This is a genomic window from Kutzneria buriramensis, assembly GCF_003387475.1.
Classification (GTDB): Bacteria; Actinomycetota; Actinomycetes; order Mycobacteriales; family Pseudonocardiaceae; genus Kutzneria; species Kutzneria buriramensis.
Genome location: NZ_QUNO01000017.1, coordinates 170,580 through 228,250 on the forward strand (window position 1 = coordinate 170,580; position 57,671 = coordinate 228,250).

The window sequence follows — 57,671 nt, forward strand, 5'->3', positions numbered from 1 at the left end:
ACTAAAGCACGAGCACGGCGAGAACTCGGAGGCGCTTCCTCTTGCCAGAAAAGCCCTTGTTCTCCACATCAAGAGCGGCGACCGGATCAAGGTCGCCGAAACGCAGGTGACCCTGGCCGAGATCCATTACGATTTCGGCTCCTTCGGCGACACGATCACATGGTCCGACCGGGCCCTCAGATTGCCCGAAACGGTGAGGTCCTCGGATTTGCGGACTCGCGCCCTACGCGTTCGCGGCTACGCGCTTGCCGCTCGCGGCGACCGCGACGGCGCCCGCTCGTCCTGGCGTGCGGCACTGGACGTGCTGCTCGACGCGGGAGCGCCCGATACGGACAGCCGACTGGCACAGCTGCGGAACCTGCTGAGCACCGTCACCTTCGACACGAATCCGGACGAACCGGAAGCGACACCCGATCGACATCACGGAGCGTAGCAAGGGGCAGGTATTGTCACCCGAAAGATAATTCAATTCACAACTAACGACGTTCGGTTCACGTGCACGGGCGGCGTGCAGACGGGTGATTGACACCTCTCAGGTGACACCCGGTTGAACGAAGGTTTCCGCCGTCTGGCAAGCTGCGCGACCATGAGGAAGATCCACTACAGGTTGGCAATGACCGCCGGCTTCTTCGTCGCCTCCACGGCCGCCATTGCCGTCGTCATTGCGGTCTCGACCGCCGGTGCGACCGCCGGCAAGACGCAGATGAAGGCATGGGGCCTCATCAACGTGGCACAGAACTCCACCTCGACAACGAAAATGGACTGAACCAATAAACCGACACGCGGGGGTGTCGAAATGGAAGCCAGCGGTGATTTAGTCACGAGAACAACCCGTCAGGGCCGGCTCGAACGATCGCGTCGGAAAAACGGTCGCTGGCCTTGACACGACATCGTGTGGTGGTGACGGGCAGCGCTCGTCACCACCACACAGGCCACAGCCTGTACCGTGCCAGAACTCGACGCTGCAGCCGTGACCTGGCGTTTCGTCACCAGCGACACCCCGGCATGATCACCTCCCGTGACGTTCCGTCTCTTGTACTTGCTCACAGTTCGGGTGCTCGGATGGCTGATGCTGCTCGCTGGCAACAGGACCGTGTTGATCGCTGAGGTGCTGATGCTGCGGCACGAGGTCGCCGTTCTGCGTCGTCAGGTCGGCCGACCACGTCCTACCTGGCCGGACCGGGCGATCCTGTCCGCCCTCGCCAGGGCTGCTACCGCGCCCGCTCCGGACACGCCGTATCGTCACGCCAGCCACACTCCTGGCCTGGCACCGCCGTCTGGTCCGAAAGAAGTGGACCTACCCAACCGGATGGGGCGTCCGCCCATCACCGAGGAGATTCGCAGTCTGGTTCTGCGCCTGGCACAAGAAAATCCGCGATGGGGACACCGCCGAATCCAGGGCGAATTATCCCGACTCGGCCACCGACTGGGAGCCGGCACGATCCGCCGCATCCTGGGCAACGCCCGCCCGGGGCCGCCTCCCCGCAGTACCGACACCCTGTGGCGGACCTTCCTACGCAACCAGATCCAGGGCCTGCTCGCCGTGGACTTCTTTCACCTCGACACCATCGGCCTGGAAGTCCGTACAAGGCGAGTGCACATCCTCGGCGTCACCGCGCATCCGACCGCCGCGTGGACCGTCCAGCAGGCGCGCAATCTGGTGATGGACCTGGGAGAGCGGATCGCGTCGTTTCGGTTCCTCGTCCGCGACCGGGACACGAAGTTCACCGCCGGGTTCGATGCCGTGTTCGCCGGTGAGGGGATCACCAGCGTGATGATTCCGCCGCGGACGCCTCGCGCGAACTGCTACGCGGAGCGATTCGTGCGCAGCGTCCGAGCGGAGTGCACCGACCAGATTTTGATCTACAACGAACGGCACGCCGCCGCCGTCCTCGGAGAGTACGCCCGGCATTTCAACGACCACCGGCCACACCAAGGCCTCAACCAACAGCCACCAAACCACGATCCGGCCAGCGTCATCCCGCTGGACGCTCCGATCACACGCCGAAAGATCCTCGGCGGCGTGATCAACGAGTACCGGCGAGTTGCCTGAGCTGGCCGGCGAAACACCTGGACACCGCCTACGCATCGACTTTTGGCACGGTACACGCAACGCGCCGCCACTGAAAGATGCCACCACTCCCGAGTTATGCACCCGGCAACACCGTCAGCAACCGCCGCCCCCGCACCGAAGCGATATAGCCGTCATCTTGAACAACGATCACTATTCCTGTAGCTGGCGAGACGACGAATACACTGGCGTACATAAAATAATCCCGCACTCGAACATGGAACGTCTTCACAAATTCAGCCAGGTCGACCGCATCCACAAAGAACGGACCTTGATCGGAATCGAAGCTTGTACTATTGACGACGATTAGAGGACCCTCAAGTTCGACACACCGCGACAGAAAGTCGTCCTCAATAGCGTCCGCATCGCGCCGCTCAATATCAAACGACTCCCAAGCCTCTCTCGATATACCAACGATTCGATCGTGATCGTATGCCGTCGAGCCAGGCAGGACCGCAGCGAGCACGCCTTCCGCGAAGCCCCAATTCACGTGACGCTTTATTGATGTCATCGCTCCTCGCGCCCCTCAATGAAGACCTTCAACACAGTCCGCCAAGGATTCCCCTTGGTAGAGCCGAGACTATTGTCCACCAGTTCGGACAATTTGACGTGCGGCCCCTCCGGCGGAAAGTCGTGGCCATCGAGATTGAATTCAATATCCCGGTGCGTGCCATCAGGAAGTTGCCCTCGCCAGAAGTTCGGCTTCCGTTCAACGAAATTGTCAAGACCTCCACCAGCGAGATGATCAGCGACAGCAAGGAGGTCATCCTCATTCTGCACCGTATTCCGTTCCACTTGCTGACCGGCAGAGTTCGTCACGGTGCGTGAAGTGACATTTACGCCGCACCCTTCCAGGTAATCGTTGTTGTGTACTAGCACCGGCGTGTTGCCAGCCAGGACATAGTACGTGTGCTGGGTGTCGACGGTGAGGTTGTAGACGCGGGTCGTCTCGTCGTGTGTATGCAGGCTCCTGACGACGACAGTCCGGCCGTCGTCGGTGAGCAGGTGCTCACCGGCCTTGAGCTGACTGGCGTTCACCCACCGGCTGAAGTCCACCACCCAGAAGGGATGATTGTCGGTGCTGGTGACGGAGTCGGACTTGCCGTTGTCGGTGACGGCGACGTCGACGAGGTGCTTGAGGCCTTGGCCGACGATGACGTCGGTGACAGGTTCGTCGGCGGTCTTGCCGGTGGTGGGGTCGGTAGCTCGAACCCGGTCGCCGACCTGGAGAGAATCGATCCGCTCAGTCGACCCGTCCGCCATCTCGACTCTGGTGTCGTCGGCGAAGCTATTGGCACCGCCTAGGCAAGACTCTTCCACCCTCTTGGCGATGCCTTCGCCCGCGTCTTCCGCAGTTCTGGCTAGCCCCTTGCCGATGTCTTCAGCAACAGCAGTGCCTGCCTTGCCCAGCAGTTTCGCCCCATCTGCGAGTTCTCCACCGAACGGGATCACGCCAAGCGCCGACCAAAGGGCATCCTCATAGTCACCGTCCACCGCGTACCACACCGCATTGACGGCACTGGCGATCTGTCCAATCACGGGAAACATGCCCAGGAAATCGAGCAAAGTGTGCCCAGCAGACTTGAGCTGATCTGTCGGCTTCGGGGTACCGCCGCCACACGAAGTGCAGCTCGTGGGCGTGACGTCGGACGGACCGGCACCCTTGACCGTCTGGATCACCGGCTTGTCACCGGTGACATCCTGCTGCAACTGCTGCATCTGGTTGGCGTTGTCCGCAATGACGTTCGAGGACGATGCGACCTGATTCGCAGGCAGCGACGACGAGGAGGAGACCGGCGGCCCCTGCTGGGCATAGTGCGGTGCCGTCAGCGCCTGAGGCACCGGTATCGGGTTGTTCTGGGCGGCCTGCTGCTGTGCCTGTCGCGCGGCGATTGCGGGATCAGGTGGCGCGGGCGCGGGCCCATAGGCACACGCATTGCCCGAACAACCACCAGTACCTCCGCCACCGCCGTTGCTCCCGCTGCCCGACGGCCCATTGCCAATACTGGGCGGCTTTTGAGGACCAGCACTACAACCAAAGCTGCACACACCAAGGAACGCATTTTTCCGCGCGAAACTGTAGCCTTGCTGAGACGCCGTGTGCGAAGCTAACGATTCGGCTACAACCGCAATTAAAACAACCGCTCCAGCGATGCACACCATAGCAGTAATTGGCTCAATGCAGTGGCCGGAGGGATCGGTGTGGTTCGTCGGTGCACCGGCGGCATAGGCGTAGCGGTTGGGGCTGCTGGCGACCTGGATGCTGTCGCGGGAGTCGAAGCTGCCGGTGGACGGGTTGTACCAGCGCGCGCCCATGTGCACCTGGGCGGTGTCGGGATCGGTGTAGGCGCCCTGGAACCCGATCGACTGCTGGGTGCCGGAGGTGGCGGTCACCTGACCGAACGGGTCGTACGCGGCGGAGTGTGACAGCCCGGTGTTGCCGTCGCCGGGCGCGAACCCGGCGATCACGTCGTCATGCTTGTCGGAGATGGTGAGCTGCTTGTCGTTCCCGTTGCCGGTCGCCAACAGCTCGCCGCCGGGCGCGCGGCTGTATGTGGTGGCGCCGTCACCGGAGATCTGGTCAGCCAGCCCGGAATAGCTGAACGTCTGTCCATTGCGGACCGCGAGCCGGTCGAGTCCGTCGTAGGTGTAGCTCGACGAGCCGTCGCCGACCATGCGATCGAAGGCGTCGAAGGACATCTTCTCGGTCAGGCCGGAGCTGGTCCGTGACGCCATGGTGCCGCGCGGCGTGTACGTATAGGTGTAGTCGCCGTCGGAGAGCAGCCGGTTGCGCTGGTCGTAGCTGGCGGTCTTGGCGCCGGCCTGCACCCGGTTGCCCGCGTCGTCCCAGGCGTACGCGGTCGTCTTGCCGCCGGCTGTCCACGACACCATCCGGCCGGCGTAGTCGTAGCTGTAGCTGTTCGTGCCGGCGCCGGCGGTGCCGGCGGTGTCCTTCTCGGTGAGGTTGTTGGCGGCGTCGTAGCCGTAGCTGACGGACGCGGTCACCGAGCCGGCGGCGGTCTTGGTCGTGTCGGAGGCGAGCCGCCCCAGGTCGTCGTACGTGTAGCTACGCGATTGCCCAGAAGAATAGGCGACGCCGTCGACGTCGCCGGTGGCGTTGTAGTGCGCGGTCTGCGCGACGCCGGTGATGCCGTCCTGGACGGAAGCCATGCGGCCATTCGCGTAGTGGTAGACGGCCTTTCCGGCGGCGTCGGTCCTAGTGGACATGCGGCCGTCAGAGTCATAAGTGAACGTCGAGTCCGCGCCGCTGCCCGTGGTCGACAGGACGTCGCCTCGGTCGTCGTAGCCGACGGTGATCGCACCGCTGGGCGCCGAGACCGAGTTCAGCCGGCCAGCGGCGTCGTAGCCGAGCGTGCGGTCGGTGGTCGCTGCCTCGGCGCCGCTGCCGGTCTGCTTCACCATCCGGTTGAGCTCGTCGAACGTGCTGGTGGTGGCTACGCCACCAGGTGCGGTAACGCCGACGACGTTGCCGGCGGCGTCGTAGCCTGCCTTCCACGTCGCCGCGGGCTCCGTCGCGGTCGCGGGCTCGGTGACGGATTCCTTCAGCCCGAGACTGTTGTATGTGGTGATGGTCGAGTTACCGCGGCCATCGGTGAGGCGCGACTGCCGGCCCGCCGGGTCGTAGCCGTACGAGGTGGTCACTGACTTCGTGTCGGACACTGGCTCGGTCTGCTGCACGACCTGGTCGATCGCGTTGTACGAGAACGTGGTGGTGTGGTTGAGGGCGTCTGTGGCCGACAGCAGGTTGCCGGCCGGGTCGTAGGCCGCCGACGTGTCACGCAGATCGGCGCTAGTCCCCTTCCAGTCCGAAGTAGACACTGCCCGTCCGGCCGGGTCGTACTTCGTCCAGTGGTTGCGGCCCAACGCGTCGGACACCAGCACGGTGCGCCCGGCCAGGTCGTAGCCGTACTGGGTGGTCACGCCGGCGGCGTCGGTGGTGCTGGTCTGCTCGCCGGCCCCGTCGAACGTCGCGGTGACCTTCTCACCGGCCGGTGTGGTCAGGGCGACCTGGTGCCCAAGGTCGTCGTAGCCGTAGGTCGTCGTGTAGGCAGCGGGTTGGGGAGTCCGCTCCACCTGCGTGGCGGTGGCCATCCGGCCGAGGTCGTCGTACGTGGCCGTGGTGGTCGCGCCGCCAGGCACGGTGCTCTGCAGCACCTCGCCGTCGTTGTCGTACTGGAACACCGACACCCGCGAGCCGGGTTCCTCGGAGCGCACGAGCCGCCCGAGCTGGTCGTAGGCGTACTTGATGACGTTGCCGCGCGGATCCGTCTGCGCGACGACGTGGCCAAGCGAGTCGTAGGCCGACGTCATGGTCGGTGTGATCGCGGTGGTCGTACCGGGCGCGGTGTAGCTCGGCGCGATCTGGTTCACCGGCCGGCCGTCCTGGTCGTACTCGATGCGGCTGACGTTGCCGACCGGGTCCTTGGTCGCCACCTGGTCGCCAAAGGTGTCGAGGCCGACAGTCGTGGCCGGCCGCTGCATGCTGGGCTGGCTGCCGTTGGACTCCACGGCCACCGGCGGCAGCGTCAAGCCAACCTTACGGCCGAGTTCGTCGTACTGGAAGTTGGTGGTGAACGCGGTGCGGTCGGCGTTGGCGACGTTGCCCCGGGGGTCGGTCGTGGCGGTCACCAGGCCGCGCTGGTCGTACGAGTACGACGTGGTCAGCGTGGTGGAATCGTTATGCACCCCTTGGCTTGTCTGCCGGCCGGCGGCGTCGTAGCCGTAGTCGACGACCTCGGTGGTGGAAGGCATGAACGCGCCGATGTTCGAACTGTTGCCGGTGCGGGTCACGCTGGTCACGGCGCCGTTGAGGTTGTATTTGTAGCTCGTCTTGCGAGCCAGGCCGGTCGGGTCGACGGTCGTGGTGGTGATGCGCCCGACCGCGTCATAGGTGGTTGCGGTGGTGGCACCGCCGCCCCCGGCGACGTCCTTGACCACCTTGCCGGCGGCGTCGTAGCTGTAGTCGTGCAGCACGATGTCGCGAGTGGTGTTGTTCGGGTTGCGGAAGCCCACCTGGATGACCTGGTGCACCAGATCGTCGTTGTAGTACGTGTACTTCGTGGTGCGCCCCATGGCATCGGTGTCACGCACCAGGCGGCCGCCGAGGTCGTAGGCGTACGAATGGAGCGGCAGGTCGTCCTTGGGCGAGGTGTCGCCGGTGCCGTCGCCGCCGCTGCCGGACACACCGCTCAGCGCCGCGCCCGTCCAGCCGACGAGCACCACTTCGGCCACCTGGTTGCGCGCCGTGTAGAGGTACTTGGTCTTGGTGCCGGCTGGATCAACCATCCACACACGGTTGCCGAAGGCGTCGTGTCCGTAGCTTGTCACGTTGCCCAGCGCGTCTGTCTGCTTGCTGAGCAGGTTGTGTGAGTCGAACTCGTCGGTGACCGCGCGCGGCTTGTCGCCCCCGGTGAGATCGGTGACCTCGGTCTTGGTGATGTTGCCGTCAGCGTCGTAGGTGCTGGTGGCGCGGGCGGTGTGCTTGACCCCGGTGACGGCGTCGGTGGTAGCGGGTTGCGTCACCGTGCTGAGGCGGGACAGCACGTCGTAGGTGAACTGCGTGGTGACGCCGGCGGGCTGGCTGTCCGAGACCTGGGTCTGGGTCAGCACTCGGCCCTGGCTGTCGTAGGTGTACTTCGTGACCAGGCCAGTCGGGCTGGTGGCCTGGGCGAGTGTGCCGTCGACGAAGTAGTTGAACGTCGTCACCGCGCCCATGGCGTCAGTCGAGGTCATGACCAGACCGGCGGGCACGCAGGGGCACGCGCTGGGTGTCGTGCCGGACATCCCCGTGGATGGGTTGATGCCCTCGTGCCCGGTGGTGTAGGTGTGCTTGACCTTGCCGCCGTCGGCGGTGGTCTGGGTGTCGAGCAGACCGGTTGCGGTGTAGGACAAGGACGTCTGGTAGGTGGTGTCGGTCGCGTTCGCCGACCGCCCGTCCCGGGTCGCGACCGGCTTGTCGTTGCGGGGGTCGGTAGCGCTGTCGGCGTTGAGGTAGTAGTCGATGTAGGAGGTCTGGCAGTCGGTCTGGGTGGTGCGGCAGGTCTTCTTGGAGACGACGTTGCCGCGCTTGTCGTAGGCGAGGGTGACCTGGTCGCCGTTCTCGTCGGTGATGGTGTTCTGGAAGCCGCTCGAGTCGTAGGAGTAGCTGCGCACCCCCTGCCCGTCGACCGGGCCGCCGACCCATGTCGGATCTCCGCCGACTGGGCCACCGCAGAAGATCGGGCCCCCGTTGGTGGGAGTGGTGCAGGTGGTTGTGGGTGTCGCAGTGGTCGTGGTGGTGGTGCTGCCCGGCGTGTCCTCCGGGCGCACGCCCACGCCCAGCGGCGCGATGGATCGCACGATGCGGCCGCGCAGCGGGTCGTAGTCGTACTCGTGCGGCCGACCGGCCGGGTCACTCACCGAGGCAACCTTGATCGGGTTCTCCGCGGAACCGGTGGTGGTGGGCAGCGCCAGCGTCCACACGCCGCCGTTCTCGTCGGTGTACTGGTGCACGCGGTCGTGGCTGACGTCGTAGGTCGCCGCCGCGCCGACCTTCCCGCTGGGCAGGGTGATCTTGTCGAGTTCGTCGCTGCCGGCGGCCGCCGCGAACTGTGCCGCCACGGCCGGCTGTCCGAGCGGGTGCTCGTAGAACGCGACCTCGGCGAGATCGCCGCTGTAGTACTGCCGTTGGCCGCCGGTGATGCCCGGCCAGGAGCCTGATTTGACGATGAAGTCGGCGCCGAGCTGGTTGTTGGCCATGTCGGCGGCGTCGATGGTGCCGGCGAGCGAGCCGACGATCTGGCCGTCAAGGTACATGGACTGCGTGGTCATCGCGCCGGTGAGCACGACCTGGTGCCACTTGCCGTCGTTGACGGTCCCGCCGGTGGTGATCGGCGCGACCGTGCCGGTCCACAGCTGCCCGCGCAGCTTGCCGTCCGTGCCGACGTACAGCATTGGCACGGCGGCCGTCGGCGCGGTGCCTCCGCCCAGGGCTTGGTTCTGGTAGGCGACCAATGGTCCCGACTTGGTTGTCCGGAACCACAGCGACACGGCGAGGTTGCGGTCCTTGCGCAGGGTGCCGTCGGGCAGCGTGACCATCGAGGATGTGCCGTTGAACGTGGCGGCGGTCGAGCCGGTGACAGGCCCAGCGATGCCGAGGATGACGTCTTTGTAGGTGCCCTTGTCCGCGCCCAGGTTGACGCCGACCTCGCTCTTGGCGTCCGGGCCGGAGCTGTCGCCCAGGCGCCAGTACGAGTCGGGCTTGCCGTCCGCGACCGCGCTCCGGTAGTGCGAGCCGGCCTCATAGTTGTAGGTGGTGCAGTCGGACAGCGGGTCGCAGACTTTGGTCAGCTTGTCGCCGTCGTAGGTGTACTGCCACGTCGGCGCCGTGCCACTGGCCTGCTCGATGGTGACCGCGGTGACGTGCGACCCCGTCCAGGTGAAGCTCAGGCCGAGCGGCTGCGACAGGCGGCGCACCGCGGCGAGCTTGCCGCCGCTGTAGGTGAAGACGATCGCGCGGCCCTGGGCGTCGGCGATCGTGGACAGCTGGTTGTTCACGAACTCGTACTTGGTGGCGGACTTGTCGACGAGGTCCCATACGGTCGCGCTGGGGTGGGTCAGCGAGGCGTAGCGGCCCTCCGGCGGTGCGTACGTGCCGTCCGGGTTGAGGCCGAACCGTACCTGCTGCCCGTCGGGGTAGGTGACCACCACATTGCCGGAGCCGTCGTTGTCCGGCACCACGGACATGTCGTACTGCGTCGCCCAGCCCTCGCCGAAGGCGTTGGTACGCCGCGGATCCAGGCTGTTGTACGTGCGGGCGACGGAGATCGACGGGCCGCCGAAGGCCAGTGCGGCGTCCAGCGCGCTGCGGTAGAAGTTGCCGACCTGTGGGTCGAAGTCGTTGCTGTCGGTACTGTACGGGGCGTTGCCGAGGTGGGCGGTGATCTCGGGCTGAGGCACCGCCGTCAGCAGCGCACTGTAGGGCAGTTTCTGACTTTCGTCGGTGCCGTCGAACGCGAAGGCCCGCCACACGTACGTCTTGCTCCACACCAGTTTTCCGGCCGGCACGGTCCATCTGTCATCCGGGATGTGCCCGGAGTCGAAGCAGTTGACCGGGTTGCCGCCGCTGTCCTGCTCGCAGACCTCGAACCGGTATTGCAGCGAGCTGTCCGGTGGTGCGTCGACCTTCACGGCGTCGGCCCACAGTTGCGGGGTCAGTGTGGGGGCGGAGTAGCCGTTGGGCGGGTATTGGGCGGTGATGACCGGCGGGATGTTGTATACCCGCAGCACGAGCCGCGCCGGCGGGATCTGTTCGTCGGTGAAGAATGGGCCGCCCTCTTTGAGCATGCTGAAGTCGAGGTAGTAGTCGCCCGGGTCCAGCGGCAGGATGGTGGCGTCCAGGCTTACGGACTGGCCGTGTGCGACAGTGCCGGGCAGCTGTGCGGCTTCCTTGGATGCGACCGCCTGTCCGTCGCTGGTGTAGGCGCGGTAGCCCAGCGCGTAGGTGTCGGGGGTCCAGGTGTCGACGCCGCGGTTGGTGACGGTGACCTTGATCTGGCCGCTCTCGTTGCGGGTGATCGGCGGGTTCGGGATCGGCTGGGTGATGTCGTAGTCGGCGTTGAACGGCGTGTGCGTGACGAACAGCTTGGGTGGGTTGGCGGTTCGCGCGCCGGTGAACTTCTTCCAGCCGTAGCTGTCGGTGTCCGACCCCCGCACGGTCAGTCCGTAGTTGGGCATCGTGCCGTCGACCCAGGCCTGCACGACGTCGCGGCCCGACGGGCCGAGGTCGATGCCCTCGCCGGCCACCGGGCAGTCGGAGCTGGTGTGTCCTGACGCGATGTAGCCGTGTGCGAAGGATGCCTCGGACAGCTCCGGGCCGTAGCTGGGGTTGTTGCCCCAGGGCGAGGTCACCGCGTGCACCGTGACCGGACGTGGCTGGCAGGACCAGGACCAGTCGTTCACCAGGTACAGCTGCGCGCCGAAGATCTTCTCGTTGTGCAGGCTGTTCTCGATGCCGTCGAACTTCAGGTACGTGGCGGCGTGGATGTTGTCGGCGCCGTCGAAACCGGTCTTCAGCTCGGTGCCGCCGTCGTTCTGGACACCGTTCTGCACATACATCGACGCGCTGGCGTTCGGGCTGGCCACCGACGGGTCGACCACCACCGGGTACTGCCGGGCGGGGTCGTTGAGCCAGTTCTGGTCCAGGTCCACGCGCAGTCCGCCCGGCACCAGGTGGTAGCTGACGCCGGTGGAGGTGGCGGGGTCGCCGGTGTGCGGGTTGCGGCTGGTATCCGACATCGAGCCGGCCGGGACACTGGCCCGCTCCTTGCCGGCGGCGTCGACCAGCGCGACCCGCCCGTCGACCAGCTTGGCTGTCAAACCCTTGAGCTGCAACGGGAACAAGAAGCTGTGCGGCGCGTTGCGCGAAGCCAGCACCAGCGATTCCTTGACGCCGCCGGGCTGCACGTCCAGCCGTAGATCGGTGTCCGCGAGCACGCCGCGGTAGGTGACCGTGCTGCCCTGCGCCTGACCGGCCACCGGCTGCGCGCCATCGAGGCCGTAACCGAACACGTGGTCGCCGTCCAACCCGAAGCTGACCATGCCGCTGCCGCCGGCGTGACCGGCGAAACGCGACGACACCTCGTCGGCGGCGTTGCGCCAGCCGCTGCCGTCGGGCACCAGGCTGGTGTCGATCGACCCCCAACTGCCGTCCGGCTTGCGGTAGTTGACCGGGTCCTTGCTGAACTCCGTGGTCTGTGTGCCGTCGGTGTTGCGGTACGTGCTCGCGTATCGACCGCGCTGGGCCGGGACTTCCTCACTGCTGGCCGGATCGAAGCCATGCACCGAGGTCTTCCCGACGGCGGCGCTGGCGGTGTTGGCCTTCGGCCTGGCAGCTGGGAACTTGATCGCCGGGTAGTCGGCGTGCGAACCGCGGGCGGTCTGTTGGTTGCCGGCGGTGGTGGCCACGATGTGGTCGTGCTCGCCAGGTTGCCGGGTCGCGGGGTCGTCCGCCGAGCCCGAGCGTTGCTTCGGGGCCAGGGACAGCGCGTCCGCGAGTTCGTGCAGGTCGCCGAACAGCGGCGGCGTGACCCGGGCGGCGGTGGGCCCGAACACTGCGACCACCAGGATCACCACGAGCATGTTGATCACGACACGAGTGCGCCGCACGTGGGCGCGCCGGTCACCGGCAGATGCCACGGAAAATCTCCCCCTTGAATGTGTCCGCCGCGCGAGACGGCGCACGGGACAGGATGAGGCAACAAGGCCGGTAAAGGCAAGGTGAAATCACGCCTAACACGCCTTTGACAGGCGGTCAAGATGCAATCGGTTAGCCCGTTGGGACGCTTATTACGTAACGCAAACAGTCGCCAGGCGGCGTCACGGGAACGTCACAACTGTCCGGTACGGTCCGCCTCGGCCACCCGACTCGGGGCCGCCCACCAGGTAAAACACCATCCAGGGGGAACATTGAGAACACACCGCCTCAGATATTCCGCGGCCGTTCTCGTCGCCACTGCAACAATGTCTGCCGTCGTACCGACTTCCATTTTGTCTATTGCGCACGCGGACACGACAACGACGTGCACGGGCCCGACGCAGATTTTCGCCGCACTTCCCGACGGTTCCACCCGCCGTTACAACCACACTGATCCGGTTGGCGGCACGGCAGGTATGACCAATCTGGGCGAGGTCGGCGGCCCCAACGGCGGCACCATGATGGGCGGCCCGAACGGCGACGTCTACAACATCCAGCCCGCCGGCGAATTCCGCCGCTACCACTGGAACGGCACCGGCTGGGACCCCTACCAGGTGATCGGGCAGGGCTGGACCAACTGGGACAACCCCACCTACCACAACCGCATCACCGTCGACTCCCGCGGCGACATCTACGAAGTGCCCAGCGACGGCAATCTCTACGTCGACCACTACGACCCGGCCGCCGGCCAGATCGTCAGGCACGAGATCGACACGAACTGGGGCAACTACGACCTCATCCTGGCCGCCGGCCCCGGCGTGCTCTTCGCCCGCAACCCCAGCCTCAACAACGGCGAGCTCTACCGCTACCAATACGACGCCAACTCACAACGCTGGCTGCAAAGACAAAAGGACGTCAGCTACGGCTGGAACATCTACAGCGGCATGTTCTCCCCCGGCGGCGACATCCTCTACGGCCACGTCACCGACTCGCACGGAGATCTCTACTGGTACAACTACGACAACGCCACCAACGGCGGGACCGTTGGCAACGACATCGACTGGGGTTGGGACCCCAGCTGGCTGATCACCTCGACGTCCAACACCTGCGCCACCCCGATGAGCCTGCCGCCCAAGGCACAAGTCACGCCGACCAGCGGAGTTGCGGCCACGCTGCTGCCCAACGCCAACGGCCGCTTGGAGTACTACTACGTCGGCAAGGACGGCACCGTCGTCACCATCGACCAGAGCAACATCTCCGACAACAGCACCGCCCAGTTCAGCACGCTCGCCGGCACCGGCTCCTTCACCGGACGGGTGGCCGCCGGACTCAACGACAACGGCGGCGCCCAAGTCCTCGCGCTCGGCACCGACAGCGAGACCCGCAACGCGACACAGCCCGGCGTCGGCGGGGTCTGGTCATCGCTGTCCCCGGCCGGCGGCTACTTCCCGGCCGAGCCGGCCATCGTCCGCAAGCCCGACAACACGCTCGTCGCGTACGGCCTGGACGCCCAGGGCAACCTCTGGTATCGGCCGCAGTACGTCAAGAACGGCGACCTCACCGCGTGGCTCAAAGTGAAGAGCACGGGCATGAAGGGCACGCTCACCGCTGTCGTCCAAGGCAACGCGACTCGACTCTTCGCCTTGGACGCCAACAACCGGCTCAACACCGCCACCGTCACCGGCACCACGGTCAGCGCGTGGACGACACTGACCGGCCTCACCTCAGGCACGTTAGCCGCTGCCGTGCCATCTGTAGTGGTTCGCAGTGACGGCACGGCCCAGGTGTTCGCTCTCGACGCCAGCGATAACACGGTGCGAACTATCAAGCAGAACGCCGACCTCAGCTGGCCCACCACGTGGACCATCATCCCCGGCCTGACCGCTGCCGGGGCACCCTCGGCATTGGTCACCACCAGCGGCACCGTGGAGGTCGTCGTCAAGAGCAGCGACGGCCACATCTACGACACCGGTCAGATCGCCGTCGGCAACCCCGCCTTCCGCGCCTGGTCAGCAGTTGACCCGCTGGACAAGGCGGCTTCCGACCCGTCGAGCGCCCTGCTGACCACCGGGACCTGGGTGGTTGTGTTCCGCGATGCCAACGACCGCACGCTGCTTTTCCGCGCCGTGCCGAACAGCCCACAAGCCCGCGCCACGATCACCACGGCTGCACCGTCGTTCGTCGGCGGCCCCCTGCCGGCGCCGAAACGCTGACCGCCGCTGGTCGGGCTCGGGTGACCGAGCCCGACCGGCACTCGGTGGTTGGCCTCCAGGAAGCCGACAACGATGCCTCCGCACCAACAGATCTGGGACACGGTAGCGTGGCCCCTCCGGCGAAGTCGCGTTCCTCTGCGGGGTGCCCGAAGTGGACTTGGTGAACTCCATCAGCCGTGCCACAGACCGCCATCCGCCTCGCCACCCCGAAAAAGCCGATTTGGACGCCGACGCTGCCGCCCTGGTCTCACTCAGCCGCGACCCCGAACGGAATGGATCCAAATCCCAGTGGCACACGCACTCATCATCGGCGCCGGCATTGCCGGCACCACAACAGCCATGGCACTCCACAAGGCAGGAATGACCTCCACCGTCTACGAGGCGTACCCGCAGGGCGGCGACGACGTCGGCGCCTTCCTTCTCGTCCTGAATAACGGCATGGACGCACTTCGCGCCATCGACGCCCACCACGCGGTGAACAACGCATCTTTTCGCACCACCCACGCTCAACACATGGGCCCTGACGACACAGTATTCACGGGCGGCCCGATGGGCACCCCCGACCCAGACGGTCCCCGAACTCTCACACGCGCTGCTCTCTACCGCGCCCTGCAGAACGAACTGCTACGCCGTGGCGGCCAGATCGAGCACGGCAAGACGTTCGTCTCCGCCCACGAGACCGAGACCGGCGGCATGGTCGCCACATTCGCCGACGGCACCCAGGCTGAAGGCGACCTGCTGATAGGCGCAGACGGGATTTGGTCGGCAACGAGGCGCATCATCGCGCCGAACGCGTCTCCGACCCACACCGGCTCCAACTTGGTCTACGGGTACAGCCGAGATCCCAACATCCCCCGCGTCGACAACACGTTCCGCTTGATCACCGGCAGTCGCGGCCGCCTCGTCTATGTCACCTCCCCCAGCGGAGAGACCTACTGGGGCGCCACCATCCCCGGTAACCCACTCGACAAGGCCGACACCCAAGATCAGCAACGGTGGATAGCGGAACTCATCGACCGATTCTCCGTTGATCCTGGCAAGGTTCCACTCAGCGTGGTCAGCGCCCGCCAGGATCGCGTGCTGGTGCTCAGCATCTACCACTTGGCGTCACCCCTACCAGCCTGGCATTCAGGGTCGATGGTGCTGGTCGGCGACGCGGCACACGCAGTTGGGCCGTCCGCCGGCCAGGGCGCCTCAGTCGCCCTGGAGGACGGCGTCATTCTGGCCAAGTGCTTGCGCGATATCGGAAACCTCGGCGACGCGTTCTACACGTACCACCAGCTACGAGCCGACCGCCTCCAGCAGCTGCTGGTCCTGACGCAGACACGTGTGAGCAACCTCCACGAGGCCAAGGCCTACTCCAACCCCAACAGGCGCACCTTCCTGTACGAGCACAAGATTGAGTGGGACGAGCCGATCACCGCCGTCGCCAAGCCGCGATGAGTACCTGCCGCATACGCTGATCCGCCCCCAAAAGGCCATCGCCATGGGGGCGCTACCGCTGGCCACGCTCAGTGCGGTTGACGCACCGGCCCTTGTCGGCCCACCAGCCAGGCACGCCGCGCTAACCAGCAAAACACCGCATGCCCACTCGCGGCTCGTTTCCTGACGGGGCTTGCACGGTGATCGAGTTGCACCTACCGGGATCAAGGTGCACTACGGGGTCTGTTCACACAGCCGTCCGCAGACCCGGGAGGACGTCATGGCATGGGTCGAGAAAACGGGTAAGAACAGCTGGCGAGTCCGCTACCCCAAAAAGACCGGCGGAACCGGCTCCATGTCCGGATTCCGCACCAAGAAAGCCGCCGACGCCTACGCCAACGACCTCGAGACCGACCAGCGCCGCGGCATCTGGATCGACCCCACCGACTCCCGCATCACCGTCGCCGACTGGACCGCGCAGTGGTTCCCCACCCTGGACGTCGATCCCCGCACCATCGACAACTACCGCAGCTACCTCACCAACCACATCCTGCCCCACTGGGGCACCAGCAGCCTCGGCGAGATCACCGCCCTCGACGTCACCGCATGGATCAAACAACTCCGCCACCACCTCGCAGCCTCCACCGTCAACTGCGTCGTCTGCGTATTCGCCATGCTCATGGACGACGCCGTCGACCAACACCTCATCCCCGCCAACCCCGTCCGCCGACGCCCCCGCCGCGGACGCCGCTGCAACCGACCACACCCACCCACCGAACGCGTCTGGACCACACCCGAGAAGGTGCTGCGCGCCGCCGAGCAGGCCGGCATGCTCGGCGGACCCGACGCGAAGCTGTTGGTCATCACCACCGCCTGGACCGGCTGCCGCTGGGGCGAAATGGCCGGACTGCAACCACACAACGTCGACCTCATCCGCCGCGTGATCGTCATTGATGACAAGATAGGGGCCCTGCACGAGTCCGCCCACACGCTCTGGCTCGGCCCACCCAAAACACCGTCCTCAGCGCGCACCATTCCACTACCACCGTTCCTGGTCGAACTCCTGCGCGAGCACCTCGCCCGACACACGGGCCAGTTCGTTTTCACCAGCCCACTCGGCTATCCCCTGCGGCGCAGCGACTTCCACCGCCGCGTGTTCCGCCCCGCCGTCGACGGCAACCGAGACCACCCCAACGCCAGCATCCACACCGAACCCGTCCAACCAGGACTGACCTTCCACGGACTACGGCACAGCCACAAAACCTGGATGATCACCGACGGCATCCCTGAAATCGCGCAAGCCAAACGACTCGGCCACCACCTGTCCAACCGACTCGTCGAAACCTACAGCCACGTCGCCCCCGAAATCGAAACCCGCCTCCTACGCGGACTCGAACAACGCTGGCACAACGCCACCCACACCCGACGCCCCACCGACAACCGACCCCGTCGCAGCTCGGCAGCCGGTGCACACCACACGCGTCCGGCGCGGCGCAGCACCCCGCGCACAAACAGCACACACAGCCGGCCCCTGCTCACCACGACGAAGAACCCAGCCGTGACAAGCATTCGGGAGGCCTGCGTCCTCCCGAATTCCTCCACCATGATGCAACCCAGCGATCACCGCCCGCACCAGGTCGCGATCATTGCTCGCATAAGAAAAGCCCTCCGACCAGGTAAGACCTGGATCGAAAGGCTTTAATCAAATTGTGGAGCTGAGGGGACTCGAACCCCTGACCCTCACACTGCCAGCGCGACCACAGTAGACAGCGCCTCCGACCTGCAGAAACAGAGAATCGCCACGTCAAACCCGTTGCAGTCACTGCACTTGAGCGCCGTACAGTACGGTTCAATGTGGTGATCTCATCAAGATCCGTACGTCGAGAGCTAAACAGACGCACCCAAGCCTGACAGGCAGATAGATCGTCAACGGGCTAATGACCCTGGCAGAAGGCCGGGGAGCCCTTGGTAGGACTGGATTTGCGAAGATCAAGTCCGAGCCAGAAGGCTCCCCGTGATCACCTATCGTGCCACACTCGACGTCCCCCACGATCTCGCCCGCTACCTCGGCCACCTGCTGCGCGCCGAACGCCGCCGACGCGGCACCCGCACCCACGCCAGAGCCCTGACCTGCTTCTGGCAGGCAGTACTCGGGCTGCGCTGGTTCCGTCACAACACCGACGTCACCACGCCGGCCCGCGACCACGGCATCGCCCGCGCCACCGCCTACCGCTACCTCGACGAGATCATCACCGTGCTCGCCGACCACGCCCCGAACCTGCACGACGCCCTACGACACGCCAAAAACCAGGGCGCGACCCACGTCATCCTCGACGGCAAGATCTTCCCCGCCGACCGCTACGGCGAGCCCGCCCTCAGCAAAAAACACACGGTCATCGACCGCTGGTACTCCGGCAAAGCCCACCGCCACGGCGGCAACATCCAAGCCCTGACAGCGCCGAACGGTTTCCCGCTCTGGGTCAGCGACGTCGAACCCGGCTCGGTCAACGACATGCTCTCAGCACGCAAACATGTTCTCGGCGCCTTGTACTGGGCCGCGTCCCAACTCGGACTGCCCACCCTGGCCGACGCCGGTTACGTCACCGCCGGCATCGGCGTATTCACCCCGGTCAAGCACCTCGGCGACGGCCACGCGCTCGCGGTCGACAACCGCACCTACGACACCCTGCTCCGCGGTCTGCGCTGCCTGGGCGAACGCGGCTTCGCCCTACTGACCGGACGCTGGCGGGCCCTACGTCATATCACCGCTAGCCCGCGCAAGATCGGCGACATCGTCAAAGCCGCAGGTTCAACACACATCCCTGCTCCAGTTTTGCTCCAGACGATCCAGTGTGAAGACCCGGGACCCAGCCGCACATCCGTTGCGCCACAGGGTCCTCCGACCACAGCATCGAAGCGACCCGCGATGTCGAGCGTGGCGCCGAAGCGGCGGTCGCCACCAGGCCAAACGGGCCGAGAACAATGCGGGCGAAAGTGTCGAAGTCGCAGGCGTCCGTAGTAGCCGGCGGCGGGCTCACGGCCCTGGCGGTGCGGTGTGATCGACGATGGGTGGAACCCATGCGCCCGGCTTTCCCATGGCCGCGTTGAAGGACCGCAGTAGCGTCGTCGGCCCCGAAGATCTCAGCTGCGGACCCGTCAGGTTGGAGCAGTGACGTTATCCAGCTGTTTCGGTGGCTCGCAGGGATCGAGCCAACGGACCCGTGCTGAAGGAGAAGACGGAGGCAGCAATGAAGATGACTCCCGCCAGAGCCATGGCCCAGCTCGCGCCGAGGACTTGGGTGATGCCGCCGGCTACGGCGTAGCCCAGGACAGTTGCCGCCGCGAAGACGACGCCCATGAAGCTGTACAGCCGGCCGCGGAGATCGTCCTCGATGGCTTCCGCGAACAGGAGCTGAGTCAGGACCTCCTCCGGGCCGTAGGACAGACCCCAGACAAACCACAGAACACAGAAGACGACATAGCCGGGGCTCAGCGGCATCACCAGGTTGACCACGCCGTAGACGAGGCCGCTGCCGAGCAGCCAGCCGCGGCGCCGGCGGTGGAAGTTCAGATGGCCGCACACGAGACTGCCGATGATGCTGCCGACCGCGTAGCAGGTCACCGCGACGCCATACTGCAAACTCGACACGCCTAGCGTGTCGCGCAGATAGGGGATGGCGGCAAGCAGTGCGATCGGGAGTGCGGCCAGGCTGATCCCCCAATACAGGAACAGGCGCGAGGCCGTCACGCTGGCACGGGTCGCGCGCAGGCCATCGCGAATGCTGGCAAGGACCGAACTGCTCACCGCCTGCGCCCGTCGCTCACGCCACTGCGGGTCGAAATGCCGGATGCTACTGAGCGCTGCGGCGATGACGAGAAACGAGCCGGCGTCGACGAGAACGGCGTGGCGGGCCCCGATCAGGCCGGTCAACGCCCCGCCGAGCGCCGGTCCGATGGCTTGGGCGGTGAACATCAGGCCGGTGCGGCGGCCGATCAGCCGCTGGTAACCGTCGCCGGCCAGCGCAGGGAGCGCAGCTTGCACAGCCGGTCCGCTCACGGTTCCCACAACCTGCGCGAGAACCGCGCAGGTGACCACCACGGCGAGCGGGCCACTGAACGCAAGGCCCGCGAGCAGCGCAGCGGACAGAATGTAGGAACCGACCGCGAGTGCGTGCCGGTTGGTGCGGTCGGCGAGTGCCCCTGCGAACGGCGCCAGCATCAGCTGGGGAAGAGCCAGAGCGATGAAGACAGCGGCGGTGCCGGAAACACTGCCGGACGTTCCGTAGACGAACAGCGGTATGGCGATCTCGGTCACTCCGGTGCCGATCGCGCTGACCGTCATGCCCGCCAGCAGGACGGCCTCGCTGCGCCCGCTCAGACCGCCCTGAGGCGGGTCCGCGGTGGTCTCGGTGCTCACGTGGAGATCTCCATGATCAGTATGCCTCAGGCGTGCGGGAGAGGGACGTAGTTCAGGTCTTCTTCGGCCAGCGGGGTCGTTCGCCAGCCCAGGTGCACAGCCTCGTCCTGGATCCTGCGGTTACCCAGGAACGGGAATGCCGCAGGCGCGTTGGGCGCGAGGCCAGGAATCAGCACCCGCACCACACGCATACCGGTTGCCCGCACGTCCGGCGTGGTGACATCCACATGAATTACTTCCAAGCCGTGGCTGTGGAGGATATCGAGGTAGGTGGAGAGTCGCCGATCCGGAAGGCGAGGCAGATCGTCCAACGCGCGAGTTGCCGGCACGTCGGTCCAGGAGCGGACCAAGTCGTGTGCCCGGGGGTCCAGGTGAACCTGCTGCTGAGCCATGAGGTCGTTGCAATCACGGAAGTCGCCGCGGTAGACGTCCAAGTAGCGGCGGTCGGCTCGGTAGGGCTTCATGACCTCCGCGAGCTCTCCCCGGCGCACCGCCTGAGCGTACCTGCTGTCCTCAACCAGCAGGTCACGGCTGCCGTCCTGCAGCGTGAGAGCTTCGGTCCACGCCTTCATGACGGCCTGTTCGGGGTCGGGCCGACACGCGAACCCGATGTTGAACAGCTGCAGCTCGGGATGCTCCACAAGACCGGCGATGACGGGAATGCCGAAGCGGTTGTCCAAATGGACTGCCCAGGCCTTCTGAGCGGGAGAATTCTGCCACAGCAAGGTCAGCTCGGGCGAGGGGATGATGCCTGGCAGCGGCTGGCGGTTGTGCCACCACACCATCGTCGCATCGCGCTCGACGATCTCCTCGATCGCGTTCACCATGGCCGACTCGATGTCCATGCCAGCCGATATTCCCGGATAGGACATCAGGTTCGTCTTCGGGGCGTCGGCGTACTTCCCGGTGTACCAGTTGACATAGACGAGGCTCGCCGGAACCCACACGTCACGGTCCCGGGTCACTGAGTGTCCCTTCACCCAGTGAGTGTCCAGATCATGGGTGAATTTGACGAAGGGAAAACCGCGTGCTGCGTACTGCTGATCGGAATAGAGGACGACTCGATTCGGATCAAGTGCCACGTCGCCTGACTTGACGATCTCGAAATATGACGCCGCCCGAATGCTGTCGTCCTGCACCCAGTTTGCACAGTAGCGTTCGACCGCTTCGCCGATAGCTGCCCCGCGCGCAGATTTGCTGTCATTGAATGCACTGCCCTGACAGACGGTGTTGTTCGCGAAAGAGTACAGCCGCTTCATCTGAGCGACATCCGACTGAACTGTGTGCAAGATAGACGGGATATCGGGATGATGCGTGACATTCCGGGTCCGTAGCACGATGCCCGTCTCGGCGTCGATCAAGGATCGCTCGTCGAACGCGGCCGCGCCACCGCCCGTCTTATGCGGGAGAGGGAGGACAGGGTGCGGCGTCACGGTCAGGCTGATGGGATCCAGCGTGACCACGCCGCCGACCAGCGGGGTGGGAACTCCGCGAACCCAGCGTTCAGCCATGGTCAGGAAGGTGGAGATCATCCAGGCGGTCTCGCCGACCGGTGGTCGACTGCAGGCAAGAGTCGGGTTCTGCCGCTGCGCCTGGTACACCGTGGGGTCAGGTGAGGTCGTGAGCCGTCGGCCGGTGACGTCCTCCCAGGTCATCTCCGTCATGCCGGGCGCGATGACAGGACCACACCACGCCTTCCCTTGTTCGAGGTGCAAATGCACTGCCGGCAGGCCTTGCTCGACACAAGCGCGTTCAAAGTCGGAGATGACGTCATCCGAGCACTCGCCGAACAGTCCAACGACGACAGCTCTGGCCGAGCTCTTCTCGCGGCCGTGGGCCAGGCCGTCCCAAACCTCGACCGAAGGGATCGATAGCTGGCTAGCCATGGCGACAAGTTCTTGATCGCCAGTGATCAGCAGGCGCGGCGAGCGCTGGTCCTCTGCCGACGGGAAGCGCGACCGGTGCCAACTCCGCGCAGATGGTTCTGATCGTGTGAGCACGCCGGCGCCGAGGAGTTCCTCGATGATTTCGTCGAGATCTGCGGGTGTCCCGTCGCCGCTTCGATCTCCCGCCTCCAGCCCCGTCAGGTATTTCGCCACGACCTCGGCAGATCCTGCTATGCGATATTTGACCCCAGTCGGCGTGGTTAGCAGGCACGCGTCATCAGCGAGAGGGCGCACATCCGCATCGACAAAGAATATCTGGCCCGCTTCAGCTTCAGTTGGCGCTACCATGCTCACCCTCACCGTTGTGTTTGCGAAAAACGAGCGTCGAGAACCCCGCGGCTGCGCGGACTGCAAGAGACGCCTGCGATCCCCGGGGTTCCCGACAGCTAACTAGCGACTCCTCAGAGAATCAACTCCGAGTGTCCGCAATCAGAAATCCCAGCTGAACGTGGCCGCCGGCGTCGGGTGGTGGTTCCCGTTCGGCGCCAGGATCTCGTTGGTCAGCTCTGCGGTCTCGATCTTCTCGATCATGTCATCTCCATGTGCTCATAGTTTGACAGAACAGCTGATGTCCGATCTTTGAGCAACCCAAATTCGGGCAACCGAAAGAACGGGTATCATCCCAGAGTTCGTGACCGTCCAACATCGTCAGACAGCGGGCAAATCCCCCCGTTTTCACGAATCCCTAGTTGCTCACCGAATGCGATCGGCTGACTTTCAAATTCAAGCAGACACGCGATGGGTCGTCAAGCATCCGCCTGAACGGTGACCGAGAAAATCAATCCGCCCCTCCTGGCTGGCCGCACGGTTGTGCAACTGAGTCTTTTCTTCAGTTGCACAACCGTGAATCCCGAATCAGGCGGTGGCGCTCGTGGAGTCGGCGAGCTCCTCGGCTAGCCGCCGCCAGCTGTCGGCATAGCGCCGTGCGACCTCGGAGACGACCTCGGCGCAATGCGGCGGCACACTGCCGACAACGGTCTGCCACTCGCGCTCCTCGATGCGGTGTGCCATGAGCCAGCGCAGAAGCGATCGGCCGGTCTCCGTCAGCCGCAGCGACGGATCCCGCTGCAGTTCGCCGAGTACCACAGGCAGGTCCTTGCAGCCGCCGGTCGACACGCTACTGGTCCGGGGGCGGCCGACCCGTATGGACCGGCCGCCCGCGGACTCCTCGCTCATCTGCGCACGCACCCGCCGCACGGTATTGGGCGAGATCCCGGCCGCCTTGGCGACTTCGCGCAGCGACGCGTTCGGGGACTCGGCGAGGATTCGCTGGGCGGCCTGCCGACCTTCAGCGCCACTCACCATCCGCCGCCGCCCGTCCAGGCCGATCCGTACGTCAGTCTGAGATGCACCGGCCGAGGTGCGGTTACGGATCGCGCCGATGGTCTTCGGCGACAATCCCGCAGTGGCCGCAATCGCCCGGTCCGACATCGCCGGACAGGCCGCGATGATGCGCTCCGCGGCGGCCTGCCGGTCAGCGAGCGTCAGCGGCAGGCCGTGGGTTGTGTTCGCCTCGACCGCCAGCAACAGCGCCGCGGTCTCATCACCGTCGAAGAAAACGACGTCGACGGTGCTGTCCCCACGCAGCATGGCAGCGTGCAGCCGGTGCATCCCATCGACGACACGCATGGTCTCGCGGTGCACACAGATCGGCGGCAGGTTCCCGTCCATCTGGGCGAGCAACTGCACGTGCTCCGCGTCCACACCGGCCGACCGCAGCGAATCCGCCGGCCGCAGAGCATCGATGGCGACCTCAGTGATCCTCGTCGACTGGACGACCGACGCCAGATCGACCACTTTTCGGTTCCCGTCAGCCACCACGGGCTGCGAACGATATTCGAACAAAACATCCCCCAGATGCCGTACGTAAGCCGTGCACTCGCGCCGGCGGACATCAGTTGAAGACTGCCCGCCAGCGCTACCGGCACGACATCTACCGTCTACTCTAGTAAGGTCCGGGCGACAATCACAGCGTTATCGAGTGCCGCGATCACGGCAGCACGCTCCCCTCTGGCGTGCTATCGCGTCCCACATTTTCGACACCTCATCCTTGTTTCGCAACACCAGGCTTTCGGGGCGGACTACTCGCTCGGTATCGGTCGACTACTCGACACCCGAGACACCACCAAGATCACCACAGCCACTACATGTGGTGACCATTTTCGCCGTCGACTAATTCTACCAACGGTGACGGCCTAACCTAGGGACATGTCGTCACCCATGATTGATACCGCGCGCGTCGAGGACGTACTCGACCAGCACCTGCGCGGCCAGGTGCCTGGAGCCGCCCTGGCCCTGACCCACGCCGGTGAACCATTGTTTACCAGGTGCTTCGGCCTCGCGGACCTGGCGCGACGGCAGCCGGTGCAGCCAACGACCGTGTTCCGACTGGCCTCGGTGACCAAGCCCTTCACCGCCCTGGTCATCATGCTGCTGGAACGGGATGGATTGCTCGACGTGGACGCTCCGATCCGCGACTACCTGCCAGGTTATCCGGCGCACGCCGCGCGGGTTACAGTCCGACACCTGCTGACCCACACATCGGGAATCCCCAATTACATCGCTCAGCCCAGCTACGCCGAAATTATATCGGACAGCCGCCGCACCGACGCCGATCTGCTAGCCTGCTTCGCCGATCGGGAGTTGGATTTCGAACCAGGCTCGCGCTACGGATACAGTAACTCCGGCTACCGCCTGCTGGACATGATCGCCGAACATGTCACAGGCACGCCCTTCGGCGCGATTCTGGCCGAACGTGTCTTCACCCCAGCCAAAATGCACCATTCCTACCTGGTGAATCACACCTCCACCACGACGGATCACGCGCGCGGCTACATTGGCGACTCCGACAACTTCAGCGAGGCGGCCTACTTCAACATCGCCCTGACCGGCGGAGCCGGCCGAATCGGATCCACGCTGGCGGACTTGCTCCGGTTCGACCGGGCGCTGCGCACGGAATCGATCGCCGACGCCGACCTACAGTGTCGCCTGTTCAGCCCGGTCCAACTCACCACGGGACGACGGGAGGGGTACGGCCTCGGATGGCGGCTGGGCACCTACCGTGGCCACCGGCTGATCTACCACGGCGGCGGCATTCCCGGTTACACCAGCCTCTACGTGCGACTGCCCGACGATGACCTCGGCATCGTCCTGTTGACCAACCTGGGACGGTTCCCCTGCACGAACTTCGCGCGACGGCTGATCGACGCCGCTCTCGACCAACCGCCGGTGCTACGGTGCGCGATCCCGCTGCCGCAATCCACTGTGGACGCGCGCGCTGGGGTCTACGCCGACACGGACTATCGGCTCGACATCACTGCCGAATCGGGGCTCCTGATCGTCTCCTTCCTCGGCCGCCGTCACCGCATGGCGCCCGTCGATCAGACAACCTATGTCGCACAGGACGATCCCGACATAACCCTCACGTTCCACGACGGTGGGCCCGAACGCGCCTGTACCCTGAACTACCCGCTGTGGTGGTGCACCGTCTACCGGCTTACACAGGTCCGCTGAGGACTCCTCAATCCGGACGTCGTGCGCTACGCTGCCCCGGAATCCATCAATTGCGGATATTGTCCCTGGGGGGATAGGTCATGAAGCGTTCAGTACTGGGCGGCCTGGTGATCGCCGCCGCCGTCGCCGTGCTCGCCGTCGGCGTGAGCGGAACGAGCAGCGTCGCGGCCCCGGATCTGCACCGGTCGGTGAACAGCTACGTCGCCACCACGTACCAGCCGAACGCCGGTACCCACATCGAGGAACCAGCGCTGGGCGGACACCACTGAACCGGAGCGGAGGTGTCCTTCCTCGATCGCCCGCAGCGTTCGAGGAAGGACACTTCCGTCAGTCCGACCTGATGGCGATCCGACAGCGCACGCAGTCTGCGTTTGAGTCCGTCAGGGAGTCGAGATGGCGGCGCGCGTAATCGGCGTCGATCATGCCGTCCGGGTATGACTCGAGCGCCTGTGTCCAGTGCGATTGCGCCTGTTCCAGTCGCTGTCGCGTCCAGGCGATGTGCGCGAGCCCTTCGTATGATCGCGCGACGTGGCGGGCGAAGCCGTACTTGAGCGAGTACTCCTGGGCCCGCTCGAAAATCTCGCCGGCCTTCTCGAGATCGCCCGTGCTGAACATCGCTTCGCCGAGCGTATTCAGGATTTCGCATTCGCTCTTGCGGATGCCGATACGCCGGGCCAGGGCCAGCGCCTGCCGGCCGTTGTCCAACGCGCTCTCTAAGTTCCCCAATGCCCGGCCGGTATAGCACAGGCCGAGCAGCGACGTCATCGTGCCGGTCTCGAAACTGGCCCGCCGGCTGGCCTCGCCCACCTGCTCGAACGTCCGCTCGGCTTGCCGGTGCTGCCCCTGAAAATGCAGTACCATACCAATATTCCACAGCTTCAGGGTGGTGCGGCGAGGAAATTCACCGTTGGCCTTTTCGATCTCCAGCGCGCGCCGGCCGAGAGTCGCCGCCTCCTCGAAGCGGCCGAGATCCCGGCAGATCACGCCCAGATTGTTGGCGATCACGGCGTTCAGACTCGTACTGCGGCCCCGCGCGAGAATCTCCTCAGCGAGGCGGTACGTTTCGTAGGCCTTCTGCAGCTGATCGTCTGTGTGATACATGAATCCGAGGTCGGTAAGCTGCGCGGCCTCCCGATAGGTGTCGCCGGTCCGGCGGCTCAGCGCGAGAGCGCGCTCGATGTATCTGCGGGCCTCGGCGGTCGAACCGCGCTGCCGGCAGGCAGCGGCGATGACATGCAGGCATACGGACTGGCCGTTCAGGTCGTTGTCGGCCTCGGCGGCCCGCAATCCCTTTTCCAACAGAGCACGTGTGTTTCCTGCGTAGTTGCGCGACTTCAGGTACGGATGCAGGGCACCGACGAGCTGCCAGCAGAGCCGGTGCCAGCCGTCGTCGGCAGCAAGATGGGCGACGGCACGAATATTGGCGTACTCCACGTCCAGCAGCCTCATCGCCTCATCGCTGGAATATGCGGTCTTCACGTGGTTCGGCTCGTAGTCGCTGCCCGGCACCTTCTGCTCGACGTCCGTGGACCGCGGGCCGTCGCCCTTGAGATGCTTACCCCAGGTGTCGGCCGACTGGAGGTAGTAGCTCAGGAGCCGCCCCTCGGCCGCCCGCCGATCCTCCTCACTGTCGAGCCCCGTGCACAGCTCGTTCGCGCAGTCCCGAACCAGGTCGTGGAAGTAGTACCGGCCGACAGTGTCCTGACGGACCAGGTTGTCGTCGAGCAGTGTCTCCAGGAACACCTCGGCTTCGTCCAGCGGGAGACCGGCCAGTGCAGCTGCGGCGTACGCGTCGAAATCGGGCCCCGGGTGGAGGCCAAGCAGCCGGAACAGCCGGTACTGCTGGTCAGACAGGTAGCGGCAGGACAGTCGGAGCGCGGACATCACGCCGCGGTCGCCGGTCTGCAGGAACCGCTTGCGTCGGGCCTGGCTGTCCAGACGCTCGACGAGATCGGCGACAAGCCAGCCCTGTCGATCGCGCAGCCGGGCTGCGGCGATCCGGATCGCCAGCGGCAGCCGCCCGCACAGCTCGACTGCCGTCGCCACCGCCTCCGGTTCCGCAGCGGCTCGGTCCTCGCCGATGATCTGGGTAAATAGCGTCCTGGCGTCGTCGATCGGGAGGACGTCCAGGGACAGCGGGACTATGCCCTCCAGCGCGGTCAGCCGCCGCCGGCTCGTGACGATCACCAGGATGCCTGGTGTGCCAGGCAGCAGCGGCCGGATCTGCGCGGCGTCCAGTGCGTTGTCGAGAATGATGACGGCCCGCTTGCCCGCCATGCGCGAGCGCCAGTGGGCCAGCCGGTTGTCCAGGTCGGCCGGCACGCTCTCCACCGGCACGCCGCAGGCGCGCAGCAGCGTGTCGAGCGCCTGCTCCGATGTGACCGGCTCGACTCCGAGGCTGAAGCCGTGTAGATCGATGAAGTACTGGCCGTCCGGGAAGTCCTGAGCGATTCTATGGGCGAGATGGACCGCAAGCGTGGTCTTGCCGACCCCACCCATGCCGTCGATGGCCGAGATCACGAGGGCGGTGGGGAGGGTGGACTTCGCCTCCGACACCAGCTGGACCAACTCGGTGGCGCGGCCGGAGAAGTCCCTCGTGTCACGAGGCAGGAGACACCGCCCCGCCACCTCCTCAACCGAAGACGCCTCATTCGGCTCCTCGCGCGTGGGGCTGTCCACCGGAAGCGAGCCCGGCCCTGACACGACCGCCTCGGCGGTGCCATTGAGAATGGCCGACTGCACAGCACGAAGCTGCGGACCGGGATCAAGTCCCAGCTCTTCTGCCATCAGCCGTCGACCTCGGTCGTATACATCGAGCGCGTCGGCCTGACGTCCGCTCAGGTGCAGCGCCAGCATCAACGTGCCGCGCAGCGACTCACGCAGTGGGTGTTCAGCGACGAGGCCGCGCAGTTCGCCGACGATCGCATTGGCCTCGCCCGCGCGCAGCCGTAGGGACGCGAGATCCTCCACTGCCGTCAGCCGCTGTTCCTGGAGGCTCGTAGCCGCGATGTCGATGGACGGGCTGCGTAGTCCGGACAACACGTCTCCGCGCCACATCGCCAGCGCCGCCCGAAGGTGGGTGATCGCGGCGTCCACTCGGCCGTGCGATTCGGCGATCTTGGCCTCGCGAATTCGCCGGCCGAACTCCTCCCGGTCGACCGACGACGCCGAGGCATCCAGCCGATATCCGGCCTCGGTTGTCGTCACTCGCACGTCCTCAGCGGATGCGGCGAAATTCCGGCGAAGGCTGCCGACTGCGTTGTGCACCTGCTGCCGCACCGAGTCGGGCGGCGTGTCCCACAGCTCGTCCACAAGGTGCTCGAACGTCACGACCCGATTCAGGTTAAGGAGCAGCAGGGCCAGCAGTTTGCGTTGTCGGGTGCCGACGACCCGTATCGGATGTCCTTGGCTCCTCGCCTCCAGAGGACCCAGAATCAGGAACTCCACACGATCTCTCCCCCCACGTTCAGCCTGGCTGACCCGCCAGCGACGGGCTGTCCGCCGCCCCGAGCCGGCGGACAATGGCACAAACGACCAGTGCCGAACAGCGACGAACGTATGTGACTCGCGCCACTCTTGCCGCCGCGACGGAGGCCATTCGTGCGATAGGGACTCAACCAAGGCTATCAGAGCAGTCCTCAGGTGGGCCCAGAGTAGCGAAGACCGAACCGGGCGATCCGCTTGACCGATCCGTCCGCATGGGGGAGTGTGTGGCCTGAAGGCAATGTGGGGGCTACGATCGTGCGAATCGGCAAGATGGGATCATCGGGATCGCCGGCTGTCGTCGGTTACGAAAATGAGCATGCCCGTCGCGGGTTCGGGCTGACACTCACGATCCTTCTTGTCAGCCTGCTGATATCCATGCTGGCCCAGTGGGGCGGCGGCATCGCGCCGGATCTGGTCGGAGACCACCTCGGCGCTTATGCCGTGATCTGGCCACAGGGCTGGTCGTTTTTCACTGATCTCAGCGGAAAGAATGTCCTCACGGCCTATCGAGTGAGTCCGGACGGCATGCGTCTCACCCTCGAGACACAACGCCAGGAGTGGTCCGACTTCACCTGGGGGCTCGACCGGGCCGGCGATTCTGCGGCTTTCGAGATAACGCAGCTGGCCCAGGAGGTTCCCGACCGATACTGGCGGGCCTGTGAGGCTGCGAATCCCGCGGAATGCGGCCCGTTTCTACCAACATCGTCAAACCTCGCCCTGACGAACTCGTCGACGACGCCGACCCTGTGCGGGCCTACGGTGATCGCCATCGATCGGCCGAACTTTCCGCCTTCGGGAGACCTACCGACCTCGCCGCGTCGCGTCGCGCGGGTCGCACTGGTGAATCTGACATGCGCAAGGTGACCGACGCAGTGCGACTCGTGTCCCACGCCGCGACAGCATTCGAGCCGCGATGTCGCTGGCTGGCGATCGGCCGATCACTACTCGCCTTTGCGACGCTGACCGAAATCCTGTTCACCCCCGACTCGGCCCTGTTCGCTGACGCCACCGGGCTGACTTCCGGCATGCGGTGCGACACTGTCCGTTCCCTCTCGCTGTGGTGTCTGGACAGCGGCTTGACCGGCCACGTCCTGATCAGCCGCATAGTCGCGGTTGGCACGCTGGCCATAGTGGGCGCCGGTTACCGCCCGCGCTGGACCTGCGTTCCGCACTGGTATGTCACCTACAGCCTGGCCGCGAGCATGACGGTAGCCAACGGCGGGGACAGCGCGGCGGTCGTGCTAACACTGCTGCTTGTTCCGCTCTGCCTCGGCGACGACCGGGTCTGGCAGTGGCGGGCACCAGCAAGGCCGCTTGGAGCGCGGTGGCGGGGCAGCGCGTTTGCCGCGCAACTCGTGATCCGTTTTCAGCTATGCATAATCTACGTCACGGCCGCCGTCACGAAACTGGCAGATCCAGCTTGGCGAGGCGGCAGCGCCTTCTATTTCGTGGCAAACGACCCCTATGTTGGCATTCCGACTGCCGCCTCCCAACTGATTCTACCCACCCTAGACACGCCGTGGCTGATCAGGAGCATCACCTGGTCGGTCATTGCCGTGCAGTTGTTCATCGCACTGACAATTATCGGCCGCCGCCGATTGCGTTCAATTGCCGTTTTTCTGGTCGCCGCACTGCACGTGTCGATAATTGTCGTAATGAGCCTGCCAAGCTTCGGACTGATCATGATAGCGTTCTCAATGATCGCTTACGGTGGAGAATTCGCGGACATTGCTGCAGAAAAACGAGAGGATCATCGTCGTGGCCTCGCAAGCTGACATCAGGCCGTGTAACCCAGATCAGACGGATGAGGCCGCACTGGCGGAGTACCACAAACTGGCCGTTGCGAGCGCAAAGATCGACCGCCCACACGAGCCGGCCACGAGCTACGAGGCGGTGATCGGCCGATTGCGTAGGCCCAGTACCGATGCCGATGCCGTTCGACACTGGTTCGCGTATCAGGCTGGCAAGGTGGTCGGGCACATGATGGTCAACCTACCGATGCTGGAGACCCACGACGTCGCCTCGGTCGAGATCACCGTGCATCCGGATTCGCGCCGACAGGGCATCGGCATCGACTTCCTGCGCACTCTTTTTCCGGTCTTGCGTGCCGAGGGGCGGACCACCGTCGAGGGCTGGTGGATCACCGGAGGCGGTGTCGGCGAACGGTGGGCCGTCGCGCGCGGCTTTCGACTGACGCATGCGACCGTGAGCCAGCGGCTGGCGCTTCAAGACGCCGATCCGGCCGCCTGGGCGGTCGAACCGCCGGCTGGCTATCGTGTCGTTCGGTGGATCGGCCAAGCGCCCGATGACCTGATCATTTCCTACGCCGACGCACGTGGCGCAATTCATGACGCGCCCCTCGGTCAAGCGGCTTACGAGTCACCGGAGTGGACTCCAGAGCGGGTCCGAGTCGCCGAGCGTGCCTTGCGCGACCGCGGCGTGGAGCAGCGCGTGGTCGTCGCTGTTCATGAAGCCTCCGGCGCAGTGGCCGGCACTACCGAGGTGGAACTGCTGCCACACACCAAGGGGGTGGTCCACCAGCGCGACACCTCCGTTCTGCCCGCGCATCGCGGACACGGCATCGGGGCGTACATCAAGGCGCACATGATCAATTGGCTGATGGCCGACTACCCCGACCTCACCCGGATCCAAACCACGACCGGCGCCGAGAACGTGCACATGATCAGGGTCAACCGGGCACTTGGATTCGTCATTGCGCGTTCCTGGGTCGTCGCGACCGGCGAGCTCGCAGCCCTGGAAGCCCAACTCCCGTCCTAAATCGCAACGCCGCCGTTGGAAGCTCCCTCGGCACTCGTCGCACTGTCGCCAGCGATGTCTTAAGGAGTCCTTTGCTACTGTCGGAATTTCGCGAATTGACGGGGTTGCATGCCGTAATCAACCCAAAAACGCCGAGCTTCCTATTGCATGCCTGTGGGGTTCCAGAAGTCGGTCCACGCATCCGACCTACGGCAACGGACACATGACGGGCAGGGCATGATCGTCCGCCGTGGTGCTGCGTCTGCTCTATCTGATCTTCCTCAGGCTGGTGGGCCTGCTGGTGTTGCTCGGTCGCTCGTCGGCGTCCAAGGACGTCGAGTTGCTGGTGCTTCGCCACGAGGTGGCCGTGCTGCGCAGAAGCAACGCGAAACCTCGCCTGGACTGGGCCGACCGGGCGGTGGTCGCCGCGTTGGTCCGCCTGCTGCCCACGGGGCTGCGGCCGCACCGGTTGGTCACCCCCGCAACGATCCTGCGCTGGCACCGGCGCCTGGTATCCGCGAAGTGGACCTAACCGCCACGGCCGTCCACCCGTCGACGAAGCGATCACCGGACTGATCGAACGGATGGCCACCGAGAACCCCAACTGGGGCTACAAGAGGATTCAGGGCGAGTTGCTCAAGCTCGGACACCAGGTCGCTTCCTCGACGATCCGGCGGATCCTGAGACGGGCGCGCATACCTCCCGCGTCGGCCCGGCACACCGACACGACCTGGCGGCAGTTCCTGCGTACGCAGGCCTCGACGATGCTGGCGTGCGACTTTTTCCATGTCGACTGCGCGTTCACCCTCCAACGGATATACGTATTGTTCGTGCTGGAGGTCGGCAGCCGTTACGTCCACGTCCTCGGCACGACGACCAATCCGGACGGCGGGTGGACCACCCAGCAGATCCGCAACCTCGTGATGGATCTCGGTGTCCGAGTCGATGAGTTCAGGGTTCTTGTCCGTGACCGGGCTGGCCAGTTCGCGGCCTCCTTCGATGCTGTCCTGGCTGACGTCGGCATCACGACGGTGAAGATCCCTCCACGTTGTCCTCGGGCGAACTATTACGCCGAACGATTCGTGCGCACCGTCAGATCCGAGCTCACCGACCGCATGCTGATCCTGAACCAGCGGCATCTGCGCGCCGTGCTCGCCGAGTACGTCCGGCACTACAACGGTCGACGGCCGCACCGGTCCCGCGAACTTCGCCCACCGCGGCCAACCCACCCCGTGGCGAACCTCAACTCCCAGCGGATCAAGCGACAGCAGGTGCTCGGAGGCCTGATCAACGAGTACGAACGGGCCGCATAAAACCGCTGGTCAGCAGCGGTGACCTACTTTTGGAACCCAACAGGTCCCCATCTCCGAATGGCGCTCCCCTGACGCGCCTCCCTCGCACATGGACATGATCGAGCGCCGATTCCTCGCGGTGACGGCAGGTCCGCGTCCGTTGCCCCTCGGCCGTCGGGTTCAGGTGATGGCGGGTGGGATCCGTGGCCGCACAGCGGCGACGAAGCGCGGGACGGTCCGCACGAATCCGGCCAGGAACGCCTCCACCGTGACTGGTGGGTTCCTCTTGTCCGCCACCAAGTCTCGCAAACATTGGACCGTCTGCTGTGGATAGAGATCCAACTGGTTCAGCAGGAAGTCGTCAGGCCCCATGGCGTCGAGGTCGTACGGGTCGAGCGCGGACCGAGGGAAGTCTTTGAGGTTCGCGGTGACGATGACCGCCGCGTCCGCCCTCACCGCGGCTGCCAGCACATGCCTGTCCTTCGGATGGTTGGTCATCGAGTCGATCAGGTCCTCGTACCCTGTGACCTCGGCGTCCGGGAAAGCCGCCCGCATGAACCCGATCCGCCTGTCCGCTTTAGCCTCAGTCACGTCGTCGAACTTGAGCATATTGCGCCTGACCTCCGCCAACACGCCTGCCGACCACAGCGGGCGGTAGGTGTCAGCTTCGGCCAGACGCAGCAACAGATCGGTCAGGTTGACGGGGACCAGGACGCAGGCGTCCAGGAGAGCGGGGAACGCGGGCACACCCCCAGTTTCGCAGTCACCTAGCTGTTCGCGTCGTCGGCACGCCCATCAGTCGTCGAGGACCTCGAAGCCGTCCACGTGTTGGAGGTCTTCGGCATCTTGCGTCATCTCGCGCAGGATCGCCTTGCGCTGCTGGCGCGCGCGCTGTTGGTAGTCGAGCAGATCAGTCAACAACACACGACGGTGCCGGCCGACCTTCTCGAACGGGATCTCGCCACGCTCCAGGAGCGCGACCAACGTGGGACGCGAGATGCTGAGCATGTCGGCCGCCTGCTGCGTGGTCAGCTTCATCGTGTGTGGTGCCAGCGTGATCGCCAGGCCCTCGGTCAAGGCCGCGACAACCTGCCGCAGCGCCTCGTAAACCGAGTGGGGAAGCGCGACACGAACACCGTCGGGTCCGACCAGCACGGCCTGTCCCGCTGTAGGAGCGTGCTCGAACAACGCCGCCAGCCTGTGCAGCTCGTCACGGCCGTGATCAGGTTCTGGAGGCAGCACGGTCTGCTGCTCCAGGAGCGCGTGACTCATCTGTCCTCCACCATGATGCCCGTCGGGAACCAGCTGCCGTCGCCGCCCACCGTCGAAGTAGGCGTCAACGACACCAGGTTATTCGAAAGAAACGAAGATTGCTATCCCTGTGTCGGTCTACAGCACTATCTACCCTGGTCAGAGACCTGCGTAGCCGCTTGACCGCGGCGAGTATCACCAGGATGGGCCCAGCTGGCTGGGCTACCGCCCGTCCGCTGAAGTCGGCCCAGCCCGGAGCCGAACGGGTCCGACCTCGGCCGCTATCCACCTCTACCCCCTCGGCCGGTCCCGCGCACGAATGGGTGCGCACTTGGGCGTCGACCCAACCACCGTCCTCCAACCGCCTTCGAAGACGTGGCGTCCGCACCCGCGACCCGCGCGGACGACCTCGGCCTCGGCATGCCGGCGATGAGCCGGTGCGCCATGAACGGCGGCGCCTCGAACAGACCCCTCCCGCGATGGCTACGCTGACGCGTCATGGCTAGGGGTGTTTCGAAGTCCATGGCGCGGATGACCGGCCGGTGGCGGATCGTGGAGATGAGCGGCTGGGACCGCGATGCCATCGACCTGGCCGAACCGGGTTTCATCGAGTTCGGCGGGAACGGGACCGGCGAGTTCGGTTTCATCGCCGTCCGCGGTTGGTTGGACTGCCGCCCGACCGAACGGGACGGCCGGCCCTGTGTCGAGTTCACCTGGGAGGGCGTCGACGAGGGCGACCAGGTCAGCGGACGCGGCTGGGCCGTTCTCGTCGACGACAGCACGATCGAGGGCCACCTGTTCTTCCACCTGGGCGACGACTCGACGTTCCGGGCAGAACCCTTCACCCCTGCCGACCGAGTGGACGGGCAGTGAGCGAGTACCAGTATTACGAGTTCCTGGCGATCGACCGCCCGCTGAACGATGCCGAGCAGGCCGAGGTCCGGGCGCTGTCCACCCGGGCGAGGATCACCGCCACCAGTTTCGTGAACGAGTACCACTGGGGCGACCTCAAGGGCAATCCCAGCCGGTTGATGGAGCGCTACTACGACGCGCACCTGTACGTGGCCAACTGGGGCACTCACCGAGTGATGTTCCGTCTACCCTGCGACCTGCTCGATCAGGTCGTCGTCGAGGACTACTGCGTCGGCGACCAGGTCAGTGCCTGGACCACGCACGAGTTCACCCTGCTCGAACTCACCAGCGCGGACCACGCCGGTGAGTTCGACTTCGACTACGACTCCGAGACGTTGCTGTCGGGGATCATCGGGGTCCGCGCCGAACTCGCCGCCGGTGACCTGCGACCGCTCTATCTCGCCTGGCTGGCCGCCTACGGCGCCTGGGAACGCGACGAAGACGTCTTCGACCGCGACGCCGACGACGATCTCGAACCACCGGTTCCACCCGGATTGGGCGCGCTCACCGCGGCGCAGCGGGCGCTGGCCGACTTCCTACGCCTCGACGACGACCTGATCGCGATCGCGGCTCAGGCTTCTCCACCGCTGGAGCAGACCACTGACGATTCCGAAGACCTCGGCGCTTGGGTGGCCCGCCTACCGGTTGCCGAGAAGGACCGGCTCCTGGCACGAGTCGCGCAGGGCGAGGCCGCGCGAGTGCGGATGGAACTGCTGCGCCGCTTCCGCGGCGACACCGCACCCACCAGCCCCGCCCCAGCCCGCCGGACCGTGGCCGACCTGCTCGACGACGCGGCGCGGCGACGGGCCGACCGTGAACGCCAAGCCGCCGCCCAACGCGCCAAAGACGAGGCACGCCGGGAACAGGCGCGCCTGAAGGCCCGCGAACGACGACTCGACACACTGGCCGACGAGGAAGACGCCGCGTGGTCGCGCGTCGACGCGCTGATCGCCACCCGGAAACCGGCCGAGTACGACGCCGCCGTCACCCTGCTCACCGATCTGCGGGCGTTGGCCGAACGCGAGGACCGCTACGACACGTTCACGTTGCGCACCACCGCCTTGCGGCAAGCACATGCGCGCAAACCCACCCTCATCCAGCGCCTCGAACAGGCGGGCATCTGACCATCGGATCTACGGTGGGTTCCGTGGACGACGATCTCCAGCCAGCGACGGTCGCGGGGCTCGCGGAGGAACTCGCGGAGCTCCGTGCCGTGACAACGCGATTGCGTGCGGAGAACGCGCGGTTGCTGCGGCTGCTGGAGCTGACACCCAAACAGGCGGCTCCGCCCGGCCCGGTGCAGACCGGTATCTTCGAGGCGCACCCCGGCCCGGTCGACCGGCGGTCGGTCCCGGAGTTGAAGGTCGATTTCTTCGCTGCCTTGTTCGCCGCTCGCGCCGACGTCTACGCCACGCGGTGGGAGAACACGCGTACGGGCAAGGCAGGCTGGCTGCCAGCGACACGTGGCGGATGGCGCAAAGGCGTTCGTCATGAGGACCGCGACTATCTGCCTCTGAGCAAGGACGTATTGCACTCGCATCTGACCGGTGACGTGCATGTCGGGCTGTATCCGCTACTGGACGGCGATCTGTGCTGGTGGCTTGCGGCTGATTTCGACGGCCCGATGGCGATGCTGGACGCCCTGGCCTATCTGAAAGCCGCCAGGGCATGGTCGGCGCCGGCAGCGTTGGAGGTATCGCGCTCGGGAGTGGGGGCGCACGCGTGGGTGTTCTTCACCGCCCCTGTGCCCGCGGAGACAGCTCGCCGACTCGGCACAGCCTTGTTGCGGGAGGCGATGGCGGTACGTGGTCGCATGGACCTGGCCAGCTACGACCGGCTCTTCCCGTCGCAGGACGTGCTGCCCTCCGGCGGTGTGGGGAATCTGATCGCCGCACCGTTGCAGGGCAAGGCCCGCCAGGACGGGGCAACGGTATTCCTCGACCTGGCGACGATGGAACCGCACGACGACCAGTGGGCCTATCTGTCCTCGCTCGGCCGAATGAGCCCGGCCGAGGTCAGTCGGGTCGCGCGCCGCGCCGGTGCAATCACCGTCGGCGCCAGCATCGACAAGATCGGCGCCGCGGTCTCGACCCGGATCCGCGCAACCACATCGCCTGTCGTGCATGCCCGGCTCAGCTCGGGAATCCGCCTGGAATCAAACGAGCTGACCCCAGCGTTGCACGCCACGCTGAAGCACGCCGCGTCAATGACGAACCCACTGTTCTACGAACGCCAGCGCCTCCGAATGTCCACATGGGACACACCGAGATTCCTGCGCAGCTACGACGAAACCCTAGATGGCGGGCTCATCTTGCCTCGCGGACTGCGGGACACGGTGGCCGCGCTGGTCGAGCAGGCAGGCAGCCGCCTCGAGGTGACCGACGAGCGGCAGCCCGGTGAGTCGCGGGAGTTCACCTTCACCGCCACGCTGAGCTGCGAGCAACAGGACGCCGTAGACGATCTACGCGACCACGACCTCGGTGTGCTGGTCGCGCCGCCGGGCGCGGGTAAGACCGTGATGGCCTGCGCGGTGATCGCCGCCCATGAGACCTCCACGCTCGTGCTGGTCGACCGTAAGGCCCTGGCCGACCAGTGGCGCACGCGCATCAGCGAAATGCTGGGTGTCAAGGCCGGCCAACTCGGCGGCGGTCGCCGCAAGACCCGTGGCGTGGTCGATATCGCGATGCTGCAAACCCTGGCCCGCAAGACCGACATCGAGCAGCTGACCAGCAGCTATGGGTTGATCGTCGTGGACGAGTGCCATCACATCCCCGCCGCGGCGTTCGAGCATGCCGTCAAGCAGATCCCGGCCCGACGCTGGCTCGGACTCACAGCGACGCCGTACCGTCGTGACAAGCTCGACGACCTCATCGCGTTGCAGCTCGGCCCGGTGCGCCACACCATCACTCACTCCACACCAGCACACAAGGACAGTGCGCCCCAGCTCGAACTCGACAAGACCGCCCAGCGTCCGACACCGGTACTCCATGTGCACGACACCGTCTACCGCTACCGCGGCGACGGCGACCCGACGAAGCCTGGCGGCATAGCGGCCATCTACCGTGATCTCGTGGCCGATGACGCCCGCCTCGCACAGGTCGTCAACGACGTGATCGCCGCACTGGAACGGGGCCGGCACTGCCTGCTGCTCACCCAGTGGACAGCCCATGTCGAACGGTTCGCTGACCGGTTCCAGCAACGGTCGCTCGACCCCGTCGTACTACGCGGCGGCATGGGCGCCACCGCCCGACGCGACGCCCTCAGCCGACTCCACGCTCCGGCTGGGAAGACGCCGCTGTTGGTCGTCGCCACCGGGCCATTCGTCGGTGAAGGATTCGATTGCCCCGTGCTGGACACCCTGTTCCTCGCCGCTCCGATCGCGTTCAAGGGACGCCTGGTCCAATACGCAGGCCGTATCCTCCGCGCCTCCCCTGGCAAGACCACTGCCGAGGTCCATGACTACCACGACGTCAACACCGGCGTCCTGGCCTCGTCACTGGCCAAACGCGCACCCGGCTACGTCAGCCTCGGCTTCGCCGACCCCCGCCGATCAGCGTCAGCACCTTGACGCAGCCCACGCACAGAGACGCTTGGCGTGCGGGAGTTGGACGTCCTGCACGTCGACACCGTGAACCTGCACCAACTGTACGCCGCTTTCATCATCGAGATCACGACACGGCGAGTTCACCTACTCGGCGTCACCGCGAGCCCAACCGCGCAACGGACCGCGCAGATCGCTCGCAATCTCGTCGCCGACCTGGAGGAGACCGGATGCCGATTCAGACATCTGATTCGCGACCGCGATGCGAAGCTCGACGCCGTCTTCGCCTCCACCGGGACCAACGTCGTGCTCACCGCGCCACAGGTGCCGAGGATGAACACGTATGCCGAACGCTGGATTGCTTCCGTCCGCCGTGAGTGCACTGACCGGATCCTCATCGGCGGACAGCGCCATCTACGCCGCGACGTCGATGACGTTCCTCACCGGCAACTTCCGGCAGCTCTCGGACACCTTCAAGGTCCGCAAGACCCGCGGCGTCCTGGAGACGATCAAGACCAACGTCATCACCAACGCCCAGCGCCGCTCTCGCGCTGTTCTCCGACAACCAGTCGCAGACGGCGCCTCCAGCACGAGGCCAGCCGCACCACAGGCCAACACGCCGTGAGCCACCACAATGACTCCTCCCCACCACATCACGAACACACTGGGAGGTCGTCATGGCCTGGATCGAGAAGACCGGAACACAGTCCTGGCGCGTCCGCTTCCGGCGTGCCGACGGCACCACCGGATCAGCACCCGGGTTCCCCACCAAGAAAGCCGCCACCAACTACGCCGACGACCTGGAAACCGACCAACGCCGCGGCACCTGGCTCGATCCCACAGGATTCCAGACCACTGTCGCCGACTGGGTGAAACGCTGGTTCCCCACCCTCGACCTCGACCAACGCACCCTGGAAAACTACGATAGCTACCTGCGCTGCCACATCCTGCCCCGCTTCGGCACCACCCCGATGGGCACCATCACCACCCTCGACATCACACTCTGGACGAAAGAAGCCGCCGAAGACGGCTACGCCCGGGCCACCATCACCGGCTGGGTCAACCTGCTGTCCATGATCCTCACCGACGCCGTCGACCAACGCCTCATCCCCGCCAACCCCATCCACAAACGCCGCCGCCGTGGCCGCCGCTCCCGCAGGATCACCCCGGAGAAGATCTGGGCCACCCCCGAGCAGGTCCTACGGATCGCCGACCAAGCCGGCATGCTCGGCGGACCCACCGCCCGGCTCCTGATCATCACCGCCGCGTGGACCGGCTGCCGCTGGGGCGAACTCACCGGCCTGCACCGCCGCAACATCGACCTGCACCGCGGCCTGCTGATCATCGACCGCGAACACGGGGCGCTGCACGAGTCGACAAGCACGCGCTGGATCGGCCCACCCAAGACCGCCGCCTCCGCCCGCCGCATCCACCTTCCCCCGTTCCTGGTCGACCTGTTGCGGACACACCTGGACACCCACCCCTACGAGTACGTGTTCACCACGCCCAGCGGCACCTGGCTGTGGCGCTCGACGTTCATCCGCCGCGTCCTGCGCCCCGCCGCGGACGGCAACCTCACCACCGAGGGCCCACGGGCACGCACCCAGCCGATCAAGCCCGGGCTGACTTTCCACGGACTACGCCACAGCCACAAAACCTGGCTGATCGCCGACAACCTCCCCGAGATCGCCCAAGCCCGCCGTCTCGGTCATCACCTGGACAACCGTATCGTCGAGACCTACAGCCACGTCGCCCCGGAACTCGAACAGCGACTCCTCGCACACCTCGAACACCGCTGGCACACCGCCCAACACGGCCACCCCGCCACCGGACCGGCCCCGCACCCACCGCACCCCGACGCTCACGCGGACCTCCCGCGCCTGACGCCGACGCCTGGCGGCACGGCAACCCCACCCCGCCCCGTGCGCGATCCCCACCCCGCCGTGATCAAGGACGACCACAGCACCAGCGGGACCTTTGGCGCGCTCCTCGACAACAATCACGCCAACGGCATCACGGCCAACGGACCGTCGTCTATCCCGAGCAACACGGCACCCGATCATAACAACACACATGCCAGGAAAGACCTTACCTTCACACGCACGCGCGACATGAACAGCAGTTCTCACAATAGCACCGTTACTGTTCTTCATTTCTCAGACGCATCACAACAACAGGACATGACAAACGCCGACGAAACAACACTGGCGTTCTGTCACACCGGACACGAGACCTTCCGACCATTCAGGACGCTAGAACGCCTTGGAGATGATCAGTAATACGCGTCCCGGCGAGCACTCGACGCCCTCCGGCCACGCCGGTCCTCCTCATCGGAGTTACCGAACGGCGACATCAAGTGCGATAACCGCGACCCTGCGATGGGATTCCGCCCTGCAAACTAAGGCTTGGAAACCGGCCGTTACTCAGCGAGACTTTACGATCACACTCTGCACAGTTCGGTCGGGTTTGACTCCCACATCGCCGGCAGATGGGGCGAGATAACGAAATCCCTGACCACCGCGCGAATTGCGATATCAAACACCCTATCCGCACGGAGCGCGCTGCTCCAGAAATGCGCCGGTAGGGACACCACGTCACCCACAGGCGCGATCAACCAGAGATCCTTCTCAAAAGATCAAAAGCCCCTCCGACCAGCAAAAACCGCTGGACCGAAGAGGCTCGATCAAATTGTGGAGCTGAGGGGACTCGAACCCCTGACCCTCACACTGCCAGGATTTTCTCCACCTGTAGCCAGTGTGCGGAGGTACGCCCAGCGAAGCCGCTTCCGGCAGGCAATGATCGGTACGCCAAACTTGCTACGACGCGGCAGGCGGAACCGCCTTAAGGAAACCACACATAGATAAATGCATGCCGCACCCGATCTGAATGGAGGAGGTATGGACACGCACAGGATCACCGATCGTCAGGTTTCCCACAGTGTGACGTGCACGATTGCTCCACAAGCATACGCGAGGTGCCGCCGCGCACACGATTAGACGCGATGCCCGAATCAGTGTCCCGACCGCGACCTGGGGCCGAACGAGCACCTGTGGGCGCAGCTGAACGTCGAGCCCGGAGCAGCTGACCAGCGTCAAGAACTCCGGAGCGCTCGGCCATCGACTCCTCCACCCGAGCTTGACGCGGTCATGAAAGGCGACCGTACCACAGCAAATCGCAAGCCGGGCGGTTTCAACCGGCCGCCACACGATGGTTCCAGGCCAACTACTACAGTCAGGGCTGTTCCCACAATTGACCGTCCGGGTAAGTCGAGTCAGTTACGTACGTGCCAATGGTTCGAGCCGTTTCGACACGTGTAGTCAGCCACCGATTCGGCGTAGGTGTTTGCTGACCACCGAGCATCACCTCAGTTTCACCAACCGCCTCTGGCGATCCGACTAGCTGCTGAAAATCACCATCAACGAGCCGTGTAATTACATAGCCAGCCCGAGTGATACCAACAATCAGTTCTGCTTCATCACCGTACTCGGAAACGCCAAGCATCAAGATTACGTCATTGGACACAGCGAGTTCGTCAAGAAGGCGGTCAACGTCAGCAACTTCATTCAAATCCCGTTCGTCATGATGTTGACCTTGACCGTGAGTCTCAATTAGAACCCGCATCAGTAGCTCTTTCTTAGAGTTCGATACCCGCCGCCTCTAACGTACTGTCCAAGATATCCGTCAGGCCCAACCACCGTCAAGGTGTCGAGGTCGAGATTTTTTGCGTACCCAGCAAGACTGGATCGACAGTATCCACATGGATCTAGGCCGTCGACATAGAGGGTACCGTTCCCGCCGCGAACCCCCGCACGGGCGGCCTGCCCGAATGCATCGCCTTCGGCATGGGTCATGGATTGCGGCGTGACGCCAGCCGGTCGTGGGTAATTCTGCCCATGTCCGTTGATGCCAAAGTATTGTTGTCCATTGACATCGAGCCGAGATAAGACAACATCGTCACCCGACGGCGAGCCAAGGGATTGCCGCAATTTTGCAAGCGCATCGAGGCCGTCACAATTATGAACCAGTACCGGGACGCCGCCCGTGACAACGAAGTAAGTGTGCAAGTTGTCGATCGTGAGGTTGTATGTTCGAATGCTACTCGCAAAGCGCCATATGGATACGATGATTGCCGCTTTGCCGCTAATTCCGCCGAGTTTGTCGCCAGACCTAAGGTCTACAGCCGCAGTCCAGCTATGAGTAGTGTCGTCCCAGAACAAATGATGAGCAGTGACGGTGACAGTTTGAGAGCCGCCAACTGTCGCAACAGCAAGGCTAACAAAGTCCGTGTCAGTGTCAGTTACATGTACCGCGGTAACCACATGCCGCTGCAAGCTAGGACTGTCCGGATCGCTATTGGCAACATTGTCCCCGACCTTAATTGCCTGAATCGGCTCAGTTTTGCCGTCCGCCATTAGCACTTGGGTACCCGCGGCGAAACTATTGCAACCTTTCAGGGCGCCGAGTTCATCGAGCTCACCACCCATTCCGCCAATACCGCCGAGCCCGCCGAGCGCCATAGCCTGAAGAGCATCAGCGATCACCCAGCCCACCTTGGCAGCCTTGGCGTCAGCCGCACATTTTTCGGGATTCTCGATACAGTAGAAGGCGGCAATCCATTTCGCGCCCTCAATATCGTCTGGATGGGCCGTCAAATATCGATCGGCCTCTTCGCAGGCAAGTACCCCAAAGCACGCGTTAGTGCTCCCACCATGCCCGTTGCCGACTTGGAAATTCCAGTAGTCGCCATTCGGATGATAGATCGGCAGTGTGAGCTGGGCATTGAGAGTGATCTTATTGTCAGTAGATGGAGAATTTTGACCGAGCCACTGATTAACAACTCTCGACTCGTTCAACAATTGCGCCTGCGAATTTTGCCAAATCTGATGCCAGTTATCAATGGAGGCTTGCGTGGGGGCAGGACCGCCGGGCAGGCCGCCACAGCCGACGTTGTCCGGGCCGCAATTCATAAGTAGTCCGGTCGGATCGCTGCCGGTAACCGGATTGTTTCCCGCATAGTCGTAACCGTTGAGCTGGTTCGAGTCGGTGGCTTCCATGGCGGGATCGATCGTTAGGAAACGGCCCGTGGCTGGGTTGTACTCGCGGGCACCGAGGTTCTCTAGTTGTGTCGTCGGATCGGGTGTGCCGCCGACATAGCCACGGTCGCCAGGCCACGTGGTGGGTACAGTGCCGCGCGGGGTTCCGAAAGGCATGTACTGCCTGCGGGTGACCTTGTAAGTGCCTGAGTCGACGACGAGCTGATCGGTGCCCTGCCGATCGGGGACTAGGAACTGCGGGTTGCCGCTACTGACATTGCTGGTCCGCACTGCGATGGTGGTCCCGCCGATCGCGTAGTACCGAGAACCAGTCGCGCTGTGTGTGGTCGTGTCGAGCGTGAGCTGCTCGGTACCAAAGAAGAAGGTGGTCTTGCCGGGATCGCGCCGGACGATGAGGTTGCCGTCGGCGTCATAGACGTAGGAGCTACCGCCGGTGGCGGTGGTGTCGGTGGCCAGTTTGCCCTGGTCGTTCCAGGTTAGGGATTGGTCGCCGATAGGGCCGCCGCTGATCTGGGTGGTGTTGCCGGCGGCGTCGTAGTGGTACGAACCAGTGTTCGTGGCGGCGTCCGGCCCGGTGGCGCTGGTGTTGGATAACGTGTGGGGCTGGTCGGTGGCGGAGCCCGGTGCCGGATAGTTGTAGGTGGTCGTGGTGTCTTTGGTCTGGTCGCCAGCGATGTTGTGATCGACCTGAGTGGACCGGTTGCCGGCGGCGTCGTAGGCCCAGGACTGCCAGTACGGGCTGGGGCCTCCGACAGTCGTGGAGTTCCCGGCCGTGGGGGTCGCCGAGCAGTTGTCGGTGGCCGACCAGGCGCCGGTAATCCGGGTGGCGTAGTCGTAGGTGAAACATTGGGTGTCGGTGGCAGCTCCGGCGTTCTGGACGTCCTTTGTGGACGTCACTAGTCCCGCGCCTTTGGAGACCCCGTTGCCACTATAGCTGTAGGTCAGGTCGTCGACAGTTGGCGCGAAGGGCACGGTGGTCGTGACCTCAGTCAGCGCGTGGGTCTGGGCGTCGTAGCCGTTGTCGACCGTGATGTCCCCGGTCGCGCCGGTTAGGGTGTACCGCGCGGGCTGGCCGTATTCGGAGTATCCAACGGCTTTGACGAACGGCCAGGTGGCGCCGTTTCCGGGGCTGCCGTTGACCACGGTGCCCTTGAGCAGAATCGGTTCGCCGAAGTCGTCGTAGTCGGTCTGCACGTCTTCGTGGGGTAGTCCGTCCACGGCCGCATAGTTGACGTGGGTCGGATAGCCTTCGGCGCTGAAGCCGTATCCAGTGATCAAACCGTTGCCGGGCAAGAGACCGGCGGGCTCACCGCTCAGCGTTGTCTGTACCGCCCCAGGGGAACCGAACTGGTTGTAGGCGATCACCGCGCGGGTGTAGGTGTCCCCGCCGGAGTACGACGTCGTGCTGGCCGGGTAGCCCTTCGCGGGGGTGTCATAGGTCCATGCTGCGATCTGGTTAGCAGTCGACAGAGTCTTGGTGCTGGTGGTGTCGTATGTGCCGGTCTTGCGGTTGGCACCGTCGTAGGTAATGGTGGCTTGTTTGCCTCGCGCGTCGGTCTGAGTGATCAGTCGGCCGCCGTTGTCGTACGTGCTTGTGGTGGTGCCGGCATCCGGATCGGTTGCCGATGTCTGCTGACCCAGCAGGTTGTACTCGTAGGACCAACTGTTGCCGGCAGCGTCGACCACGGTGTGTTGCTTGCCGTTCGGGTAGTAGGTGTAGTGAGTGGCGCTGTAGTCCGTGGCCGGATCGGCCGGGTTAGCGGGCACGCCGCTGTGGTAGGTGTACAGGTCGGTCGTGCGGCCCCGGGCGTCAACAATCGCCGTAGTTGCTGGGGCGCCAGCAGGCGGGATCGTGGTCGTGAAGTTGCCGCCATAGACGTAATTCGTCTGCCACGTCTGACTTCCCAGCGAGTTGGCGATGGCGCTGGTCTTGCGGCCGGCGCCGTCATACGTAAAGCCCGTCGCCGACGGCACTTTATCGGCGCTAGCTCGCACATAGGTGGTCGACACCGGACTGCTGTTGAAATATGGGTCTGTGGCCTCAGAGACCTGACCGGTGTTGTTGTATTCCGTGTCGGTGATAAGGCGGCCGTTGTCGGGGGTCTGCTTCTGCGTTTCACGTGCTCGCAGCATCGCGTCGTACAAGGTTTCGCTGAGGCGGTAGCCGTTGCGAACGTTGACCGTGTATGTGTCCACGACGGACGGACCCGTGTTCGACACGGTGTAGGTGTACTTCGTTGCAGCGTCGGCCATGCCGGGCTTCAGGACGGTGGTCAGTCGGCCAAGCGCGTCGTACTGCAGCGTCGTCTTGTAGTTCGCCGCGTCAGTCTTGGTCAGCGGTAGGTTGCGTTGCGGATCGAACGTGACGTTGGTCGTCAGCTGCATCTGGTCCGTCGCGGCCACGGTGGTGGCCGTGGCGGTGGGTGCGGCACCCGTGGCCGGCGTGTAGACGGTCGTGGTCTTGTTGCCGTTGCCGTCGGTTTGCAGTTTCTGGCGACCGTACTGGTCGTCGGCAGTGGTCGACAGCGTGACCGGTGGGTCAGCGACGCCGTTGGTGTAGGACGCAACCTGTTGGGTCATCGACACGTCGCCGGCATTGGGCGGGGTGGTGAGCGAGGTTGCCTGGTCATAGAAGGTGAGGGCGTCGGACACCGCGTCGTGGGGGAACGTCGGTGTGGTGTCGCAGTTGACTGAGACGGTGGTGACTTCCGAGGGCTTGTCGAGGATCCACCGGTCGGTGTTGTCGTCGAACGATGTGGTCGTGCACAGGTCGTCCGCGGCAGTGGAGACGTCCCCCTGATCGTTGACCTTGGTGATACGGCCGTGGTCGTCGAAGGTGTTGTCTGTCTCCGTCTCGCGGACCGTGCCGTTGGACAAGCGGGTGAAGGACTTGGTGTCGGCGGTGCCGGTCAGGAAGGCTTGCTGAGCGGGCAGCCCAGTCAGGGCGTGGGTGGCGAGAGCTTCACTGGTCCAGGGATCGTTGATCGTGTCGCTGACGACATCGTCGCCGTTGTAGGTGACGGTTTCGTATGCGTCACCTTGGAACTGTTCGGCGTCTGCCGACGGTGTCACTGTGCGCAGGTTCGCCACACCGTCTGGCTGTGGTGGGGTCTGCCCGGCCATGCCACGGTAGTAGGTATAGGCCGTTTTGAGGACGGGGTTGGATCCGGTAGTGACGATCATCCCTTGGTAGCCGCGCCACTGGTTGTAGGTGCGCTGGTCGCTCGGGGTGAGGGGATTGTCGTTGTGGTGCCACGCGGGTGTGCCGATCGGGGTGTAGGCCGTGTGGATCTTGTTCGTGGAGCTGGTGTCGAGGGGATCGTCTTCCTCAACACCCGTGACGATGAATTTGTTGAACCAGTCCATGATCGGCGAGTTCAGAGTGGACGGCGTCCAGTAGGTCGGATAGCACAGTGATGTGTTGTTGGCCGGATCCGGTGTTCCAGAGGCGCAGCCCGGCGAGGAGTAGTCCACGGTGATGGTCTCGCCGGTCTCGGTGGTCACCTTCTTCAGGCGCTGACGGGTCAGCGGTGAGTAGCCGTTGTTGAGGTTGACCCGATTGCTCAGCGTCGTGCCGGTGAAGGTCACTGGCGGCAGGCTGATCGGGTCGGTGGAGCCGCCCGCGCTGGTATCCGTGCCGGTGTGGGTGATGGAGGACAGCCACAGCGACGGCGTTGTCGGGTCGCCGGTCGGTGGGAAGTCGTGGTCGAGCGCCCAGGTGTCGGTTTTCGTCTCGGTCGCGCCGACCAGGACGTCGGTCTCGATGCTCTGCAGCGTGTAGTTGGACCAGAAAGATGGGCCGTGCGCCTTGCAGTCCGCCGCGCCCGCAGCGCAGGTGAGGTCGTAGGGAACGTCTGGCCAGTTCTTCGCCGTGTCGGCGGTGAGGTCGGTGTTCGGGTCGCAGGTGAAGTCGGTGCAGCGGCCGGTCGAGGTAAACAGCACCTGCGCTGCGGGGGACGTGGTGTAAACACCGCCGTCACGCTGTCCGTATTGAATCTTGGCGAGGTAGCCGCCGCGGGTGTAACTCATGTTGGCCTGGGTGAAGGCCGGGTCATTGACCAGGGCGCCGGGGTGCGACGCGTAGCTGTTGGACTCGGTGTTGTAGAAGAACGAGACAACGTCATCGTGGGTGTCCTTGATGTAGTCAAGGTTCCACCGATAGGCCTGCATGCAGTGCGACGCTGAGAAGGTCGCGTTGTAGCAGGGCTGGTTGGCTGCCGTGGCGTAGACAGGTTCGGTCCACACAGAGTTGGTGGGCGTGCTCTTCTGATCACCGGGGTCGACGCCGGGCAAGTGGTTCTGACCGAAGACGTATTGGGTGCCGTCAGTGGTGGTGACGGTGAAGTACTCGCCGTTCTGGGCGCCGTTGCTGGCGCCGGTCTGGTACTGCACCCGTTGGCTGGGGTCATTCTGGGCCACATAGGTCCCGGTGGCGTCGTCCTTGATCAGGGCGCTGGTGCTGCCGTTCAACGAGAGCGTCAGCGTGTTGTTGTCCGACCAACAGTTGTCGGGTGTCTTCGTCGGGCCTGTGGGATTTTGGAAGCAGCTCTGGTAGGAGCGCTCGATGTAGCCGGGCGAGTAGTCCCAGCCATCGCCGATCCAGGACGCCTGGTTGTTCGTCGACGACGTCAGGCCGTCCACGGATTGAGAGTTGTAGGACAGTTGGAGCTTCGGTGAAAGCCCGCCGGGCACGGCGGGGACCGGGATGGGGTAGGACCAGGTGAACGCGTCAGTGGAGCCGCCGGCCTGCCACGACCCGGACGGCTTGAGCGAGGTCGCGCTGTAGTCGCCGCCGCTGCCCGAGTCGGCGGCATCCGCGGCCAGCACGATCTGGGCCGACTTGGCGGATCTGATGCTCGCGGGCAGGGCGATGTCGCCGCCGACAGTGCCGGCCCTGGCGTCGTTGGCCGACGGGATCGGCGACTCCGCGCGACATTCCGCCTTCATCGGGGTGCTCAGCGCACAAGCCGGCAGCTGCACCAGACGGAGCCGGGAGGACCAGCCGCCGCCATAGGCGTCGCGGAAGGCGCCGTAGTCCAGGTTGACGTGAACCTTGCTCGGCGTGGAGCCGGAGTCAGTGCGCTGCACCGAGAAGACGACACCGTGCACCCCCGCGGCAGCCGCCGCCTGTTTGCTGCTGACATCGACCTTGGCCGACGGCGCCGCATCTGCCGCCGCAGTCTTGGCCAGGCGCACGGGAAGGGCGCCGGCGCGCACTGCTGCTGTGGACGTCGTGGCTAGTGTCACGTCTGCGCTGCCCGATGGCCAACTCGGCGAGGTCGGTTGCCACTTGGGCATCTGTGGCGGCGCGGTGTAGCGGCTCGCCACCGGCTGCACGGGGATCGATTTGTCGTTCGGGTGGAACGGAGCCGGATCACTGCTGGTCGCGACGGCCGGGTTGGCGATGGCCGGCGCGAGCACAGCCGTCACCGCCAACACGATGCCTGCCGTGATGACTCGACCCTGAAATTTGCGCAGAGCGAACTTCAGCGACGCCACAGCGCCCTCCCCTTGCACCCTGGCCAACGAGAATCAGCTCAAACAACCCAGCAACCTAGCAGTCCAAGGTCACGTCGCGAAAGGACGGATCTTCGGCATTTCCGTACGCTCACCGTCCGCATTTGACGGCGGACCGCCATTAGTGCAATCGGGTTGTTCACCAACCATACATAAGGTTCTATACGAACAAAAAAGACAAACAAGACGCGCTTGACCTGCGTCATCGTCACAGAGGTCATCCGATATTACGTGATACACGTCACCTTGTGATCACTCTAGGTATTCCCCTCAAATTTTGATGCCGTGTGTCACGAGCGCGTTGTTGATCCGGCCTACACAACAAATAAGGGGGGCGTCGTGCACGGGAATAGCCCTGCGCACCGTAAGGCGATTCAGGCGAGAACAACGGTCTGTTTGGCCGCTGTCATCCTGACCTCAGCCAGCATCGTGTCGCCGCCAACTGCCGTGGCCGCCGCAGCAGCATCGATCCGCCAACCAGGCCCAATTCCGAAGTCCCCGGCCCCACCGTCCGGTCTGCGTCCCATCAAGGACGGCTACGGCGCGACGGCCGCCCAGAACGCCGCCCTAGCTACTGCCGCAACGCAAGCCCACTCCAGCGGCAAGTCAGTCGCAGTCGACAGGCTGACCACCGAGACGCAGCAGATCGTCGCGCGACCCAAAGGCGGCTTCGAACTCACCACGACGCCCCAACCAGTGCGCACGAAACAGAACAACTCGTGGGTGCCCATCGACACCGCGCTCCACCGCGGCCCGGACGGACGGCTCGCCCCTGCCGCTACCGCCTACGGAGCCGTCACGTTGTCCGCAGGCGGCAACGGTCCCTTGGTGACGACGAAGTCCGGGCAGACCACCTACTCGGTATCCTGGCCGACGCCATTGCCCGCACCGACGATCAGCGGCTCCACGGCCACCTACGCCAACGTGCTGCCTGATGTGGACCTCGTCGCCTCCGCCACGATCACCGGCGGCTTCTCCGAGGTGCTGGTCGTCAAAACCGCCAAGGCCGCGGCCAATCCGGCACTTGCCACGCTCACACTTCCAGCAACTGTCGCGAATGGTCACGCCCAGGAAGGCCCTCTAGGCGGTGTCCACATCACCGGCTCGGCGGGCGGCAACACACTCGACGCGTCCACCCCGTTCATGTGGGACTCGTCTACCACGGTGACTGCGCCTCAGGGCAAGAATGCGCCGCACACACCGACGGCTACCCAGGTGCATCCCGATGTCTCCGACGCCGGACACGCCGGGCTCGCCGCGCACCTGACGCCGATCCAGGCCCGGCCGGGCACGGCGGACTTGACGCTCGTGCCGGACAAGCACCTGCTCGCCGACAAGTCCACAGTATTCCCGGTCTACATCGATCCGACCTTCAACTGGCACAACCCTCCCGACGCCGACCATGCCCTGTCCACCCCAGCGTTCGATGAGGTCAAGCAGGGCGCGCCGTGTACCAACACATCGCTGTACAACAACAGTTCCGCTGACTACGGCGACAGCGGACACCTCGGCGTCGGGGTCAACGGGTGGAACTCCTGCTTCGGCACCATGCGCGCCTACTACCAGTGGCAGCTACCGTCCATTATCTGGGACGCGCACATCGGCAACGACGGAAACCAGCACGGCGCAACGGTCAACGCGCTGAAGGTGTATTCAGCCAGCTGCAGCACTTCGACTTACAACCTGCACTGGGCCGGTGCCATCGGACCCGGCACATCGTGGAGCACCCAACCCAGCTATGGCGGCTCGTTAGACCAGCAGACCGCCCCCGCCGTCGGCTGGTGTGGTGGTCCCGCGTCGGCCGCGATTGGATTCGACGTAACGGGTGCGATCGCGCAGTCCGCGGCCGCACACGCCGGCCAGATCACCTTCGTAGTCACCGAGGACGACGCTGAACGAACCCGAAGCACCAGCAGCTTCTCCCGACTCAGCGACAACCCGTCACTGCAGATCTGGTTCAACCGCGCGCCCGACACACCCGGCGACAACGAGTTGTCAGCGTTCTCCGGCTCCGACAACGCCGGCTGCGCCACCACGACGCCCTACCCCTACATGGGCAAAACGATCGTCACCAACACCCCCGTCCTGTCAGCGAACGTCACCGACCCCGACGACGACAACCTCCAAGCTACCTTCAAGTACTGGGTCGACGGCACCTCCACCACCCACACCGGCACCAGCGACGACACCCTCGCCTCCGGCGCCAACGCCACAATGCACCTCCCCGCCTCGTTCACCACCTCACTGACCAACGGACAAGTCGTCGACTGGCAGGTGCAAGTCACCGACGGACAGGACTGGAGCGACTGGTCACCCGTCTGTCACTTCATCGCCGAACCGACCGCCCCCTCCGCCCCCTCGATCACCTCCACCGACGGCCGCTACCCCACCGGCGGCAAAGTCGGCGCACTCACCGGCACCCCGGGCAGATTCACCGTCGGCTCGACCGGCGGCAATGTGGCCACACTCGTTGACGGCCTCGACCAAGCGCCCGCCACCAGCAACCCACCCGATAGCAGCACCATGTCCTTCAACGGCGGCACCGACATCGCCCCGGCCGGCCGGTGGCAACTCGCCGACGGCAGCGGAACATCGGCAGCTAACTCGGCCGGGAACACGCCCGCCACATTGTCCGGTGGCGCGACCTGGAGCACTGACCCCACCCGCGGCAAGGTCCTAACTCTCAACGGCACCAACGGATATGCAGCCACCACCACACCGGTGATCAAGACCGACGGCAGCTTCACCGTGTCGGTCTGGGTGAACATGGCCGCCAACACCGCCGCCGGCGGCATCCTCGGCCAGGACAGTGTCTTCGCCAGTGGCTTCTTCCTCGAGTACATCTCGGAGGACAAGAAGTGGTCGTTCTCCCGGCTGTCCAGTGACGACCTCAATGCCCCGGCCATCCGCGCCGAGTCGACCAGCACGGCCCAGCCCGGCGTGTGGACACATCTTGCCGGTGTGTACGACAACGCCACCGGCAAGATGACCCTCTACGTCAACGGCAAAGCCCAAGGCACCGCGACCGACAACACGCCCTACGCCGCCGACGGCGCGTTCAGCATCGGCCGAATCCAGTGGAACGCCACCCTAGGCGGCAACGTCACCGGCTCGGTCAGCGACGTACAGGCCTACCAGGCCGCCCTAAGCCCCACCGACATCGGCAAGGTTTACGCCGGCAGCACGATCGCCCCCGCCGCACGGTGGCGCACGACCGAAGGATCCGGCACGACCCTGGCCGATGCCAGCGGCAACAACCACCCCATCACGCTGACCGGCGGCGGTGTGGGCTGGACAAGCCCGACCGACAACACTCCGGCCATCACGCTGGCCGACCCAAACGGGTACGGCGCGACCGGCGGACCCGTGCTGGACACGCAGCAGAGCTTCACCGTGTCGGCCTGGGCAAAGGTCAACGACACGAACGGCTACTACGCCGTCGTAGGCCAGAACGCCGCCCACGTATCGGCGTTCCAGATCCGCTACTCGCCCGATGTGAACGCGTGGATCTTCGGCATGCCCACAGTGGACGCCACCGGCGACCATTACCAATGGGCGTTCACCCCTGACTCCGGCGCCCAAGTCGGAGCCTGGACTCACGTCACCGGCGTGTACGACGCGCAGGCCCACCAAATCAGCCTGTACGTCAACGGCACGCTTGCCGGGCAGAAGAAGGTGACCACAGTCATCCCGTCCCCCGGGCCGTTCCTGATCGGCTCTACCGTCTTCAACGACGGCGGGACGGCCTTCCTCCACGGCGCCATCTCCGACGTGCAGGCATACCAGACCGCACTGAGCGCGTCCGAGATCGCCGAGATCCACAGCGCGGCCACCCAGGCGATCGCCCCGAAATACCCCGGCCCACACACCCTCTACGGCTACGCCACCGACCCTGCCGGCAACATCTCCGGCTACCAGAGCTACTCATTCCTGGCCGGCAAGAACCCGAACACGCAGTGCCTGTCCCTGGCCGCCTGCTTCAACAACACCGCCACCATGCCCGACAGCGGCGCACAGCCCACCAGCGCCGCCGACGGCTACGCCTCATTCTCCTCCGACGACCTCAAGGCCGCCGGCTGGAACCCCGGCGGCAAACTCACCGTCAACGGCGCCACCTTCACCCTGCCGCAGTTCGGCACCGGCGCACCCGACAACGTCCTGGCCGCCAACCAAACCATCGGCTTCGACGCCACGGTCTCACCGATCGGCACCAGCGCGCTGGAATTCCTCGCCACAGCGACATACGCGAACCGATCCTCGACACCCGGCGATGTCAACCAGAACGACACAACTCCGTTCGTCCCCGCGGGCACGCCGATCGCCAGCAGCTACTGCTTCGACTCCACCAACCCCGCCGCCTGGTGCGCCCCGACCGGAACCATCAACTACGACGACGGCACCACGCAACCCTACTTCCTCACTGTGCCCGATTGGGTGTACGGACCGGCATCGCTCGCCGCGGTGACGCTTCCCCACCGCGACTACCTCGACGGCCACCAAGACACCCAGCAGCCCAAGATCTTCCCGTTCTCAGTACCTCTCACGGCGGGCAAGCACGTCACTTCGGTAACGCTGCCTGACGTCAGCACCACCGCCAATAGCGTGCAGGCACTGCACATTTTCGGCATGTCCACACGCAACACCACCACTTACAACGACAAGACCGGCCAGACCTGGACCGGCGCCTGGTCCGCCCCGACCGAGGGCGTGTTCAACTACGGCTCCACCTTCAACCAGGTCACCTTCCGTGACGCCGTGAAGCCCTCGCTGTCGGGCAACACCGTCCGTATCAAGTTCGACAACGCCCTAGGCATCACGCCACTCCAGATCGTCCACGCCACCGTCGCGCTGGACTCGGGCACCGGCTCGCCATCACCCGTCCCCGCTGGAAAGACAACGGACCTGAGCTTTGGCGGCGCCGCGAGCCTGACGATCCCCGAAGGGGGAATGGCCTACTCCGACCCGGTCAACCTGACCGTCGCGGCCGGCCACTACCTGCTGGTGTCCCTCAGTGTCAGCAACGCCGTGCCGTACATCGTCACCCACACCGACACCAACGACAGCGGCTACCAGTGGGTGACCCCCAACAACACCAAGGACGCGGCCGACGACGTCTCGGGGACACCGTTCACCCAGAACGGCCCAGGCGGCCGGTCCACCAACGTCGTCACCGGCGTGGACGTGGTCACCTCCGGCACACCTACACAGCTCGTGCTTGGCGACGGCTACATCGACCAGGCCCAAACCGGCCACGCACCTTCGGCATCGACCAACCTGGCCGGTCAGCTCACCGCGGTCGAGTCCACCGCGCAGGCCGCCTACGGCACCCTCGATGCCGGCATCGAGTCCAACCAAATCATGACCGACTACCCCGAGGCCAACGGCAGCGGACCAGCCGTCCTGTCCCGCATCGACCGCGACATCCTCGACCAACCCGGCATCAACACCGTGGTGCTCAACCAGGGTCTCGAGGACATCCTGTTCGGCCACACGGCGGCAGACCTCGAGGACAACGGGCTCAACCCACTCATCTCTTACCTCCTGAACAACAACATCAACGTGGTGTCCATGGGTCTGACACCCTGCGATGGCTACGCCGGCGACGGCGCGAACCCCAACGACACCTGCACCGCCGCCGTTGACCAGGAACGGGCAAAAGTGAACACGTACCTCGCGGACGGAATCAGTACCTCCGGGACGTGGTCGACACCGGCCTACATCTCAGTCAACGCCGACACCGCGGTCGGTGTGCCCGACGCCAACGGGGAAACCAAGCTCGACCCGAACGCCGATGGCGGCGACCACGTCAACCTCACCGACGCCGGCTTCGGCTCGCTCACCTCGGCCTACCTCGGGGCACGAGACAAGTGGCTGCTCAACGACGGCACCGCCACCAGCGACCCCACCATCGCCGCCGACAGCGCCAACACCACCACCAATCTCAGCCTGATCCACAATAACAAGGCGGGAAAGAACCAGGCGACACTCGCCGGCGCCGCCGCTTGGGCGGCTGACGGCACGTTCGGTGAGGTCCTCAACCTGGATGGCGCCACAGGCAACGCCTCCACCCCCAGCCAGGTTCTCAACACCAACGGCAGCTTCAGCATTTCCGCCTGGGCCAAACTCTCGACCACCGGCCACACCGCCGACATCATCAGCCAGGACGGCAGTCAACAGTCTGGCTTCGAACTCCAATACGACACCACCTACAACCGCTGGTCCTTCACCATGCCCACAGCCGACGTCGCGAACGCATCACTACTCCACGCGATATCCGACGCCGCGCCGACAGCCGGTGCCTGGACCCACCTGGTCGGCGTCTACAACGCATCGACACACACGATGTCGCTGTACGTCAACGGAACACTGCAATCGACCCAACCGACCAACAGCAGTCCTGTCGCCACGACCGGAGCCTTGGCTATCGGACGAGGCCAGGCAAGCAGCGCTGCAACAAACTACTTCCCAGGTACCCTGAGCACTACCCAGGCATGGGACTATGCCCTCACCCCAACCCAGGTCTCAGCCCTGTACAAGCGAATCAACTGAACAGACAACCCTGAGCGCCTCCCGGACAGCAGTTCGGGAGGCGCTCTGCTTTCCGCTCCGTCCCCAGTACTCAGCCCCAAACCTCGTTGACCCACGCAACCGTGATCACTGGACTGCCTAACTAGTGGCGCAAGTCAGCTTTTCCTACAGCCCGCTCTCAGAGTTGTTAGCGGGCCAGGCCAGTGTTGACGAGGCACCGATGACACCACACCTGCCAGCCTCCACGCGGCGACTTCAACCACCGCGTGTCCCATCCCCACCATCGACAGCACCCGCCAGCCCCCAAAGCCAAGGTGCGCAACAAATCAGGCACGCTGGCCGTTTTCGCAGCGGTGATCGAGTTGCGGACACGCCAACGACAGCGCATACCAGGTCTGTCCACATCCGACACCCATCCATGGGAGGACATCATGGCCTGGACCGAGAAGATCGGCCCGCACTCCTGGCGCGTGCGCTACGCCACCGACGACGGCAAGATCGGATCCCTCTCCGGATTCGACACCAGGAAAGCCGCCACCGACTACGCCAACCAGATCGAAGCCGACCAACGACGCGGCACCTGGCTGGACCCCAACGCAGGCAAGACCACGGTCACCGACTGGGCGGCATTGTGGACCGAGACCCTCGACGTGGAGACCCGCACCAAGGAGAACTACCTCGGCCGGATCCACAATCACATCCTGCCCCGCTGGGACACCACCAACCTCGGCGACATCTCCGCCCGACCACTCACCCTCTGGATCAAGCAGCTGCGGCAGCGTTACGCCGCCTCCACCGTGGCCGGCATTCTCACCGTGTTCTCGATGATGCTCGACGACGCCGTCGACGAACACCTCATCGCCAACAACCCTGCACTGGCCGTTCGCCGCCGAGCCCGACGCGGACGCCGCCGCGACACCGAACCCATGCCCATCGAGCGGATATGGGCCACCCCCGAGCAAGTCGTGCGGATCGCCGACCAAGCAGCCCTGCTCGGCACCCACAGCGACTGGCTACTAGTCATCACCGCCGGCTGGACCGGAGCACGCTGGGGCGAGATGACCGGCCTCCGCCGCGCCAACACCCACCTCGACGACGGCTGCATCGTCATCGACGCCAACACCGGCTGCCTACACGAGTCCGCACACACCATGTGGCTCGGACCAACCAAGACACCAGCATCAGCCCGCACCATCACCCTGCCGCCATTCCTCATCACCCTGCTCCGAGAACACCTGGAATCCACCGACTCCGAATTCATCTTCACCAGCCAACGAGGATTCCAACTCCGACGCAGCGACTTCGCCCGACGCATCTTACGGCCCGCAATCGACGGAAATCTCCACAAACCCAATGCGCCGGTACTCACTTATCCCGTGCAACCCGGCATGACTTTCCACGGACTACGACACAGCCACAAGACGTGGATGATTGCCGATGGCATCCCCGAGATCGCCCAAGCCCGACGCCTGGGCCACCGACTCGACAATCGGATCGTCGAGACCTACAGCCACGTCGCCCCAGAAGTCGAACGACGCCTCCTACGTGGCCTAGAA

The 57,671-nt window shown here is 65.0% G+C and carries 30 protein-coding genes and 1 pseudogene (2 of these 31 cut by a window edge); 21 read left to right on the forward strand and 10 right to left on the reverse strand.

The window, feature by feature from the left end; all coding sequences use genetic code 11:
• From BCF44_RS40595 to BCF44_RS40600, 3 genes are all read left to right on the forward strand, one after another.
• Nucleotides 1-433, forward strand: the 3' portion of a protein-coding gene (locus tag BCF44_RS40595; protein ID WP_147328819.1) for an AfsR/SARP family transcriptional regulator. 2,528 nt of this gene lie to the left of the window's left edge; 433 of the gene's 2,961 nt are visible here — the last part of the coding sequence; the start codon falls outside the window, past its left edge; it ends in the stop codon at nucleotides 431-433.
• A 153-nt stretch (nucleotides 434-586) separates the two neighbouring features.
• Nucleotides 587-766 carry a hypothetical protein gene (locus BCF44_RS54915; RefSeq protein WP_147328820.1) on the forward strand — a complete coding sequence of 60 codons (180 nt, stop codon included), beginning with the start codon at nucleotides 587-589 and terminating at the stop codon, nucleotides 764-766.
• Between the two features lie 252 nt (nucleotides 767-1,018).
• The gene (locus tag BCF44_RS40600) at nucleotides 1,019-2,053 is read left to right on the forward strand and encodes an integrase core domain-containing protein (RefSeq protein ID WP_246016087.1); all 1,035 of its coding nucleotides are present in this window, start codon (nucleotides 1,019-1,021) and stop codon (nucleotides 2,051-2,053) included.
• A 94-nt stretch (nucleotides 2,054-2,147) separates the two neighbouring features.
• Here the strand turns inward: BCF44_RS40600 and BCF44_RS54920 are convergent, their stop codons facing one another.
• On the reverse strand, nucleotides 2,148-2,582 hold the full coding sequence (locus BCF44_RS54920) for a hypothetical protein (protein WP_147328821.1): 435 nt from the start codon (nucleotides 2,580-2,582) through the stop codon (nucleotides 2,148-2,150).
• Nucleotides 2,579-12,268 (reverse strand): polymorphic toxin-type HINT domain-containing protein, encoded by a 9,690-nt coding sequence (locus BCF44_RS40605; RefSeq protein ID WP_147328822.1) that lies wholly within the window; start codon nucleotides 12,266-12,268, stop codon nucleotides 2,579-2,581. Before BCF44_RS40605 ends, BCF44_RS54920 begins: the two co-directional genes overlap by 4 nt.
• 324 nt (nucleotides 12,269-12,592) lie before the next feature.
• Between BCF44_RS40605 and BCF44_RS40610 the strand changes: the two genes are divergently transcribed.
• The 4 genes and pseudogenes from BCF44_RS40610 to BCF44_RS40625 form a co-directional block, all read left to right on the forward strand.
• A complete protein-coding gene (locus BCF44_RS40610; RefSeq protein WP_281283199.1) occupies nucleotides 12,593-14,479 on the forward strand; it encodes a tachylectin-related carbohydrate-binding protein in 1,887 nt (628 codons plus the stop codon).
• A gap of 288 nt (nucleotides 14,480-14,767) precedes the next feature.
• Nucleotides 14,768-15,922 (forward strand): FAD-dependent monooxygenase, encoded by a 1,155-nt coding sequence (locus BCF44_RS40615; RefSeq protein ID WP_170218018.1) that lies wholly within the window; start codon nucleotides 14,768-14,770, stop codon nucleotides 15,920-15,922.
• A 259-nt stretch (nucleotides 15,923-16,181) separates the two neighbouring features.
• On the forward strand, nucleotides 16,182-17,603 hold the full coding sequence (locus BCF44_RS40620; RefSeq protein WP_116179826.1) for a tyrosine-type recombinase/integrase: 1,422 nt from the start codon (nucleotides 16,182-16,184) through the stop codon (nucleotides 17,601-17,603).
• 312 nt (nucleotides 17,604-17,915) lie between these two features.
• Nucleotides 17,916-18,707, forward strand: a pseudogene (locus BCF44_RS40625) (transposase family protein); the annotation flags it as partial.
• A 369-nt stretch (nucleotides 18,708-19,076) separates the two neighbouring features.
• Here the strand turns inward: BCF44_RS40625 and BCF44_RS40630 are convergent.
• The 3 genes from BCF44_RS40630 to BCF44_RS40640 form a co-directional block, all read right to left on the reverse strand.
• A complete protein-coding gene (locus tag BCF44_RS40630; protein ID WP_116179827.1) occupies nucleotides 19,077-20,318 on the reverse strand; it encodes an MFS transporter in 1,242 nt (413 codons plus the stop codon).
• 26 nt (nucleotides 20,319-20,344) lie between these two features.
• Nucleotides 20,345-22,417: a YcaO-like family protein gene (locus BCF44_RS40635; protein WP_170218019.1), complete on the reverse strand. Its 2,073-nt coding sequence runs from the start codon at nucleotides 22,415-22,417 to the stop codon at nucleotides 20,345-20,347.
• A 702-nt stretch (nucleotides 22,418-23,119) separates the two neighbouring features.
• A complete protein-coding gene (locus tag BCF44_RS40640) occupies nucleotides 23,120-24,061 on the reverse strand; it encodes a ParB/RepB/Spo0J family partition protein (RefSeq protein WP_170218020.1) in 942 nt (313 codons plus the stop codon).
• A 411-nt stretch (nucleotides 24,062-24,472) separates the two neighbouring features.
• Here BCF44_RS40640 and BCF44_RS40645 point away from each other — a divergent pair, with 411 nt between their 5' ends.
• Together BCF44_RS40645 and BCF44_RS40650 are read left to right on the forward strand one after the other, a co-directional pair.
• Nucleotides 24,473-25,777 (forward strand): serine hydrolase domain-containing protein, encoded by a 1,305-nt coding sequence (locus BCF44_RS40645; RefSeq protein WP_116179830.1) that lies wholly within the window; start codon nucleotides 24,473-24,475, stop codon nucleotides 25,775-25,777.
• Between the two features lie 80 nt (nucleotides 25,778-25,857).
• Entirely contained in the window at nucleotides 25,858-26,046 is a 189-nt protein-coding gene (locus BCF44_RS40650) for a hypothetical protein (protein ID WP_116179831.1), read from the forward strand.
• A gap of 58 nt (nucleotides 26,047-26,104) precedes the next feature.
• Here BCF44_RS40650 and BCF44_RS40655 read toward each other — a convergent pair whose 3' ends face one another.
• A complete protein-coding gene (locus BCF44_RS40655) occupies nucleotides 26,105-29,224 on the reverse strand; it encodes an AfsR/SARP family transcriptional regulator (RefSeq protein WP_116179832.1) in 3,120 nt (1,039 codons plus the stop codon).
• 294 nt (nucleotides 29,225-29,518) lie between these two features.
• On the opposite strand from BCF44_RS40655, the gene BCF44_RS56050 reads away from it, so the two are divergent.
• From BCF44_RS56050 to BCF44_RS57000, 5 genes are all read left to right on the forward strand, one after another.
• Nucleotides 29,519-30,127, forward strand: a complete 609-nt coding sequence (locus BCF44_RS56050; RefSeq protein ID WP_170218021.1) for a hypothetical protein — start codon at nucleotides 29,519-29,521, stop codon at nucleotides 30,125-30,127.
• On the forward strand, nucleotides 30,115-31,038 hold the full coding sequence (locus BCF44_RS40660; protein WP_170218022.1) for a sporulation-delaying protein SdpB family protein: 924 nt from the start codon (nucleotides 30,115-30,117) through the stop codon (nucleotides 31,036-31,038). The genes BCF44_RS56050 and BCF44_RS40660 overlap by 13 nt, the downstream gene beginning before the upstream one ends.
• Nucleotides 30,974-32,041 (forward strand): GNAT family N-acetyltransferase, encoded by a 1,068-nt coding sequence (locus BCF44_RS40665; protein ID WP_116179834.1) that lies wholly within the window; start codon nucleotides 30,974-30,976, stop codon nucleotides 32,039-32,041. The genes BCF44_RS40660 and BCF44_RS40665 overlap by 65 nt, the downstream gene beginning before the upstream one ends.
• Before the next feature lie 229 nt (nucleotides 32,042-32,270).
• Nucleotides 32,271-32,552, forward strand: a complete 282-nt coding sequence (locus BCF44_RS56995) for an integrase (RefSeq protein WP_246016089.1) — start codon at nucleotides 32,271-32,273, stop codon at nucleotides 32,550-32,552.
• A 52-nt stretch (nucleotides 32,553-32,604) separates the two neighbouring features.
• Nucleotides 32,605-33,333, forward strand: coding sequence for an integrase core domain-containing protein (locus BCF44_RS57000; protein WP_246016090.1), 729 nt, complete (start codon nucleotides 32,605-32,607; stop codon nucleotides 33,331-33,333).
• Nucleotides 33,334-33,492: 159 nt separating this feature from the next.
• On the opposite strand, the gene BCF44_RS40680 is transcribed toward BCF44_RS57000, so the two are convergent.
• Both BCF44_RS40680 and BCF44_RS40685 read right to left on the reverse strand, forming a co-directional pair.
• Complete coding sequence (locus BCF44_RS40680) at nucleotides 33,493-34,059, reverse strand: VapC50 family PIN domain-containing toxin (RefSeq protein WP_116179835.1); 567 nt, start codon at nucleotides 34,057-34,059, stop codon at nucleotides 33,493-33,495.
• A 48-nt stretch (nucleotides 34,060-34,107) separates the two neighbouring features.
• A complete protein-coding gene (locus BCF44_RS40685) occupies nucleotides 34,108-34,584 on the reverse strand; it encodes a helix-turn-helix domain-containing protein (protein ID WP_116179836.1) in 477 nt (158 codons plus the stop codon).
• Between the two features lie 477 nt (nucleotides 34,585-35,061).
• Here BCF44_RS40685 and BCF44_RS40690 point away from each other — a divergent pair, with 477 nt between their 5' ends.
• The 5 genes from BCF44_RS40690 (at nucleotide 35,062) to BCF44_RS40710 (ending at nucleotide 41,295) form a co-directional block, all read left to right on the forward strand.
• The gene (locus tag BCF44_RS40690; RefSeq protein WP_246016091.1) at nucleotides 35,062-35,436 is read left to right on the forward strand and encodes a hypothetical protein; all 375 of its coding nucleotides are present in this window, start codon (nucleotides 35,062-35,064) and stop codon (nucleotides 35,434-35,436) included.
• Nucleotides 35,433-36,599 carry a hypothetical protein gene (locus BCF44_RS40695; protein WP_116179838.1) on the forward strand — a complete coding sequence of 389 codons (1,167 nt, stop codon included), beginning with the start codon at nucleotides 35,433-35,435 and terminating at the stop codon, nucleotides 36,597-36,599. Before BCF44_RS40690 ends, BCF44_RS40695 begins: the two co-directional genes overlap by 4 nt.
• Before the next feature lie 23 nt (nucleotides 36,600-36,622).
• Nucleotides 36,623-39,043, forward strand: a complete 2,421-nt coding sequence (locus tag BCF44_RS40700) for a DEAD/DEAH box helicase (protein ID WP_211353453.1) — start codon at nucleotides 36,623-36,625, stop codon at nucleotides 39,041-39,043.
• Nucleotides 39,044-39,389: 346 nt separating this feature from the next.
• On the forward strand, nucleotides 39,390-39,641 hold the full coding sequence (locus BCF44_RS40705; RefSeq protein ID WP_147328824.1) for a hypothetical protein: 252 nt from the start codon (nucleotides 39,390-39,392) through the stop codon (nucleotides 39,639-39,641).
• 52 nt (nucleotides 39,642-39,693) lie between these two features.
• A complete protein-coding gene (locus BCF44_RS40710) occupies nucleotides 39,694-41,295 on the forward strand; it encodes a tyrosine-type recombinase/integrase (protein ID WP_116179840.1) in 1,602 nt (533 codons plus the stop codon).
• Nucleotides 41,296-42,247: 952 nt separating this feature from the next.
• Here the strand turns inward: BCF44_RS40710 and BCF44_RS54925 are convergent.
• Nucleotides 42,248-42,637: a hypothetical protein gene (locus tag BCF44_RS54925; protein ID WP_147328825.1), complete on the reverse strand. Its 390-nt coding sequence runs from the start codon at nucleotides 42,635-42,637 to the stop codon at nucleotides 42,248-42,250.
• Nucleotides 42,637-49,569, reverse strand: coding sequence for an RHS repeat-associated core domain-containing protein (locus BCF44_RS40715; protein ID WP_116179841.1), 6,933 nt, complete (start codon nucleotides 49,567-49,569; stop codon nucleotides 42,637-42,639). The genes BCF44_RS54925 and BCF44_RS40715 overlap by 1 nt, the downstream gene beginning before the upstream one ends.
• A gap of 414 nt (nucleotides 49,570-49,983) precedes the next feature.
• Between BCF44_RS40715 and BCF44_RS40720 the strand changes: the two genes are divergently transcribed.
• Both BCF44_RS40720 and BCF44_RS40725 read left to right on the forward strand, forming a co-directional pair.
• Nucleotides 49,984-56,136: a LamG-like jellyroll fold domain-containing protein gene (locus BCF44_RS40720; RefSeq protein WP_147328826.1), complete on the forward strand. Its 6,153-nt coding sequence runs from the start codon at nucleotides 49,984-49,986 to the stop codon at nucleotides 56,134-56,136.
• Between the two features lie 410 nt (nucleotides 56,137-56,546).
• A protein-coding gene (locus BCF44_RS40725) for a tyrosine-type recombinase/integrase (RefSeq protein WP_116179843.1) crosses the window boundary here: on the forward strand, nucleotides 56,547-57,671 show its 5' portion. 279 nt of this gene lie beyond the right edge of the window; 1,125 of the gene's 1,404 nt are visible here — the first part of the coding sequence; it begins with the start codon at nucleotides 56,547-56,549; the stop codon falls past the right edge of the window.

What these genes read in the sequence shown, in the direction of transcription:
- BCF44_RS54915 (WP_147328820.1), top strand. Translation starts at nt 587, where the DNA reads ATGAGGAAGATCCACTACAGGTTGGCAATGACCGCCGGCTTCTTCGTC.
- BCF44_RS54920 (WP_147328821.1), bottom strand. Translation starts at nt 2,582, where the DNA reads ATGACATCAATAAAGCGTCACGTGAATTGGGGCTTCGCGGAAGGCGTG.
- BCF44_RS40610 (WP_281283199.1), top strand. Translation starts at nt 12,593, where the DNA reads ATGTCTGCCGTCGTACCGACTTCCATTTTGTCTATTGCGCACGCGGAC.
- BCF44_RS40620 (WP_116179826.1), top strand. Translation starts at nt 16,182, where the DNA reads ATGGCATGGGTCGAGAAAACGGGTAAGAACAGCTGGCGAGTCCGCTAC.
- BCF44_RS40645 (WP_116179830.1), top strand. Translation starts at nt 24,473, where the DNA reads ATGTCGTCACCCATGATTGATACCGCGCGCGTCGAGGACGTACTCGAC.
- BCF44_RS40650 (WP_116179831.1), top strand. Translation starts at nt 25,858, where the DNA reads ATGAAGCGTTCAGTACTGGGCGGCCTGGTGATCGCCGCCGCCGTCGCC.
- BCF44_RS40660 (WP_170218022.1), top strand. Translation starts at nt 30,115, where the DNA reads ATGCGCAAGGTGACCGACGCAGTGCGACTCGTGTCCCACGCCGCGACA.
- BCF44_RS57000 (WP_246016090.1), top strand. Translation starts at nt 32,605, where the DNA reads ATGGCCACCGAGAACCCCAACTGGGGCTACAAGAGGATTCAGGGCGAG.
- BCF44_RS40685 (WP_116179836.1), bottom strand. Translation starts at nt 34,584, where the DNA reads ATGAGTCACGCGCTCCTGGAGCAGCAGACCGTGCTGCCTCCAGAACCT.
- BCF44_RS40690 (WP_246016091.1), top strand. Translation starts at nt 35,062, where the DNA reads ATGGCTAGGGGTGTTTCGAAGTCCATGGCGCGGATGACCGGCCGGTGG.
- BCF44_RS40710 (WP_116179840.1), top strand. Translation starts at nt 39,694, where the DNA reads ATGGCCTGGATCGAGAAGACCGGAACACAGTCCTGGCGCGTCCGCTTC.
- BCF44_RS54925 (WP_147328825.1), bottom strand. Translation starts at nt 42,637, where the DNA reads ATGCGGGTTCTAATTGAGACTCACGGTCAAGGTCAACATCATGACGAA.